The organism is Sedimentibacter hydroxybenzoicus DSM 7310 (assembly GCF_013403245.1).
Taxonomy (GTDB): Bacteria; Bacillota; Clostridia; order Tissierellales; family Sedimentibacteraceae; genus Sedimentibacter; species Sedimentibacter hydroxybenzoicus.
Genome location: NZ_JACBNQ010000018.1, coordinates 1 through 57,671, shown reverse-complemented (window position 1 = coordinate 57,671; position 57,671 = coordinate 1). Strand labels below are relative to the sequence as shown.

Here is a 57,671-nt window from a genome sequence, read left to right as displayed (position 1 = left end):
AATATCGGGAGCTCTTTTTACCTTGCCGGCAAGTCCGTCTAATGTACCCCCGTTTCCTATGATTATCTTTGCATTAATCTTATCCCTGTTATACTCTATCCACTGCTCCTGCTTTTTAGCACCGAAGCCCACAAATAAAATATCCGGCTCTGCCTTGTTTATTTTATCCAATACTATTAATTCTTCGTCATCACCATTCTTACCTAAATGTGTACCCTTAAAATAACCGTGCTGACTTCCTGCAATATTGATATTTGGATATTCTCTATGGACATTTTCCATTGCTTCATCTGCAATTCCCGGCTTACCGCCTACAACGAAAAGCTTTAAATTATTTTCATTTGCTAACTTTAACATATTTACAGATAAATCATAACCGGCTACTTTTTCTTTTAAAGGGTGCTTTTTAATTTTAGATGCATATATTAATCCTATACCGTCAGGCACATTTATGTCAGATTTGTTTATTAATTCCATAAATTCTTCATCCTTATTACACATCATTACTATTTCGGTATTAGGCGTATAAATTATGTACTGTTCTTTGTTTTTTATTTTATCTTTAATTACGTCCATGGTTTCATTCATTGACATGTTGTCAATTCTAACACCCATTATACTTAATTTATCCATACTATATTTCCTTTAATATTTGATAGTTAACCTTAATTAACTCTCTTAATCTTGATACATTATCATAAAGCTTTTTTTTCTCAAAATCCTCATTATTTATTTTATCTATTATCTCGTTAAAAAGCAGTTCCTCATCAATATCGTCAATATTTGAAGAAACCTTCATGTTGACACTGTTAACAAAATGATCAACCTTGTGGTCGTAAGACACCGCCACAAAAGGTACATTTGCCGATGCCGCAAAAATCAATGAATGCAATCTCACTCCAACCAATACATCCATACCCTTAATTATATCAAATGCGTCATTGGTAGTAAGTCGTTCCTTATAATAAACAGCTCTTCCGCCGAGGTTCTTTTCGACTTGATCAATAAGCTCTAAATCTTCGTTATAGTAAAAAGGAATAAAGTAGCATTCGATATTATTTTCAATCAGCTTTTCTGCAACATTGCTTATTTTGCAGCTTACATCAGCATTTTTCCAGTTTCTTAAGGAAAAACAAACTTTTTTTCTACCGCTTGTTTTATTGACAAAATTTTCACCTGCCCTTAAATTTATGACAGGGTCTATGGATAAAAATATTTTATTTTTATCCAATCCCATTTCCTCCAACAGTTCCATCGAATGCTTATCTCTGACAGTTATGTAATCAACTAATTTTAATGTATTTTTTACTGCATTCTTGCTGTTTTCGTTAACCAGCGGTCCAATGCCCTGACTGAGCATAATTACTTTATTGTTCATCATCTTAGCTAATCTGATTAAAAACAGGTAATAATAAATGCTTCTTTTGCTTGTTATATCCTGCAGCAAGCTTCCGCCACCAAAAACAATAGCATCTGTACTCCTTAGCTTAAAAATAATCGAAAGCACGTTGTAGCGGTCTATTGTAGCTATGTTATATTTTTCGCTTGTTATTTCTTTGTTTCCTGATAAAACAATAATATTTTTTCTGTCGGTTATCTCCAGTATTTGTTTAAGTGCCATTTCTAATATTGCTTCATCACCTAAATTTCCAAACCCGTAATATCCCGCCAACAATATTTTTTTCACTTAAACCTCTCCTGTAATCTTAAGTATATTTTATGAAGTACGTCCATTATTATCACTGCAATTACACCCACAACTATTCCAAAGCCTAATGCAATCACTGTTCTTGCCAATGATAAATATATAGGAGTTCTCAAATGTGAAAATGTGTTAACTATTGAAGAAGTCCCCATAGCAGCTGCTAACATGAAAATTCCCGTAAAGAACTCCGATTTTTTTCCGGCTGCGTAAACTGCGGCAAAAATTGCAGGAAACGCAATAAGGAATTCCTTAGTCCTCGGTCTTGCCAATAATACATATTCCATAAAGTTTCTTGAAATCATTTCGATGCTTGAAGGCTGAACGTTCGTTTCGTGCCCTGTTCTTGAAATATAAATATAAGCTGCGGCACCTATAATTCCAACTATAATTCCGTAATAGATTTTTACCTCTTTATTCAAAAATCTTGCGGTAGTTTTAACAACACTTTTAACTGATTCATCTTCCTCTTTATTCATGAAATAAATTATGAACATCACCAAAAAGATACCAAAAGGAAGTATTTGTGCAAACTTAACTCCTCTGAAAATATCCATCTCAAGGAAATATTTCACATCCGCAAGCATTGCATCAAGAAAGATTGCGCCAGCCAGCGAAATAATTACCGCTCCCGTCAATATCAGTGTTGAATATGAAATAATATTTATAAATGAATATTTTTTTGTATCCACATATATTTTCTTAATCTGAATAATATAAAAATATATTCCCAGACCTGAAAAAATTACTGCGGCGGCAAATGCAAATCCTTTTTCGGCAATGCCTCTTGCAACAAGAGGTATGAATGCTGCCGGGACTGCAAACAAATATAAATAGCTTGCCCTTGAGTCTTTTATATTAAACATTTTGATAAACAACAGCACTGCTGCTAAAGTTATACCAAAGGCTAAAACAGATAATCTCTTTGAGCCCACATGAAATTCTTTCATCGACTCAGCCTTGCCAAGCTTGATATTGTGCTCGCTTAATCTGCTTTCCAAACTGCTGAAGGTTCTTTCATATTCTTCGGCATCAGTTAAATACTTAGCACTTTTCTGTTCTTCAAAGAACGGCTTAAAATAAATTGCTCTTATGTTACGCTCAGTTATTGCCCTGAACATTGTGTTTTCAATTTCTTCCGCACCTTCATAATTGTAGTATTTGTTTCTTTCTCTTATGTAATCCCACATGGTGAAGACTCTCATAGCGCTGTAGCCGGATTTTTCAACTAACTTATTTAACCCCTTTCCGTCTAAATGCTCTCTTTGAGTAGAGTTCTCTATCAGAGCTATCGCAATGTTGTTTTCCTTAACATAATCCAATAAACTTTGCTCATTTTCGGGATATCCCAAAACTTCCTTGCTGCCAAGCAGATATATCCGAGGCTTCAAATCGTATTTCTCGTTTGCCGATATGTATACATCTGTCAATTTTTCATTATATGTAGGAAAATTAATAGGTCTTAATATGACGTCCAGACCGGAATCCTTTATAAGATTTATTTTTTCTTCATCATAGCCTATTCCTATGTTCAGCAGTCTTGAATCGGCCACAATCTTTGATTCGTAAACTCCTTTTCCTTCCAGATCCCAAACTTTCTGAATATCAGAGTAATATATATCATCATTTGTACCCTTTAATACTATATAATAATCATCGTTCATATGATATGTATCAAAAAACTCATTATCGTATCTTTCTGTTAGCCCGCTGTTTAAATAATCAAATAATGATTCGTCCCGTGTCGTTATAAGCACATCGTTGTTTTTTATGACGCCTTCATCAACCATTACTGAAATCTGTTCGTTGTAATCATTCTGCCAGTTGTAATTCTTTATCATCTCCGATACAATTTCAGCTCTCAGGGGCTTGCCTGATTCAATTAAAAGCTTAACAGTTTCTTCCGGTACCGCAACCGACTCAGCACCATACTTTTTAAATTCTCTCAGCCACCAGTCTAAATCTTCTTCCGAGCTGTCGGCAAATTTTTTCATTTCACTGTAATCCAATATAATCTCTGCCGTTTTATATTGCTTTTCTATTTCTACCCTTTGATAAACTGTATAAATACCTACTAAAAGAGATAATGATATTAACACTAAAACAATTTTATCTATTTTTAATTTCATTTTAACTCCCCACTATAAATTTATTTTCTTAAAACACATACAACCATTTTAACAAGAAATTCTTTTAATCCCGGTAACTTTGCAGGATACCTAAATATATTCCTTAATGGCTCCTCAGAATAATACTCTACTTTGAAATCGCTATTCTCTATTATTTGTTTTGCCCTTTTTATTGTCATTTTATTAATATACGAAAAATATTCGGTTCTGTCTGCTCTCTTACCGATTCTGAACTCAATCCTCTCATTACCGTCGGGTAAGTCCTTAACCAATTCCTTATATGTATTTATCAAAGTTTTTTCTCCGAAGAACACATGAACCCAGGGCATCCCTATCGCATCACTTAAATGAGCACCGTAAGGATGATTATACGGAGGAAAATTCAGGTATAGTCTACCGTTCTTTTTAAGAATTCTGTAGCATTCCTTCAGAACCTTTTCCGGCTCATCCACATGCTCCATTGCATCATTCATTATGATGGTATCAAAATATTCGTCTTCAAATGGAGTGCTTGAAGCATCCGCACCGACAAATTCAAATTTACTCTCCATGCCGTACTTTTTTGCCAATTCCTCGGCTTCCGGCTTATATTTACCTAATATCTCAACACCAACGATTTTTTCAACTCCCTTGGAAGCATAAAAAATTGTTTTGCCCGCAGCACCGCAGCCAATATCCAAAACAACTTTGTCCTTAAACATTTCATCAACATCGGTATGCTTCAAATAAAATTTGATTGTTTCAATACCCTTTTCATATTGCCATTCTGCATAGGTTTTTTTTCCTTCATTGTTTAAATTAAAAGGATGTACGGGCAGCTTGAAAAATTTATTTACTGTCATACATAATTTCTGCATATTTTAACCTTCTTCATCAATTTTTTATTCCTTATGAATTATAACATTACAATCGGCTAAATTCAATGATTTGTTTATTCTTATTGGCAAATTGTGCTACCACTTTAAAGTCGATTTTTGTTGAATAATTTACTATTTTAATATAAAATATGTTTAACCTGTCTTCATCATATAATTAAGGGAGTGGTAATTTGAAAAAAATTCTGATTTTTACAGTTGTACTGTTACTGACTTTAACACCGGTTATTTTTGCCGTAGCCGGAGATTCAAACGACCCTATAGTGGTATTGAGCTATTTAAACGATCGTATTAACAGTTTGATAAAGGATTATGGCTTAGAAGACGTTCAGACAATTAAAGAGAAAGTAGATGATCTAAGCACTGGCGGTACATCAACAGGCTCAGGCGCCACTGCAAGCTTAGAGGTTGTTGAAATTAAAGATGGTGAAAGATTGATAGGCGGAGCCGGAACAGAGCTTATATTAAGAGGCGGAAAGGCCACTATTATCGGAAGCGAATTAGGCGGTCTTGCTAATATTACTGTGGGCAAAGATTTTGTTTCAGGCATGGAAGCAGTTCCTAACAATCTGATGATAGTTCCGAGAGATGACGGCAGAGGTGTTTACACCGATACATACGCTGTTTTCATGGTAAGAGGTACATACGAAGTTATAAAATAAACGATTCTATAAAAAATCAGCGGGAGGCTCATATAACTCCCTCTGTTTTTTATTGTAAAATCAATAATTTTATAATATAATATTGATAATATTTATGAGGATACAATTATGATTACAATAAATGAAGTACAGGAAATATTGGATGAAATAGCTGAGGAATTTCCCTCCGAACTATATAAGGATTTGAATGGAGGTATAATTTTGCTGCCCCAAATTAAGCTGCATAAAAAAAGTGTTGATGATGACCTTTATGTTATGGGCGAATACCGCAACGAAAAGATTTCCGGAAGATATATAGTTGTGTACTACGGCTCGGTGGAAAATCTTTATGGCAATTATTCAAGAAGCAGGCTGAAAAATAAGCTCAGGGCAATTGTAAAACATGAATTTGTACACCATTTTGAATCATTGGCAGGAGAAAAACACCTCGAAATAGAAGATGAGCATCAATTACAGGACTATCTCCGAGGTAAACAGAAAAAAAACGACGGAAAATAAAAAATTCTTTTCAAGGGGTCCTAATCAGTAGTAAGTATTTACGACCTCTTAGAGTAAGGCGAATTAGAAAGTTAACCGTCCAAACTTTAAACAAGTTGGACGGTCGTAATAATTCTTCTATTTAACTAATCTTTCAATTATTTCCACAAATTCATCGGTGGCCGAGTATCCCTGAAGCTCTGTTTTGTTATTTTTCTTGCTGAATTCATTGTAATACTTTTCCTTGATATATACTGTTTTTTCTTCAATATCATAATATAAGTCGAAATTATATTCATTTTCGTCCTTAATAAACAATTTACGGTCTTCAACGATGAATTTTGCATCAACCCAATAATATCCGCTTTCCTTTAAAGGCAACTCCTTAACTTTATCTGCTGCATCGGATTTAATGAGATTGTCAAATAAACGCTTTACATCATTAGCTTTTTCTTTATCTTCAGTATTGGTTCCATCAATTATATTAAGCTGAATGATATTTTCATGCTGATTGGAATATCTGATGCCATCGTTAGAATAAACACTGTAATCGACATCTGACACACTGTTAACCGATCCGGAAATTTGAATTATTTTTGAATTTAATGCTTCTTCTACAACACCTATATAATCATTTTTCTTAAATAATTTAAACACCAAAACAATCAAAACAACAAGTATTAAAAGCAATAAGAAAATACGTCCGTAATTAATCCTTTTCCTTTTTGAATACATATTTCGCCGTCTTGCCATAGCTCACCACCCTATCCCTTTTATTTTAAGAAGCCCTTTTATTTTAATTCTAAGGTCCTCAATTGTACCTTCATTATCAATCACTTCATTTACCATTGATACCTTTTCATCAATAGGTATTTGCTTTTTTATAATATTTAATACATCCTCAGGATTTTTATTTTCTTGTATGGCTCTTTTTTTCAATCTTTCAATCTGAATTTCGGGACTTACATATATTAACCATATTTCATCAAATTTCAATTCATAATACTTATTTTGCTTTATATTCTCAAGTATCAAAGGAATGTCTAAAAATATTACTTCATCCTCATTTTCATTTATTGCTTTGTTGATTTCAGCATGCACATAGCTGTGAACTATTTTGTTCAAAATATTCAGCTTCTCAGTGTCATTAAAAACTATTTTCCCAAGTTTTTGTCTGTTTATCGTACAATCTTCATTTAATATTTGCTTGCCAAAAACTTCCGTAACTTTCTTATAAAGATGGCTGTTAACTTCATATCCCTCATGGACTATTTTATCAGAATCTATCACTTCAAAACCAAGGCTCTTTATTATGCTGACCGCCGTTGATTTGCCGGTACCGATACCTCCTGTAATTACGATAATTCTTTTATTTTGCTTCATACCAACTTCCGCCCACATTAATGTCTGATTCCAGTCGAACACTGAAGTTGTCAACTACATTTTCCATTTCTTCTTTTATAATTACTTTAACTTCATTTAATTCTTCCGCAACAGCTTCTACTATAAGCTCATCATGAACCTGCAATATCAGCCTCGATTTCATATTATTGTCTTTTAATTTTTTATAAACTCCCACCATTGCTGCCTTTATAATATCTGCAGCAGTACCCTGAACAGGAGTGTTGAGGGCTATTCTTTCACCGAATGAGCGGATATTAAAATTTCTTGATGATAATTCGGGAATATATCTTCTTCTGCCAAAATACGTTGTAACATACCCGTCCTTTTTCCCAAATTCAACTATATCCTTCATATACTTATCTATATTTGAATAAAACGAAAGATAATTTTCTATATATTGCTTGGATTCTTTTCTCGGTATGTTCAAATCCCTGCTCAGTCCGAAGTCGCTGATTCCGTATACTATGCCGAAATTAACCGCCTTTGCTCTGCTTCGCATTATGGGGGTAACATCCTCAACCGCCACATGGAAAACCTGTGAAGCGGTCTTTGTGTGTATGTCTTCATTATTCAGAAATGCATCTATCAAATTTTGCTCATTTGCAAGATGGGCTAAAACTCTCAATTCGATCTGGGAATAGTCTGCGTCACAAAGCACATAACCCTCCTCTGCCACAAAGGCTTTTCTTAGCTCTCTTCCTTCATCCGTTCTGGTGGGTATGTTTTGAAGATTTGGTTCAGTGCTTGAAATTCTGCCTGTCGCAGCAATTGTTTGATTGAATACCGAATGAACTCTTCCAGTCTTTTTATCTATTACATTTTTCAACCCTTCAACGTATGTAGAGTTCAGCTTAACCATTTGCCTGTATTCAACTATTGACCCGACTATTTCATGCTCGGATTTAAGTCTGTCAAGAACCTCTGCATCTGTCGATACACCCGTCTTTGTTTTCTTTATAACCGGAAGTCCTAATTTTTCAAACAATATAACGGCAAGCTGCTTAGGAGAATTGATATTGAATTTTTCTCCTGCCATTTCGTATATTTCTTTTTCTAAATACTGTATCTTCTCATTGAAATGTGTCCCTAAGGATTCTAAAACTTTTAAATCGAGCTTGAAGCCCACATATTCCATATAGCCCAAAACTTCAATCAAAGGAAGCTCAATATTTTCATACAGCTCATTCATTTGAAGCTCTTTTATTTCTGTTTTCATTAAGCTTTCACACCTGATTACGGTGCTTAAATAATTATATATATATTCTTTCTTTTTATCCAAGTTCAATTCTTTAAACGATATTTTTGACCTTCCGGTTCCCAATATATCATTTTCGGATAACAATTCTTCCTTTAAATATTCATAGGCAATTTTGTCTATTGCATATGAACTGTCAGAAGGATTCAACAAATATTTTCCTATTTCGGAATCAAATGAAATACAATTTAATTCGATTTTCTGTTTCATCAAATAAATAACTTCATTTTTAAGTCCGTGACCAATTACAGATATTTCATCGCTTTCAAAAATATCTGTAAAACTGCTCAATATTTTTTCTTCACTTATTTTATCTGAGTCTATATAATAAATTTCTGTGCCGTCAGAAATTCCAAGAGCTATAAGCTTGCTGTACAAAGCCCTGTCACTATCCAACAGAAATTTTATTGCTGCTTTTTTACTTTTGTTTATATTATTTACTATATTTTTTATATCGTCTTCGGCTTCTATATAATTAATTCTTACGGAATTTTTATTGACAATTGCATCACTGTTTTTATTAGTAATTGCATCGCTTTTATCATCACCATTATCGAATAGGGACATCTGAGTTTCTGTTGCACTTTGAACTTTTTCTTCAGCTATTTTTTTCTTGAACGTTCTGAATTCAAGCTCGTCATATAAGTCAGATAACTTTTTGTAATCAGGCTCCATAACCTTGTATTCATCAAGGTTAAAATCAATGGGAATATCGGTTATAATGGTTGCAAGCGTCTGACTCATATATGCCTGCATTTTGTCATTTTCAAGCTTTTCTTTCAATTTTCCTTTTATATTATCAATATTTTCATACAGATTATCTAAATTATTATATTCTTGAATGAGTTTAAGAGCGGTTTTTTCACCTACTCCCGAAACTCCCGGAATGTTGTCTGACTGATCTCCCATCAATGCTTTTAAATCTATAAACTGTAAGGGCGTTATTCCATACTGGTTATTCATTTCTTCAACATTCATTTCTTCAGTATTTGTAACACCTTTTTTAGTTAAAATAACCTTAATGTTTTCGTCTATAAGCTGCAAATAATCCTTGTCGCTTGTAACTAAGTAAATTTCATCCACCAATTCCTTGGCTGCATTTGCAAACGTACCTGCGACGTCATCAGCTTCAAATCCGTCTATTTCCACACATTTTATGTTATGAATATCCAATACGTCTCTTATAAGCTGAAACTGTTCCACCAATTCATCCGGTGCCTTTGCCCTTTTTGCCTTGTACTCCTTGTACTGCTCATGTCTGAAGGTCGGCTTTTTAGGATCAAAGGCAACACATATATACTCAGGAGAATATGTATCTAAAAGTTTATACAACATGCTCAAAAATCCATATACTGCATTTGTATATTGTCCTTTTTTTGTTTTCAAAGGAGGCATAGCATAAAAAGCCCTAAACAATAAGCTGTTGCCGTCCAATATCATAATTTTATTATTCATGTTATCGCCTCGTATCAATATTAAAGTTCTTATTCTTTTAATTATAACAATTTATTACAATCGGGTAAAGTTATATTTTATAAATTAAAAAACAGATAACCAAAGCCAAGCTAAGGTTACCCGTTAATCTACTGAATAATATATTGATTATAAATATTGTTAAATGTATCAGAAACAATATTGCTTTGTTTAAGTATATTATTGTATAACTTCTCCAATTTATCATTAAATTCATTGTAGTCAAAATAATAGCTGCCGCTTCTAAACTTGTCAATTACATTTAAATATTCTTCAATATTAGATATTAATGGATTTATTTCTTCCATACATAACATATTTTCCTGATATTTAAATTCGAAATTATTCAATTTATCAATACTTAAAACAACATCACTTTTTTTCTTATCATAATCCTTCCAAGCCTTTGTATCGAATTCATATGTATTACCTTTCGTGTTCTTATCAATAAAACGTGCTATTTCTGTAAATTTTGCAGCCAATCTGTTGTAATCTTTTATTACATCATTATATTCACTTGCAAATTCGTTGTTATTTTTAGCTTTTTCTAAATTATTTATACTACAAGAGGGAAGAATTAATATAATAAGAAATAATATTAATATTTTTCTATGCTTTAAGCATACGCCCCAAATACTTCTATTTGGTGTCGGTCGCTTATACTGTAAGTGCAATAACAATTTCATCTAATTCGCCTTAAATGTTACCCTATCTTTAAATATAGAATTAAAAATCAATGCCGAAATAAATGCAACGATTACAGATGCATAAGTTTCTGTTAATGCCTCATGTATAGGGAATGATCCCGTAACTGATTTATATGCTACCCAGAACACACCTACTACGCCGGTTGTTACCATAGCGTAAACAGCTCCTTTTTCTGATGTCCTCTTTGCATAAATGGCCAATAACAATATAACAAAAATCGAACCTCTGATAGTATATGCAAAATATACCATATCCAGTATCATTGTACTTCCATACATAAATATTGAAAGAATAATACATACTAACCCTGCAATTCCGGTGGATATTCTGGATACTTGCAGTACTTTTTTGTCATCAGCATTTTTATTAATTTTTCCCTCATATAAGTCTTTTGTAAACATCGTTCCTGCTGCTAATATTATAGGTGAAACAGTTGATAATATTGCCGCCATAATTGAAGCCAATACAATGCCGCCTGCGACCGGATTAAGGTCCATCATAAGAGTTGGAAGTGCAAGTTTAGCATTAGCTAAGTCAGGATACTGTACCTTTGCAGCCATTCCAAGAAGTGCTGTTAAAATGCCAAACGGGGCTACCGCTAAAGCCGTTACAACTGCAGCTTTTTTTGCAACATTAACATCTTTTGCCGCAAGTATGGGTTGAATCCCTGCTTGAGCTGTACAAGCTCCCAATATTGAAGCAATAATCCATGATGAAACTTTCGGCACACCTATTCCAACCATTGAAAAGTATGGATTTGCAGGCAACGCTCTCTGTAATCCTGCCAATCCTCCGGTATTAGCTCCAACAAGTATCAAAGCCAACAATGTACCGCCGTACATAGCTACTAAGTGCATTATATTTGTCGATGCCACCGCGTTCATACCACCTGCCAAAGTATAAATAATAAATCCTATTCCCAATATGATTACTGAAATATTATAGTCCAGTCCAAGTACTGTAACGCCAAGTGTGCCTGCAGCAATTATCTGTGATGTTCCAACCATTACCATAACAAATGTCAACATTACACTTGCTACGGTTCTTGCATTGGTACCAAGAAATTTTTCTACAATTCCGGGAACCGTAACTGTTTCCAAGCTTCTATATAATTTAGCAAAGAATAGTGCTAATACCATTACACCGATTCCATTTGCTATTGAATACCATGAACCGGAAATTCCATAGGTAAATCCGTATTCTGCTATACCTGTTGTAGATGTTCCTCCAAGCCATTCTCCTGTACCGGCAGCTACACACATTAATACACCTAAACCTGCCCCATGAAATGAGTCGGAACTTTTAGATTGCTTCATAGAATACATTCCAATTCCAATAGTTAGTGCAAAATAAATAAGAATAATTAAAAACTGTACAGACATCTTGTATTTCTCCTTTATTGTTTTAATTTACTATGAGTTATGCAAGATATATGCCAAATCTCTTGCTGTTGAAAGTTTGTAAATTGAATATTGATATTTCAACAATATTTCATAATAAATCGTTTTAGTATATTACATGTTTAATTGTTATACATGATTTTTGTCTATATTTTAAACATCACCGTATTAAGAATTTAACCTGCACATATTACTGATTTGAGAATACTTTCTTACTAATCCATTAAATAATCTACAGTCTTACATATATTGTCACCCTTTATATATACCCTGGGTGTTCTTCTTGATATTCGGCTTAATATTTCCCCTCTGGTCACATCTAATAGTTGTGATGCTTGTTCAATAGTGATAGAACCGTCCTTTCCATCTCCAAAAATAATAACTTCATCGCCTATTTTTACATTAGGAATATCAGTCAAATCTATCATACATTGATCCATACAAACCCTTCCTACTACCGGAGCCTTTTTGCCGTTTACGATCATGTATCCTAATCCTCCGCTAAGTTTTCTGGAATATCCATCTGCAAATCCAAAAGGTAATGTTCCAATCACAATATCTCTGTCCGCTTTCCACACATAACTATATCCAACACCTTCACCTTTCCTTACATTTCTGATACTGCATATTCTTGTTTTTAATGTTAATGCCTGCTTAAAGAAAAAGTTTTCTTTATATGGCTTTATCCCATAGAGGACAGTGCCAGGCCTTACCATATTAAACCGATACTCAGGATATTCTATAATTGCTATACTTTCACATAAGTGTTTATATTTAAATTTATAGCCTTTTGATTCTATTTCTGAAATTGCCTGGATAAACCTTTCATATTGCTCTTTATCGTCCTCTTTACTTGCCTGAGCCAAATGAGAAAATATTCCTTCTACACATAGATTCTTTAACTCCAATATTCTCATTATTTCTTCAATGCTTTCTTTTTTATGTTCATATCCCAATCTATGGAGTCCCGTATCATATTTTATATGAACAACCGGCTTTTTATTGATATGTTTACCAAGTTCATCTAATATTTTGGCTTGTTCTATTGAGTAAATCGTTTGCACAATATTATTATCTACAACATAGTGTAAAACCTCATTGGGAGTATGTCCCAAAATAAATAGTTTATAATCTTTATAAAGCTTTCTTAATTCCAGTGCTTCCGTCAATGTGGCCACTGCAAGATAGTCCGCACCGTTTTCTATCATGATTGGTGCTACTGCAGCTGCTCCATGACCGTAGCCATCTCCCTTAATAACAGTCATCATAGCTACGTCATTTCCGATCATTTCCTTTATTGTTCTTACATTATGTGCAATATTATCAAGATTTATTTCTGCTACAGTATCTCTTAATATTTCATAATCCATTATTATATCCATCCTAGTTTTACTTTTATAATTGATATATCTATAATTCTACTATCACTTAATAAGCTATTATTCAGTTTATTAAAACTTCCTATGGGTAAATCTTCCTAATAACGAACTAACAATAATAATCCCTATGCTGACAAACCATGTTTGCAAACCTTTATTAAACAATACAAGATTGATTCCTGAAAACATCAGCATTACACTACCAATCAAGCATATAATATTTTTTAATTTTTTGCTAAATCTAAAAATATCTAAAAAATATATAATGGATAATTTCAGTCCAAGCATGGCTATCAATATACCTACTATGTCAGCTATTATTAAGTAAGAACTAATACCGGCATTATTCTTCTGTGAAAAAAAATAATTAAAGTCCACCTTTCCTCCTCTAATATACAATCTAACAGTATGATTAAACTCTACATAACATCTTATTATTTCCGGATAAACTCAATAACTACAGCTTGATGATGATAGGAGAAGAAATACACAGTCTTTTTCTTCTCCTATTATTATCCTCAAATTGTTTTTATAAAGGCTAAACTCCTGTTAAAGCTTCCTTTCTTTCTAAATCCGCAAGTTCTTCATCAGTATATTTCTTCATTGAGAATCCTGTGAATCCGTAAATTATAGAAACTATTGGGGTAAGGTAATTTACGAAGCAATAAGGAGCATATACAACTGTTGGAACTTGCAACATAGTGGCAGTGTATACACCGCTTCCACCCCATGGAATCAAAGGTGCTACCAATGTTCCTGCATCCTCCAAAACTCTTGAAAGGTTTTCAGGTTTTAATTTAAACTCCCTGAATAACGGTGACATTAAGGTTCCAGCCATAACGTGTGTAAATGCCATTGAACCGCCAACCGAAAGGCCCAATATACATATTACAATAGTATTAACAACAAGAACTCCTACAGATTTAATATATTCAGTAAGCTTAGTTACAATAGCAGGTAACACACCGGATACTCTTAGCATACCTCCCAATCCTAAGCCTGCTATCATAATAGTTGCTAACTCTTGCATACTTATAATACCGCCACGATTTAATAGATTATTTAAAAATTCATTTCCGAATTCTCCTGAAAAACCGGTATACAAAGTAGCTGCGGAGTAGTTTAGCGTTTGACCTTGATATAAAGCAGCAACAATTACTCCAAGTACGGCGCCAATCAAAATAGATGTAACAGGGGATTGTCTCATTATCAGAAGTGTTATAACAACTATTGCAGGTATATATACAACAAAGCCTACCTTGAATATTCCTGATATTGCATCCATTAAACCTTGTACACTACCCATATCTGCGCTGCCAGAACCGTATTTAAAACCGAACACAAGAAAAATAATTGCCGAAAGTACATAGGTAGGCCCGGTAGTATAAACCATATGTTTTATATGAGTTATAACGTCTGTACCGGCAACAGCAGGACACATATTTGTAGTGTCCGATAATGGCGACATTTTATCACCGAAAAAAGCTCCGCAAACTACAGCCCCGGCTGTCATTCCGGCAGGAATTCCCAAGCCTTCACCGATTCCCATACATGCTAAGCCGGCTGTAGCAAGTGTTCCCCAAGAAGTACCAGTAGCAAGTGAAACGATAGAGCAAAGAAACAAGGCTGTAATCAAGAAAAATGTAGGTGACATTATTTTTAAGCCCAAATAGATCAATCCGGGAACTGTCCCCGATGCTATCCAAGCTCCTGTTAATGCACCTACTGCTAATATAATCACAACCGCTTCGAAACCTTTTCTTATCATCTCAAAGCCACCATCTTGCAGTTCAGAATATGGTATTCCAATTTTTTTAGCAAATGGCACAACAAGTAACCAGCATAAAAATAATAAGGTTGGTAATTTAATCTTGTAAACAAGTATTCCGATCATCATTACAGCAACTATTAGTCCCAGACATAAGGAAGCCATACCAAACGTCATCTTTGATCTTTCTTTTTCCATTGAAATCCTCCTATTTTTAATGGTAATATCTCTATGATATTCCTATTAGTTTATGTATAAGGGTTGTTCTTCTCCCCCTTATTTACATCATGACAATAAGCTATACTATTTATTTCTTAACTTATTCAAAGCTGTCATCATTCTTTCCATCCCCTGTTCAATTTCTTCATAAGATGCAGAGAATGCAATTCTTATATGACCTTCACCGGCTGCTCCGAAAGCAGATCCCGGAACAATAGCCACTCTCGCTTCGTGTAAAAGGTGCATACATAGTTCTTTTGAATCAAGACCAAATTCTTTAACGGATGGGAAAATATAAAAAGCACCCTTCGGTCTGACATATGATATCATATTCTCATCAAAAAATTTCATAATCAAACGTCTTCTTCGGTCAAACTCCTTCACCATATCCTCTACGCAATTCTGCGAATCTGTTAATGCTTTTGCTGCTCCAATCTGTACAAATGTATTGGGACAACTTACCATGTGCTGATGAAGCTTAAATATGCCTTTATAAAGTTCCTTAGGGATAATAAGATACCCTATTCTCCAGCCATCCATAGCATATGTTTTCGAAAAGCTGCCTATAATAATGGTTCTCTCCTTCATTCCCGGAGCTTTTGCAATAGGTAAATAATCAACATCATCATAAAGAATTTTATCATAAATATCATCTGCTATAACTATAAGATTATGTTTTATTGCCAACTGAGAAATTTTAACAACTGTCTCTTTATCAATAACTTGTCCTGTAGGATTATTAGGAGAAGTCAGAATTATGGCCTTAGTTTTAGGAGTAATATATTTACCCAGAACCTCCGCTTTGACAATAAACTCATCTTCATCGCTAATAGGAACGCTTACCAGCTTAGCACCTGCCAAGAAAGATAAACCTCCATAATATACATACATGGGCTCCGGTGCAATAATCTCATCCCCCGGATTTAATATCCCCTGTAAAGCAGAATATATTGCTTGAGAAGCACCTACTGTTGCAATAACCTGACTAGGTTCAAATTGCAATTGATAGTCTTCATAATACCTGCTGCAAACTGCTTCCTGAAAAATTAAAGATCCGGCACTTGGAGTATAATGTACAAAACCCTTGTCAAGAGCTTGTTTTGCAGCTTCCTTTATGTGCTCCGGGGTATCAAAATCCGGTCTCCCCACTGTAAAGTCAGCTACTTCAACACCTTGCTTTTTCAATGCACTGGCTTGTTCCAGAACCTCTCGTATTTTCGATGGATAAATACCATTGGTTCTGTCAGCGATTAGTAAAGTCATTTTTTTTACCTCCAATAATTTAATATTCCTTTACTTACAACGTTTTCCTTTGCTTTCAAAATACTCGAGTAATTATTTCAACTTAATTTATAGCAACTTCTATGCCAACACATATGTATGCTTATATATTAATTGCAAATGACTGATAGGCTCACAAAATGATTCTCCAAATCCTTTAGTCATTATGAAGCTGTTAAACTTAATGTTTATTAAAAAGACATTGTTTAAATTTTATACACGCAAGATTGACTTTAGTATATATAGATTATATAATGATGTAAACATTATAAGGAGCGTTGCCATTTATGAATGAAAAGATACTTTTTGTATCCACAAGCAAAAATATGTCTGATATTGCTACGGATGCAGCAAAAAAAATAGGAATTGATATGCATGTTCATGATGGCGGTATATTAAAAGGCGGACATATTTATGCCCAACAACATGAACAGGATTATGACGTAATTATAAGTCACGGTAATTCTGCCGAGTCTATTAGGAGATTGGTTAAAATCCCTGTTGTTTCAATAGAAACAACTATAGCAAACGTACTAAATACACTTTTAAAAGCTAAAAAACACGGTAATACTGTTGCACTGATTCTTTTTAAGCATGACAGCTTAAAAGAGCTATATATGCTGAATGATATTCTAAATATTAATTTTGAATTGTTTACCTATACTAACAATATAGAATTAAGAGATTCAATAAGCAGAGCCGTTGATTCGGGCCTCACTTCATTAGTCGGAATAGGCGATTGTATAATTGAAGAAGCTGCAAAATATAATGTAAATGCAATTTCTATTGAATCTGACAGGAAAGGAATTGAATCTGCTTTAAACTCGGCAAAAAATATAAGTGATTTATCTAAAAGAGAAAGAGAATTAAACAAAAGATATAAAAACATATTAGATTATTCAAATAACGGTGTTTTAACAATAGACAGCAACAATAAAATTATTACCCTGAATTCCTTAGCTGAAAAGATTTTCAATGTAAAAGCTTCAGAAACAATTAATAATTCTATTTTAACTATTGCAGCTTTAAAAATAATCGTAGATACAATGCAAAGTGAAAAAATAGCTTTTAATAAAATAGTAGAAATTAATAATAACAAATTTATTGTGAACATTATTCCTATAATAATGGAAAACGATGAATATAATACAATTATTTCTTTACAGGAAGTATCAAAATTGCAGCAATTAGAGCTTAAGGTAAGATCTCAACTTTACAAAAAAGGATTGTATGCAAAATATAATTTAGAGGATATTGTAGGCGAAAGTAAAGCACTCAAGGAATTAAAGACAAAAATCAAAAAAATTGCTAAAACAGATACTACTGTTTTAATATTGGCCGAAACAGGCTCAGGAAAAGAACTTTTTGCACAAAGCATACATAATATAAGTTTAAGAAAAAACGGACCTTTTGTTACAGTAAATTGTGCCGCTATGCCGGAGAATCTATTGGAAAGTGAATTATTCGGATATGAAGAAGGAGCCTTCACAGGTGCTAAAAAAGGAGGAAGACACGGATTATTCGAGCTTGCCCATAATGGCACCATATTTCTTGATGAGGTAAGTGAATTACCTTTAAGTTTACAAGGACGGCTGCTTAGAGTGCTTCAGGAAAAGGAAATTCTAAGGATAGGCGGGGATTATATTTTAAATGTTAATATAAGAGTAATAGCGGCAACGAATAAAAATTTATTAAATATGGTAAATGAAGGCAAGTTCAGGCAAGACTTATATTACAGATTAAACGTTATAGATGTGATAATACCTCCTCTCCGAGAAAGAAAGGAAGATATTCCCGACTTGGCAAACATGTTCCTTGATAGAATGAATGATAAGTATGGCACAAAAATCTCACCTGTTTCAGATGAAATAATAAAAATTTTAACTAAATACAATTGGCCCGGCAATGTGAGACAATTAGAAAACTTCATTGAAAAATCAGCCATATTGTCAGACGGTTTTTCTATAGATTCGATGTTTATCACTAATTCCCTATTGAGTGAAGAAAATTATTTCAAAAAAAATATGGTTTGTGAAAACGTAAGGAATGATAATCTCAATGAGGATGACAGTATTTCTGTCCGTCTTTCAAGCTTAAGTGATATTGAACTTCAGGTAATTGAACAAGCAAGTAAAATATATAAAGGTGACAAATCTGATTTAGCTAATGTTCTTGGAATCAGCAGGTCTACCTTATGGAAAAGACTTAAGCAAATTGAAGAATCGTACAAGTCTTAATACAGATTAAACAATTGAATTGTGATTTAAATAGAAACAGTATTCGAATTTCATAGTATATCGAATACTGTTTCCATATTGGTATGTATCAGTCATTTCCTTGAATTTTTTACAGTTGCTCTGCCATTTCCAACCCCTTATTAAATGCATTAAGGTTCATTTCATATATTTTAGGCTTCTTAGAAAACTGCTCTTTCAAAACATTAGTCACGGACTCTACAGAAACAACACCCGTCATTTTCACTATAAGTCCTAAGGAGATAATATTAGCAGTAGCTATATTTCCAATTTCTCTGGCTGCATCCGTTATTGGAAATCCATATTGTCTAGCTTTTAAATGATCAACCGGATCTATAGAATTGCAATCATAAACAAGAATACAATTCTCATTTATTAATTTCGCATATTTATCGTAAGAAACTTGCGCCAACGCCAATACAAAGTCTTCTTCTACAACTTCCGGAAAGAAAATCTCGTCTTTGCTGATAATAACATCTGACTTAGTGAATGTTCCTCTGGTTTCAACACCATATGAGGTTGTAAGTGTAGAATTTAGATTTTCAAACATTGTAGCTGCTTCACCAAGTATTGTGCCCCCAACTACTAAGCCTTGACCACCAACTCCGCTTAAGATAATTTCATATCTGCTTTTCATTATTTACCTCCTTCTTTGATTTTTTTTGCTTCCCTGATAACTCTTAGATATTTTGTACTATAGTCTTCTTTTTCTTTATCTGCAAATTTTCCTAATATAAACTTATTTTCTCTTTCACTGTCTGAAAGCTGATTTGCAGAAGAAACCGAAACGGAGTTTTCTTTAATCCAGTTCAACATGCCCGCAGGTTCTTTCATTCCATTAAGTCTGCCAAAATGTGTCGGACATTGAGAAATTGCCTCTACAAATGAGAACCCTTTTTTCTTGAGAGCTTCGAGTATAAACTTTTCCAGCTGAACTATTCCATATACGCTTCCTCTTGCTACATAAGGTGCTCCTGCGGCTGCCACTAAACCACTTAGATCAAAGCCATGCTCTATATGCCCATATCTTGAAGTTGATGTAGTTTTATTGCAAGGAGTTGTACCTGAGTACTGACCGCCTGTCATTCCATAATTTAAATTATTTACTACGATTGATGTAACATCAACGTTTCTTCTTGCCGCATGTATTAAATGATTACCACCAATTGTTGCTCCATCTCCATCCCCCATTAATACTACAACATTTAACTCCGGATTAGCCAGTTTTATACCTGTTCCGAAAGCTAATGCCCTACCATGAGTTCCGTGAAATGTATTAGTATTAATATAGTCGTCTCCTTTTCCCCAACATCCTATGCCGGTTACAACGACTGTATTTTCCCTGGTGTAATTCAGCTTTTCAAAACATCTTACGATTGCATGCATTACACTTCCATTTCCACATCCTGCACACCAAAATAACGGAAACTTTTCCTTAACCAAAAATTCTTGAGCTTTCATTTTCCACCTCCGCAATTTTATCCAGGATTTCTTTAGGTGTAATAGCCATGCTGTCTATCCTATTAACTCCTTGTACCACTGTATTAAAATCATTCAGCCTTTTAACTTCCCTTATCATTTGCCCTAAATTCATTTCCGGTACGATTACAGCTTTAGAATTTATCAATGCATCTATGACCTCATCTTCGGGGAATGGCCATAGCGTAACTAATTGTAATACACCAACCTTCTTGCCTTCTTTGCGTGCCATATTCATGGCTTCTAAAGCAGATCTGGTACTTCCTCCAAAAGCTACAAGTGTTATATCCACATCTTCTAAATTATATTTTCTAACCTTTACTATATCCTTATAATTCTTTTCAATTTTATCTGTATAATGTCTGATAAATTTATCTGCGTTATCAGGTCTGGAACACGGAAAACCCCTTTCATCATGGGTTGAACCGGATAATCTAACTACATATTTATCTCCAAAAGGAGCAAGTGGAGCTACTCCATTCTCAGTATGATTAAACGGCTTATATTCTTCAGGTTCACAGTCGGGCTGAGCTCTGTTTATTATTTCATTTTCATCCACTTCTCTTATAACAACCTTTTCTCTTATATGTCCGACAATTTCATCAGCTAAGAAAATTACCGGTGTTCTGTATTTTTCGGCGTAATTAAAGGCATCAATCATTAAATCAAAACAATCTTGTACAGTCGATGGTGATAAAACAATTATTCCATGATCACCGTGTGTTCCCCATCTGCTCTGCAGGAAATCTCCTTGAGCGGGTTTAGTTGCAAGTCCTGTACTTGGTCCGGAACGTTGAACGTTTATAATAACGCATGGTACTTCAGCCATAATAGCTACACCTAAATTTTCTTGCATTAAAGAAAACCCGGGACCGCTGGTAGCCGTATAAGATTTCTTTCCTGAAGCAGATGCTCCTATTATTGCTGCAATACTGGCAATTTCATCCTCCATTTGCACATATAATCCATCCTCTTGCGGCAATCTGATTGATGATGCTTCCGCTACTTCAGAAGAAGGAGTTATGGGGTATCCTGCATAAAATCTTGCTCCTGCTGCTATTGCTCCTTCAACCATCGCAACATTACCCTGAATAAATCTAATATCCTGTTTTTTGGTCATTGCTCTTTACCTCCAGTTAATGTTAGTGCTATATCCGGACATCGTAATACACATAAATTGCATCCGGTACATTTTTCCTGATATGTATGTACCGGCAATCCGTCAATTTCACATGTAAATACTTTTACAGGACAGAATGTTGAGCAAATACCACACCTCTTACATAATTTTTCGTTTACTTCAACTTTCCACATATTTGCCTCCTTTTGCTAAATATATACTTTTAATTTTTCTTCTCCGTTTAATATTCTTATAACACCCTGAACCATTGCATACATTTCGTTTTCTCCCGGATATACTTTTACGGGTGCTATAAATTCAACCCTTTCTTTTATCCATTGAACAAGATCTTCGTCATATGCTAATCCACCGGTCAATACTATATTTTCAACCTTTCCTTTTAAAACTGTTGCTGCTGCTCCAATATCTTTGGAAATCTGATATGCCATTGTTTCATATATTAATTTGGCATATTCATCTCCTTCAGATATTTTCTTTTTCACTTCCCGTGCATCATTTGTACCTAAATACGCTACTAATCCGCCCTTGCCTGTTATCTTTTTCTTTATTTCATGCATTGTATATTTTCCCGAAAAACACATTTCGACTAATGAACCTACAGGTAAACTGCCGGATCTCTCAGGAGAAAATGTTCCCTCTCCGTCTAAACAATTATTTACATCTATTATCCTGCCTTTTTTATGTATTCCGATAGATATTCCTCCACCCATATGCGCAACTACAAAATTATAATCCGAATACACTCCTCCTAACTCACTTGCGGCAATTCTGGCTACTGCTTTTTGATTTAAAGGATGATCCTTAGACTTTCTTTTTATCTCAGGTATTCCCGAAATTCTTGCATAATCTTCAAATTCATCTACAACAACAGGATCAACCACATATGCTGATAACCCCAAATCCTTAGCAATAGCCTCAGCTATTATTCCCCCAAGATTAGAAGCATGTTGCCCCATTACACCAACCGTTAAATCTCCGACCATTTCCTCATTAACTTTATATGTACCACCTTCAACAGGCTTCATATTTCCGCCTCTGCCTACAACGGCATTAAGCTCGCTCAGGTTAAATTTTTGTTCTTTTACTGTATCTAGTATTATTTTTTTACGATATTCAAACTGATCGCTTATTTTATCAAACTTTTCTAAATCAGAATTGCTGTGAGATATTGTTTCTTTAAAAACTAAGTTCTCATTTTCATATATTGCTATTTTTGTAGATGTAGATCCTGGATTAATAGCTAAAATTTTATATGAATTTTTCATAAATCCTCCCAATGTTTATTTATTAAATTTCTTGTGCTATTAAGGCAGCTAATGCAATAGAATTTAGCTTGGATTTACTTGAACTTGCCCTGGAAGTAAGAATTATCGGAGCTCCTACACCCATTATTACTCCTGCCTTTTCTGTATACCCAAAATACTCAATTGCTTTATTTAAAACATTTCCCACTTCTAAATTATGTGCTATAAGTATATCTGCCTTACCTGCAACAGGATTGATAATACCCTTATGATTGGCTGCCTCTTCAGAAACGGCATTATCCAATGCAAAAGGTCCTCCGACTACACATCCGGTAATTTTTTTTTGTTCATATAAACTTACTAATTCAGCCGCATGTACAGTTGATTCAATCTTTTCATTTACCTTTTCAACCGGACAGATTATTGCAACTTTTGGTTCTTCAATCCCTAAAGCTTTTGCAACGATTACAGCATTATTAATTATACTGACTTTGTCCTGAACCGTTGGTGACAAAACAACAGCTGAATCACTGATTAAGAAAAGTTTGTCAAATTTATCAACCTTTAAAACACCTACATGACTTATTAAGCCGTTAACCTCCAGACCTGTTTCTTTATTAATTACTGCTTTTAAAACAATCGATGTATCTACAATGCCCTTCATTATTGTGGAAGCCTTTCCTTCTTTAACAAGCTGTACCGCTTTAAAGCACGATTCCTCTTTGCTTACGGTATCAATAATTTCATAGCTTTTGGAATCAATAGAATTATTGTTCAAAATATCTTCAATTTTGTCTTTGCAACCTATTAAAATAGCATTAATTATTCCTAAAGATCTGGCTTCTTCAATTGCTGTTAAAACTTCTGAATCCTCTGCAGCTGCAACGGCTATGTTTATTGGTGAATACTTTTTCGCACTATTAATCACTTCCTGAAAATTATTAACCAACTTTTTACTCCTTTCCATTCTTAAAAATAGTAACAGTTAAACAAATCACAGCAAGATGTATGCCAACTTCAACAAACAAGCTGTCAAGCAACCCTATAGATACTACAACTCCTTGTATATTACCCGATAATTTATTATAAAAAAAAACCCAATAATTAAATATTATATATTTAATTATTGGGTTTTTTTTTATAATTGGTATATTTTAAACAAACTCGTTTAAATTTTTAACATTTTATTTAACTGAGGTTTATTTCCGGAATTTTTTCAAAAAACAATTTCAATTTAAGTTTCCTGATTTTTATAAATTAAAGCAGTAACCGACTTAAGGTATGTTCATATAATAACATAAACAATACTTTAAGGAGGTTTAAATATGGGTTGCAACAGAGATAGAGTTGGCGGAGCAAGCGGATCTAATTTACTATTTTTCTTCTTATTGTTAGTAATTTTATTCCAATTTTGCGAAGACGGATACCGTTAGTTGAAATAAAAAAGGGTCTGGAAAATTCCAGACCTTATTTTTTTCATTCTGAGTACTCGACTGAAAAATCTCATCTTTTGTCATGTGAGATCCTTCGCCGTCGCTTATATTGGCTGTATTCCCATGCCTATTGCTTCATGCTCAAAGCCTCTTCTTGGAGAACCGATTTGTCCGTAAAGAACAACCGCTATCCAATTTCCGCTGCTTGGTTCATCTTCTACTAATGTACCTCTTACGATGGTAAATGTTAGACCGGCACTTCTTAAAACCTCTCCAAGCAATACCTGACCTCTGCAATATCCGCTTAAAGCCTCTATAATAGCATGATAAAGAGCGTGTTCTTCATGATAGTTTTCTCTTATTATATCCTCTCTCGAAGCAGCCGTCTCAATAGCTGCTATAATCTTTTTCGAATCCATTGAGCCCGCCTGCCCGCGATAAATTATATAATTTTTATTTTCGTAATATTTTTGTAAGCTTTCAATGTCGCCGTCGCCTAAAGAAAGCAATAATGCAATTTTTCCTATACCTCTCTTTTCCATAAACAGCTCCGCTATTTTACTTAAAACGGCGAATAATTTAATATCTTTTTCTCATATTCGCACGCTTTTTCTTTAAGTTCACCTGTTAAGGTTCTGTATTTGGTTACAAAATCAACATCAGTTATATAATCCAAGTTAATTTGTACATTCAATATACCTGCAAGCACCGCGGTTCTTGCAAGCATTGCCGAAATCAAACCGTCAGTTATCGCATTCGAGTTTCCGTTTTTAACAACAATTTCTGTCAAAGGGAATATTTCATATGCTGTTTCAGCAATTTCAAAAGGTACAATTGCCGCGCCCTTTGAATATTCTTCAATAGCTTTTGATCTGAGCTGCTTTTCTTCTTCTGTTTCTTTAGGCATTTTATATGCTTCCATAACCTTATTATAAGCATTGCTGTCTTTCTCAATATAATCCAACAGCTTATGTCTCAATGTGGCTGTTTTTTTGATTATTGAGTTCATTTCTTCTTCAAATTGAACGTATTTCTTTTTACCTAAGGTTAAATTTGCTACCATTTCCGCTAATGCGGCACTTAATGTTCCGCACACTGCAGCCACACTTCCGCCGCCGGGTACAGGTGAATTAGAGGCAAGTTTTTCGGTAAAATCATTTAATGTAAGATTTCTCATTTTATTCTCCTATTATTTTTCCGTTTTTTATTACTGTTTCTACTATGTTGACAGCCGCATGATAAGGCAGGAAATGTATTGAAGGATATTCTAATATTATAATATCCGCTTTTTTCCCTGCTTCTATACTACCTATAGTATTGCTGCGATTAACAGCTGCTGCTGCATTTACCGTTAAAGCTGTTATTATCTCTTCCACAGACATTTTCATATGTAAGGCTGCAAGTGCTATTACCAATGGAACAGAATTTGTAAAGCAGCTCCCTGGATTAAAATCGGTTGCCAAAGCTACAGCGCATCCTGAATCAATCATTTCTCTTGCTCTCGCATACTCTTCCTTCAGGCAAAATGCCGTAGCCGGAAGCAAGGTTGCAACCGTATCTGATTCTGAAAGCATTTTTATACCTTTGTCCGATGCCTGGAGCAGATGGTCAGCAGACGCACAACCTAATTCAACAGCTAACTCGGTTCCGCCTAATTGCACAATTTCATCAGCGTGTATTTTTAAATTCAATCCCATCTTTTTTGCTTCAGATAAAAATTTTCTTGACTGCTCTACGGTAAAAACATTTTTCTCACAAAATATATCGGCAAATTCAGCTAAATTTTCACTTACAACGTCTTTCATTACATCAATCATGTAATCAATAAATTCATCTTCCTTACCTTTGTATTCCGGCAAAACACTGTGAGGCCCTAAAAAGGTAGGAACTACGTCAACCTCATGTATCTCATTCAGCTTCCTCATGGCCTGAAGTTGTCTTATTTCCGTTTCCCTGTCCAAGCCATATCCGCTCTTACCTTCAACTGTTGTGACACCCATGGCAATTAACTTGTCTAATCTCTTTTTACCTATTTCAATAAATTCATCTAAAGAAGTGTTTCTTGTAGCCCTGACCGAACTGGTAATACCGCCACCGCGCTCCATGATGGACATATAGCTGTCACCCTTTAATCTCCACGAAAATTCATCAGCCCTGTAGCCTCCGAACACAAGATGTGTGTGTGAATCAACAAATCCGGGCAGCACTGCCTTACCGTCTGCGTCTATAACTCTATATTCGTTCTCATCATATTTTTTTAGTATATCGTCTGTCGTTCCAACATCAGTAATTATGCCATCTTCTATTACAACACATCCGTTTTTAATCATACCGATATCATACATTTCCTTGCCGTGCTTCGGCGCTTTACCTTTGCAGGTAATAAGCTCAGATGCATTCTTTATAATAATCTTACTCATGTATTCCTCCTTCTATCAATTTGGGGACATTTCTCCCGACCCAGAGACTTTCCCTAATAGGAGATGTGTCCCCTTTTAAGTTGGGGACATTCCTCCCACCCCAAAGACTTTCCTTAAGCAGGAGGTGTGTCCCCTTTCCTATCACAGGCGTGTCTCCAATACCTGATTAAAGTTAAAGTTTTCTAATCTCAAATAGTAATCAGCCGTATCTACAAGTGCCTGTAAAGGAACGAGTCCCACTATTTCACTTCCGACAACATTAACTCCATATCTTTCAGCTTCCATTTTTACTGTTTCAAACACTCTGTAAATTGACGTCTTTGTATAATCGGTTAAGTTCATTGAAACCTGGACTATACCTCTGTCTTCAAGCTCAATACCCAAAGCTTTAACGTACCTGAAGCCGCCATTCATAAACCTTACATTCTTTGCTATCTTGCTTGCAATCTCAAGGTTATTGGTTCCAAGGTTCACATTGTAAGCAACAAGAGGCATTCTTGCTCCTATTGCCGTTACTCCCGCCGTAGGGTGTATTGTACCCGGACCGAAATCGGGAATCCATTGTTCATCCTTCATTTTTTCAGCCATTCCTTCAAATTGACCCTTTCTTATAGCCGCAAGATTTTCTCTGTGAGGAGCGGAAGCAGATTTTTCATACAAGAAAAACGGAAGTCCATAAGCTTCAGAAGCTGCCTTTGCTACTTCCTTAGCAAGCGCGTCGGCTTCTTCAACAGTTACATTTTTTATAGGAATAAAAGGTACGACGTCTACTGCTCCCATACGCGGATGCTGTCCTTCGTGCTTGGTTAAATCTATCAGTTCCACTGCCTTGCCTATTGCTTCAACCATGGCAACCTTCAGTGCTTCAGTCTCCCCAACTACTGTTACGACAGTTCTGTTATGATCCTCGTCGCTTGAATAATCCAGCAGTTTCACATTATGTCTTCCTCTGAACACATCAAGTATTTTCTCTAATTTTTGCAAATCTCTGCCTTCACTGAAATTAGGCACACATTCAATAATTCTTTCCATTTCTTCCTCCGTTATTTCATGTAATTTTTAAATGTTTTTTCTATTAATTCATCGCTTGCAACGAAAGGTATCGTTATATGGTCATCACCTTTGTTCGTTTTATTATATTCAATTGTAGTTTCGATAGAATGCTCGTTTCTTGCCCACGACCTTCTTGAAACTCCTACCATTGTATCCCATGTCATTGCCTTTTTAAGTATTTCATCAACTCTCTCGCTTCCGTCCAATACCATACCAAATCCACCGTTTATTGACTTGCTTATTCCTACTCCGCCTCCGTTATGAAGCGCTATCAAGGACATTCCTCTTGCAGCATTACCTGCATAACAGTGTACTGCCATATCGGCAGTTACATTACTGCCGTCATATATATTAGATGTTTCTCTATATGGTGAATCTGTTCCGCCCGTATCGTGATGGTCTCTGCCAAGCATCACAGGTCCTATTTCTTTATTTCTTACCATTTCGTTGAATTTTAAAGCGATATCTCTTCTGCCAAGAGCATCCTGATATAGTATTCTCGCCTTAGTTCCAACTACTAATTTATTTTTTTCCGCATCTCTTATCCATATATAATTGTCTCTGTCCTGACCTCTTCTGTCCGGATTTATAACTGACATCGCTGCATGGTCCGTCTTTCTCAAGTCTTCTTCCTTACCGCTTAGGCATACCCATCTGAACGGTCCGTATCCATAATCAAACAACATCGGTCCCATTATATCCTCTACATAGGACGGGAATATAAAGCCTTCTGAAGTATCAACACCATTTTTGGCGATTTCCTTAATCCCTGCATCAAATACTGCCCTCATAAATGCATTGCCGTAATCAAAGAAATATGTTCCCTTATCAACCAAAGCTTTAACTGCTCTGTAATGTTCTGCTAATGATTTATCAACCAGCTTTACAAACTCTTCTTTATTTGTATTCAGCATTTGCGTTCTTTGTTCAAATGTTAATCCCTTCGGACAATAGCCTCCGTCATATGGTACATGACATGAGGTTTGGTCCGACAGCAGGTCTATATGTATATTATTATTTACCGCATATTCCAGCAAATCAACTATATTACCGTGGTAAGCAATTGATATAGTCTGTTTTTTGTCCTTATATTCCTGAGCCGCTGTAAAGCATTCTTCAAGGTTATCGGTAACCTTGGACACCCATCCCTGATTTAACCTTGTTTCAATTCTTGAATAATCAACCTCGGCAATTATTCCGACTCCGTTAGCTATTTCGATGGCTTTTGGCTGGGCTCCGCTCATACCCCCAAGACCTGAGGTTACAAACAAATGTCCTGCCAAGTCCTTGTCAGACGGAATTCCCAATTCCTTTCTGCCGGCATTTATCAATGTATTAAACGTACCGTGAACAATTCCCTGCGGTCCGATATACATCCATCCTCCTGCAGTCATCTGTCCGTAGCTTGAACATCCCATTGCGGTTGCCTTTGCCCAGTCGTGAGGATTATCAAACATTCCTATCATCAACCCGTTTGATACTATTACGCGCGGACTCATTTTATGTGATTTAAAAAGACCTAAGGGATGACCTGACATAACCGCAAGGGTTTGTTCGTCCGTCAGCTGCTCCAGATATTTTTTCAGCAATTGATACTGCATCCAGTTCTGACACACTTGGCCGGTTTCCCCGTAAGTAACTAACTCATAAGGATAAAGAGCCACTTCATGATCTAAGTTATTGTCAATCATTACCTGAAACGCTTTCCCTTCAACACAATTTCCCTTGTATTCATCTATAGGTTTACCGTAAATTCTTTCTTTAGGCATAAATCTGTAGCCGTAAATTCTGCCCCTTGTCATCAATTCCTCTAAAAATTCCGGAGCCAATTTTTCATGCAAGCTTTCAGGAACATACCTTAATGCATTTTTTAATGCAAGCTTAACTTCTCTTTCATTCAATGTAAGCTCTCTTTTGGGAGCTCTTCTTACATTTTCCTTAAAGACCGGATATTCCGGTAAAACATCATCCAATTTTATGGTCATAGAATTTGAAATGTCTAAATTGTTCATAAATACACCTCCATTTATCTTTAATATATTATACAACAAAATCCGTCTAAAAAACGTCTAAATTTTTAAGATTAGTTAAAGCTTTTAACTTTATAATTAATTTATAGTTAATAAGTACAACTTATTAATACCCTCTCCCCCTTGTTTTTTTATAAATATTGATTAAGTCTTACGCCAGCGTAAGACTTAATTTTTTTGCATGTAAACAAATTGCATGACAACTCTTTTATGTTTCATTTGAAAAAAAGCCAAAAATAATGTATCATTAAAATAGCATAATTCGAGGTATAAATATGGATATTATTTCTGTAAAGCTGTTTGGGACTCCGTCGGTAAAACTTAATAATAAATTGATAAGCTTTCCGTACAAAAAATCGGAGGCCTTATTTTACTACGTCCTCATAAACAAAAAAGTATCCAGAGAAGAAGCAATAAACATGTTTTGGTCAGAATCAGCAGAGAAAACAGGCAGAAAAAGCTTAAGAGATGCTCTGTATAAAATAAAGACGAGCACAATAGAAAATATTTTTTCCAATTCAAAATCCGTAATAGAATTTTCAAACGATTTAAAAGTTGACTCAGATACAGACAATATCACCGAAACAAACGCGGTTAATTTGTATACCGGCAACTTTTTAATGAACTTTTCTGTGAAAAACTGCTATGATTTTGAAAGCTGGATACAGGAAAAAAGAGATTACTATAAAGAAATTTATATTAAATCGGTACATAAAAAAATTAATGAACTCATCAGTGTCAGCGACTACAGAAGCATAGAAAAATACGGAAATATTTTAATAAAAAATGACCCTTACAATGAAAAAAACTACCGCTATCTGATGAGGGTACATGCATTGTCAGAGGATTACAATAAAGCAATCAAGCTTTATTATGAACTTTCGAACGTATTGAAAAACGATTTGGATGTTGAACCTGAAATAAAAACGAGAAAGCTGTTCAAAGAAATTTTAGATCTGAAAAATACAATTAATTCCGACCATAACGGCAATTATACCAATTTAAAGAGTAAGGTTGAAAATTTAACCTATTACTATACCATGTACCATGAAACTTATCCGTCTTTATCATCAGAAACAATAGATGCTTTAAGCACTTCAAATATTTCGGATATTGAGTCAGAACTGAAAGATATCGAAAAGGATTTAACTGTCATAGATGATTTGGATACAGAGTACATTAAAATAAAAATGGAAGCTTCTTATTTGGCAGGAAGATATTATATTTCCATAGGCGAATATGAAAAAGGGATTAGAAATATACAAATAAGCATTAAGCTGGCACATAAGCTTGATAATTTAATATATTTATTAAACAATCACAAACAAATGATTTTCTATGCCATACAAACCGATAATAACGATATAATGAATGCTTATATAAACAGATGCTTAGACCTTCTTGAAAAAAGAGACATAATAGATGAACGGGGCATCATCCTGAGGCTGCAGGGACTTTATTTTATCAAGACAGAAAATTTCAATGAAGCAGACAGAGTATTAAATGAATCAATCAGCATTTTTTCAAGCTTGAATAAATTCAGCAGCAAGTACAGCGTCAACATTTCCGCAAGCTATAATTATTTAGGTCAAATGAACAAGGACTTGGGAAATTATGAAGAGGCATATGATTATTTCATGAAAGCAATAAATATATGTATGGAAAACTCAGTTGTCAAGGGATTAGAAATATTTTATTCAAATGCAGGACAAGCGCTGTACAGCATGGGCAGATTTAAAGAATCCGAAGACTTAATAAATATATCCATTGAATATTTTGATAAATTTAATGTTATTTGGGGAAGAGATTTTACAGAATATTATAAGGCATTGTTAGAAATAAAAAAAGGAAATCATGCTGAGGCAAAAATCCACTCCCAAAAAGCATACGACCTTGCAAAAAAGCTCAACAATCCAAAGTCTCTATGCCTGATAGCAAAACTGATGTGACAGGCGATTTGCTTTTTATTTCCTGCCGTGTAAATACAAAACCGCCCTTGTTGCGGAGATATCTTCTCCGATTATCTGGAAGCTTTTCAGATGCTTTTCAAGCTCATTTACATAGGTTCGCCTTATGAGCGCGCTGTTATGGAACACGCCTCCCTTAATTCCTATGGTAATATGGTCGTCAAATTCTTTTTCGTATGCCGCCAGCGTAAGTTCCGCAAGTGCTCTTGCCGCCTCTTCCAAATACCAGACAGCAAGCGCGTCTCCTGCTTCGGCAGCATGTACAATAACCGGAAATAAAGCGGCGATGGCGTCTTTTTCGTTATTATAGATAAATTCCATTATTTTCGAACGTGAAGACCCTCCGATTTCATGAAGGAGCTTTATGCTTAAGACATCCTGGTTCATATTCCTGTCTATTTTATAAACTATGCTTTTAAAAGCTTCCATAACTATGTGATATCCGCTTCCTTCATCTCCAAGGATATGTCCCCAGCCTCCTACCATCTCACCCTGCCCGTTTTTTTGAACGTAGCATGAAGAGCCCGTCCCCGCAATGGCAAGTATCCCGTCACCGCCTCCGAAATATGCCATGCATGCCATTTCAGCATCGTTCAGGACTGTGGTTTCAATTCCAAAATCACGTTCCACATATGTTTTTATTAATTCAATATAATTCCCTGTTTCTACTGAAGCCATTCCAATGGAAATAAAATGGCATCCTTCCTTTCCAAGCTCACCTGTGCATTCCTCTGTCAGAGAAATAATATTGTTCACGGTATTTTCCAAATTTACGGCAGGGTTTCCCGCTCCTCCGATTCTTTTTAATATAACTCTCCCGCTTAAATCATAAGCAACAAGCTCGGACTTTGTACCTCCCGCATCTATACCTATTAAATACTTCATTCATATCACCGCCTTATTTCACTTTTCTTGCTGTATCCGGATGATGCTCCTCAGGTTTATTATATACGGTATTTTTTATAAATTCAATTAATTTTTGGTGGTCATTAATATGTGATTTCAGCAGTTTATATTATTCCGGGGGCAAAAGAACAGCTGCCTCCGGAATATAATCGCTAAATAATATTTCTTCGTTTAAATCCAATAATACCCAAAGCAGTGAAGGCACCGGAAATAAGGACGAGCACAATCAATGAAATCATTGAAATCTCATTGATCGGAATACTGTAATGAGCATAGGAAAACGGCGTCCATTTCATTGCGGACCAACCGACAATCCCCGCTTCCCAAAGCATTTCAATAAGGACAAACACGCCCCATATCAGCCAGCCCAAAAATGACGCAATGCGCGGAAGCCAGCCGTACAGCAAAGCGGCTATTCCTATTATTATCCACACTGACGGAATTTTTGAAATACTCATTGCAGTCACGCGGAAAAGATGCTCCGAATTACCTGAGCCGATACTCCAGCCCAATCCGGACATGATCCCGAATGCAAGAAGAATAATCGCGCTTCCCACAAAAGCAACCGCCAAATAGCTTCCCATCCACTTAAGCCGGCTTACAGGCTTTGACAGAAGTATTTCCGTATAACCCTCGTTTTCTTCACCTCGCATACTTTGAACAAATGTGAGCACAAACACCGACAGCCCGCCCATCAGACCCAGTATATATACAGACAGTGCTATAAAACCTTCCTGATTGCCAAGCTTCATCATAGCCGGTCCCCAACCTGATAATTGCGCCAGCATTTCACCCATAGTGTCCATTGATATACTGGGTGTAATTGCTCCTATGAAGACGCCGATAAATGAAAGTCCCGCCGACCAGACTACAACAGCCCTTTTATGACTATGCCATGCCAAAGCTATAGGTGATTTTATGTCTGCATTCTTAGTTCTTTCCCTTTCGGCAATAATGCCCGCACCCATATCTCTCTTGTTTAGCAGAGCATAGGACAATTCCAGCATAATCAACGCAAGACCCGCAAAAATAAACAACGGCCAAATGTGATTTTCCGCAAATGGTGCGGTTACGCGAAACCATGCGCCGGGGTTAAGCCATGCCCAAGTGGAATAACCACCATTTACGTTGTTTAATACCATAAAAAGCATCATCAAGCCATACACTCCGAATATTGCACCACGAACCTGTCCGCTGTGTCCGAAAAATTGTGCAAGCACTGAACCCAGTCCCGCAAATACACAGCCTGCAGCCGCAATCGTCAGTCCTGCGATTAACGAGCCGCCTGCAGCAAATCCGCTGCTGAACAGAGAAGCAGAGCACAGCAGCCCCGCAAGCAAGCTGCCGGCACAGGAAAGTGTCACAGCTGCCGTTACATTTGCGTATCGCCCAACGGGTTTCCCTAATATCAACTCACTCCGTCCGGACATTTCTTCGGTGCGAATATGTCGGATTACGGTAAATGCAGCCCCAAATAAAACAACAATAGCAGCTTGCAGCATACCTCTCCAAAGTATCGCCCCCTCTAAGCTCAAAGGATAAATAGGTCCTAACCATGCCGACGTAATCGCACTTTCCGATAATTCTTCAATAAACAACCTCCAGTCGGGCATCGCTTTCACAAAGGTCATCTGCCCGGACACAAGCACCACCGGAAGAAAGAGCCAGATAGGAAGTAAGAGCCAATCCCTTCGGATATAAAGCCTCAAAAGTTTTCCTGTCCCAGTAAATTGTTTCATATTCACTTCACCGCCTTTTCCTGAATATCGTCCCCATAGTGACGTATAAACAGCTCTTCCAATGTAGACGGCTCTACCGTAAGTGATTTAATACCCATTGGTGCAATGGCATTTATAACTTCATCCATAGCATTGACATCAACTGAGAAACGCCACTTTTCTTCTTTTCGTGATATATCGTGAATTCCTTGAAGTTGATTTAAACTCATGGACTTTGCAAGCTCTACGGTAACTGTTGTACGTGTCAGATGACGCAGTTCTTCAAGAGTACCCTCTTCGACGATTTCACCCTGCCTGATAATCCCCACTCTGTCGCAAAGTGCTTCTACCTCCGCAAGAATATGGCTGGATAAAAAAATTGTTTTACCTTGTTTTTTTAATTCAAAGATACATTCCTGAAAAATCTGTTCCATCAGCGGGTCAAGACCGCTGGTAGGTTCATCCAAAATCAACAATTCCGCATCTGAAGAAAGTGCGGCAACAAGCGCCACCTTCTGCCGATTACCTTTGGAATAACTGCGGCATCTTTTCTTTGGATCAAGCTGAAATCTGTCAAGTAATTCTTTGATGCGAGAAGTATTAGCTTTGCCGCCCAAGCGATTTAATAAATTTATAACCTCCCCGCCTGTCAAATTCGGCCAAAGGGTTACATCACCGGGTACATATGCAATTCTTCTGTGAAGTTCCACGGCGTCAGCCCATGGGTCACCGCCCAAAAGCTTTGCTTCCCCACCGCTTTTTCGGAGCATGCCCAAAAGAATTCGTATTGTCGTAGACTTTCCTGAGCCGTTCGGTCCGATAAATCCATATACCTCACCTTGCTTTACGGTCAAATCAACCCCGCGTAAAGCTTCCTGTCTGCCATAGGACTTAGTAAGCTTTCTTGTTTCAATTACATTCATAATAATACCCTCCAATCATTTATAATAGGTTTTTCGCAGCTCGTTAAGATAGCTGTCAAACTCAGCACGAATTTTTTCAAAATCATATACAGGAGCATCTGTACTTCGAAACTGTTCCAATATTTCACCTGCATATCCTCCTACTGCCCAAAAGATCAGCTTCTTTGCTTTTTCTGTATCCAGCTCGTTTCGGAATTTGGAGGTATCAATATCTCTGTAAAATCGTTCAAAGCTCCTGTTTTCTACCATTCTGCGCTTTTTTCCAAGCTCATCCTTAACCTCCTCAGAATCTGTGAAAACAGCCACCTTAATAAAATCAAAAATCCACGGAGATTTTTGCATTACCTGAATTTTAAGCAGGCATGTCTGCCGGAGACGCTCAAAAATATCCTTCTCATTCACATCAATTTTATCAAAATACTCTCGGTTCAAAATATCCAGACAATAGTCGTAAAGAAAAAGAAAGAAATCCTTTTTATTATTAACATAGTGAAACATCAGCGGTTTTGATATGCCGGATTCTCTGGCAATCACATTGGTCGATGCATCGTCAAAGCCTTTGCCGGCAAACTCCTTGAGCGCTGCATTCAAAATTGCATTCCGTCTTTCTGGCTCTAAACTTAAAAATTTTGAAAACATAATAATCACCTTATTTTTATTTTTTTCAACTATTTATCTGTCAGATCAACAGGCATAACGAGTCATTGACCTAACAGGTTAATAATATTGTATCACTATTTACCTGTTAGGTCAATGACTTTATAAAAAAAAACTTCCCGCTTACATAATCAGGAAGTTTATGACGATTCTCGACACCGGAGGGCATCCGTTAAGCTCTTTTCTTTTTTTCTATCTTTCTAAAGCCAAAATATATCAAGGCTATGCAAATTACCAATCCAGCTATTGCGGGAATGAAAATCGACTTGCCTGCTTCTCCTCCGAACACAACGCTCCAGGTCATTTTGGCAACAGCTATAAAAACCATTACCGAAATACCAAAATATAAATTTCGTTTCCAGAATGCCGCCGCTAAAGCAATAAGCGATACGGGAACAAGCATCGTAATCAAAATCTTGATTACTCCCCAATCACCCAGTAAATAATCCATTTCCATCTTCAAAAATTCCTTAACCTGTTCATTTACAGTTTCAGGCCTCGGGAACCAGAACATACTTGTTAACAGCAGAAAAATCGTTGCAGAAATTCCTGCCCAGCTTCTTTTATATGCAAAGTAACAAAACGGTATCAGAAACAAGGGTCTTATATACCAGCTTATCTGGTTTTGATGGCGCTCATAAGCCCAATTAAAAAATTGATTGTTTGTAAATGCCAAAACGAGAAAAAACACAGTACCCAAAGCAAATATCAATGCTATGATTTTATCATGATTTTTTTTCATATATCCTCCCGCGTAATTTTATTGTATAAACCATTCTTCATAAAGTCAACGTAGTAATCAAGGTTTTTAATAATATTTCCAAGCTCCATATCATCTTCTGAATTAAAAACATCCTCAAAATGAGTAAACAAGTGACTGATTATTTTTATTATAAACTCTCCGGGCAAATCATTTCTGAAATCACCTTTCTTTACAGCATTTTCAATAATTTCGTTTAAAGGATTTATATCGTCTTCAATTAATACATTCTTTGCTGTATCATAAATTTCATTACCCTTTTCTTTTACAAACATTCTGCTCAGATTATGGTACTTTGGATGTATCGATGCGAATTCTGCTCCAATTCTGGCCTGCAGCCTGAACGTCGCAAATATATCCCCTTTTTCTTCTGTTGAAGATGATTTAATATTTTTATTTATAAATTCCCATTTAACTTTAGAAGATGATTCCAGCAAATAAATGTAAAGCTCCTGCTTATCCTTAAAATGATAATAAAATGTACCCTTGCTGATACCGGCACTTTTTATAATGCTGTTTAAAGAAGCATCTTCATATTTTTTTGAAGAAAATTCATTTAATGCCGCTTCCAATAATTCCTGCTTTTTTTCAAAACTCTTTTCTTTCATAAGGAACTCCTAATATGATAGACTTATCAGTCTAGACCATATGGTCTAGACTGATGTTATCTTATTTTTAATAATTTGTCAACACATAATATTAATAAGCGACCGACACCAAATTTTTTAATTTGGTGTCGGTCGCTTATACTGTAAGTGAAAAAACAGGACCGTCGCACTAATTTAGTGCGCAGCCCTTTCCTATTAAACAAATCCTAAGCTTAGAAAGGTAATAGATTTTTTTGAAAATTAATTATAAAGGCAGCCGAATATATGATAATCAGCATGGATGCCGCAAAAACAGTCATTTGAATGCTAACATTATTCAATATAATACCATATACCAGAGAACCTAACGGCATGCCGCCTCTTGTAATCATTCCAACTATCGAGAACACTCTTGATATATATTCGTCCGGTGTCTCTCTCTGTATATATGATTGTATCGGAACATTTATAAATGTAGTAGCACTGCTGAATAAGCAAACCACTGCTGATAATAACAAAAAATAAATAGTCGAACCATTACCTAGTAAAAATACCACGTCCGGAAATACAAGAAACGAAAATATTATCATACAACACACAAGTAATTTAATACCAATCTTAAACGGTTTTATTATTCCTTTTTCCTTTTTATATGCAAGTCCAACAGCTATACTGCTCAAAAGCATTCCAAATATACTGATTGATTGCAAATAGCCGTATTGAACATCTGTAAATTTTAATTGAGTCTTATAAAACAAAGGCAGGACTACTGAAAATATTGGTTGAATTGAAGTATATATTAAGATATAAAACCAACATAGCTTACTTATCAATTTATTGTTAATAATGAACTTTATTCCTTCGTACAAATCTTTCAGCATTCCTTGCTTGCATTCGGTTAAACGGCTGTTGACATGATTGTACTTAATTAAAATCTCACTTATTCCGGATATCAGAAAAGAAAAGCCATTTATAAGGAATAATACCGCAACACCATAATTGGAATATAATACAGCACCTATTACAGGACCAAGTAATACTGATAAGCCTCTTAGTGATGCAACCGTCGAATTAGCCTTCGTTAACTCATCTTTTTCTACGAGCTTAGGCAGCATGCCCCTTGTGGCAGGGTCAAACAGGCCATTCAACATAGATATTATTGCCATGCCTATCATTAATAAGATAATACTCATTTTATCTAAATAAGAAATACAAGCAAATGCCAGTATTATTACACCGCTTAAAAAATCTGTCATAATCATAATTTTCTTCCGGTTAAATTTGTCTCCCAGCACTCCCGCAAAGGGATAAATAAAAAGAGCGGGAGTGAGAGATATAAAAGAAAATATTCCTATATCAGACGCATTTCCTCCTATATCTATAATATAAAGAGGCAATATCATCATTTGTATGCTGGTACCGGTATCAGATACCATTCTTCCGGCCAAAAATAATATAAAGCTGCTATTATATTTTCTCATGTAATGCTCCTGTCAATAAACTGTCAAAATTAAACTTTATAATATTACCACATATCCTTCCGTTCCATTTACACGTATCATCTGTCCATCCTTTATAAGTTTTGTAGCATTTTCTACACCAACAACCCCCGGCAGACCATACTCTCGGGTTACAACAGCACCATGAGTCATTAAGCCGCCTACTTCAGTTACCATACCCTTAACAGATACAAAAAGTGCAGTCCAGCTTGGGTCTGTATATGAAGTTACCAAAATGTCACCTTCTTCAATATTTGCATCCTCCATTTTTAAAATAACGCGTGCCCTTCCTTCAACGGTTCCCGCTGAAACCGGTATTCCGACTAAAGCGCCCTTCGGAATATTACCTGAATTATATTTTCCTTTAATAACCTCACCCTCTGATGTCATAACTCTTGGAGGCGTTAATTTTTCAAAGACCTTATATTCTTCTTTTCTTTTTTCTATTAAGCTGTAATCTATATGATTAGTTCTTACTGCCTCCTTGAATTCTTCAAAATACAGATAATATACATCCTCTCTGTCACTTATGATACCTTTTTTCACTAAGTTGTCTGCTTCTTTCATAAGCGCTGTCTTGTAAATCCAGAAGCGTTTAATAAATGAATACTTGGGATATTCTCTGAATCCGGCAACATTGCGTAACAATCTGATCATTTTCTTCGTCTTTTTTACTTTTTTCATGCCTCCCTGAAGCTTTTCAAGTCCAGATAATAATTCTTGTTCCATTTTCTTTGCTTCATGCATTCCCTGCTCAATTTTTGCTGAACTTGAATTAGTTTCAAAATTATTGATATTGCTTATAACAGTTGGTATAAGCGCTGTAGGTTTTTCATTCCATCTTTTCTTCGTAATGTCAATTTCACCGGCACATCGCATACCATATTTTTCTAAATATTCTTTAAAAGCCTTAGCTGCTACATTTCCTCCTTCTAGTTTTTCTATATCCGTAAAAAATGTTTCATCCTTAGCATCATGTAAATACTCAATTACTTTCGGATATTGTCTTATTGCATCAGCCAAATCCATAAGTTCTAATCCCATTTCTGTAGTTACGTTATTTAGAACGGATTTAACAAGTGTATCGGCTGTATTCTTTACGCCGAGCCACTTTTCCATATTTTTGTTTATCCAGTAAGGTGCCATTCCGGCCAATACCATTACGCCCATATTTTTTGGCCCAGTCAATATACCTTTTAATTCCTTTATATCGTTTAAAATAAATTCAAATAATTCATTCCCTGAAACCTTTTTAATTTTTTGCTCCATATCATTTATTAATTCATCATTGAAAGATATACGTTCTTCAACAATTGAGATATCATTTTTCAAATACAGTTTAAAGGCATGAACTATCCATTTTAAGGCTCCGGTACCCACATTAATTGATGTCTTACCTCGCGGCATGGATTTTACAAATTCCTTCTGATTAATAATATTTAATAAAGCTTCCTTCATCAATATGTCAGCATTTCCTACACTTTTTATTAATATTTTTCTTGCTGCAGGTGATTTCAAGTCATATGTGCCGTCAATAAAAAGTCTTCCGCCTGCTTCGGTTAAATTTTCACCAAACCAAAATGATAACATTTTACAAAAGGATATTCCTAATGGTTTAATGTCTTCTGTCATCATCTGTAAATGTCCCATAGATGAGTAAACCCGATTTTTACCGTCATTTTCAGGGGTCGGATAAAGCGTGGTAATGGGACGGCTCTGAACAATAAAAAATTCATCATCTCTCATGCACCATTCTATATCCTGAGGATGTCCAAAGTAACTTTCAATTTTTCTTCCGATTGACTCAAGCTGTAATATTTGTCCATCTGTAAGCGTCTGCATATTTTGTATATCCGTAACTACTTCTCTTTCCACCGTACCGCCTTCTTTTGCCGCATTAACGATTGTTTTTTTAGAAGATATTTTCTTGTGTACTATTTTCCCGTCTCTGACCTTATATATATCCGGATTTACTAAGCCGGAAACCAATGCCTCACCTAAACCGTAACCGGCATCGATGGATATGACTTTTCTGTTCGATGTAACCGGATCCGATGTGAACATAATTCCTGAGACCTTTGGGAATACCATTTGTTGTACGACTACAGACAAGTATACTTTACGGTGATCAAATCCATTTTGAATTCTATACACTACGGCACGTTCTGTAAACAATGACGCCCAGCATTTTTTAATATGATATAAAACAGAATCGATACCAATTATATTTAAAAAAGTATCCTGTTGTCCTGCAAAGGAAGCTGTCGGCAAATCTTCCGCGGTAGCGCTGGAACGTACTGCATATGCATAATCATAACCACTCATAAAAATAGCCCCTTTAATTTCTTCCTCCATATCATTCGGAATATCAGATGCTTCGATAATATTGCGTATTTCCTTGCTGATTTTTGAAACTCGCTCTATCTCATTTGCATTAAGGGTAACTAATTCTTCCATCAATATGTTTAGCATTTCATTATTTTTGATTATTTTTTTATATGCATTAGTAGTAACACAAAAACCGGAAGGTGCATTTAATCCTTCGATTCTAGATAATTCTCCTAAATTCAGCCCTTTACCTCCAACAATCAGCAGCTTATCTTTGTCAATTTCATTAAAAATCATAGTATATTTGCCTATATAAAGCCTCCAAATATTTAATAAAATTATGAAATATTTTTACTATCCATTTCATAATATAACAGTTTAAAGAATACGTCAACAAATTTATGAAATAATCCCTTGAAATATTTCATAAATTTTGTTATCCTGGTTTTGAGGTGATTATAATGAATGGCTTTGAGATTAGAAGAGAAAAGAAAATGGAAGATATTATTAAGGCTGCCGGTGAACTTTTTTCAATTAAAGGATTTAAATCTGTCAGTATAGCTGAAATTGCCAAAAAATCAAATGTATCTCAGGTAAGTATATATAATTTTTTTGGAAATAAAGAAAATTTAGCAAAACAAGTATTATTCAATCTAATGGATTCTACGATGAAGGAACTGGAAGTAATAGTTAGTCACGATATTTCATATCGTAATAAAATTGAAAAGCTTTTTGCTATTTCTTTGAAATCTGCAGATAGTATAGATGAAAATCTTTATCGATCAGAATTTATCAAGGATCAGGCAGTTCAAAACTTTCTTGAAGAGTATAAAAAAACTAAGACTGAACCATTATTAATGAATTTAATTGAACAGGGCAGTAACGAGGGCTATCTGGATAGCAGCATTTCCACTGAATCAATACTATTATATATAGATTCGATCAATAGCGTTCTTCAAACAAATATAAGCAAGAAAACAAGAGTAGATTTAGGAAAATTGTTTTATTATGGTTTATTAGGTGAAAAAAATAGTCTTCAAATAAAATAAGAAGACTATTTTCTGTTGACTTTTTCTGTTTTCCTATAATATATCCTAAATAAACATAACCGAAAATCCTATAAAGATTACCATTATAAAAAGATGTATTATTAAACCCAGAAAATTTTTCAAGTATATTAATAAATTTTTTTCAGAAATTTTTTAATAAAAAATAAAATCCATACGGACGATAAGGCAATACATAAAACAAAATAAATTAATGAATATTCAATAGAAAACTTGGCAACCCATAAGGAAGGCAAGAAGAAAAAAAGATATTGAACGTTTTGTGCAGTCAAAAATGCCGCCGGTATTCCGATCATTGTAATCCCTGATAACTTTATAACTGCCATACCCTCCACCTTATTGGCAGAAATTGATATTACCATCATTGACATTATAAGCCCAAGCAATGATGTTAATATTGATATTCCTATTATCTGCATAAGATCAATTTTTGTTAAGGAAAATATCATCATGACAATAATTGTTATAAAAAATGATGCAAACAGCGGAAATACTAATTTTGAAATTAAATATCCACTTTTTCCCAGAGGCGTGACTGCCATGTACTTCGTTATACCTTCATCAATATCTCCAAGTATTACCATAGAGGATACGTATGAAATCATCATAGGAGTCAGCACTGCCAAAAGCAAATCAAACAAAAGATAGTAAGGTTCAAGTATTATCAGTTTTTCTGCCGCCGGTATACCGAATTTAAACAATACTCCGCACATCAAAGGAGCCAGACAAATAATAAAAAGCATGGCATCCTTAGTAATTTGTATTAAATATTGTTTAAATGAAATAAATAGTTTTCCATAGCTGTTAGCGAAATTCATAGCTTTATTCCTCCAAGATTTTGAAACATTTTGATTACATTAATACGTGCCATTTTATACAGAAACAAAAACCATATAATAAATATCGGCAGAAACAAAATGTAATCACTGCTGCCGCTGATCATACTTATTATCACGCATCCCGGATGCAGCAGCATAAATTTATTATCATATCCAAACAAGTACAGAATCGGCGGAGTAAAAATTATTATTTCAATAGGAACAGCTGCCGTTACAAACTGATTCAGGCTGTTGATATTAACCGCAACAATTAATCCAATCAAGGTAAACAATGCAGAACCTGCAATTACTCCCGTTATTACAATCAACATATTTTGAGCATCTGCAGATAAAGCTATGGAAGCTCCTGAAATTGCAGATATTATACCCAAAGACACAACCTTTGAAATGATATATTCATCTGCCCTTACAGGCGAAACTGCTATAGTGCTGAGCACTCTTTCGCTTTTTTCAAACAATACTATTGCACCCATGAAAAACAGTCCCATTGCGGAAGGATCGGAAAATATTAAAACAGCTGCTGCTTTTTCCCTCCATTCCAAAGGAAGAAATAGTACTATGGTAACATACATTATGGTAAAAATAGAATAAATAAAATAAAATCCATATTTGAACTGAAACCTGCAATCGCCGTATATAAGATTTATCAGCCTCATTGCAGCACACTCCCTGTAACTTCCGCAAATATATCATTCAATGTTGGCTCACTGCTGTGTATTGATAAAATTCTATTCGACATTATAAGCTCCTGAAGCTTTGCATCTTCAGATGTTTTTCCAAGCATACATTCTCTGATTTCTTCTTTGCCATCCATAAAGGTATATTTTATTTTTGCCGCGCCCTTGGACATAATTAAATTATGCGGGGAATCCAATGCTTTTATATTTCCGTCAACTATGAAAGCCACCTTGTCACATAATTCTGTTGCATCAACCATGTTATGTGTGGTAAGAATTATAGTCTTGCCCTTCTCTTTTTCGTTGATAATTATATTTTTCATAATTCTGCTGTTGTTGGGGTCCAAGCCGCTGGTGGGTTCATCCAAAAACAAAATGTCGGGATTGTGAAGTAATGCTTTTATGAAGTTCAGCCTTGACTTCATGCCCTTTGAATATTCCGAAACTTTTTTGCCTCCATCGTTTTGCAGTCCAACCATTTTTAATAATTCGTCAACATCTCTAAGTTTTTTGGAATATAAGGAGCCGAAAAACTTTAAGTTTTCCCTTCCGGTCAGTTTTTCATACAGTGAAGGGAATTCAAAATCAACACCGATATTTTCGTAAAAATCATCTTTATAGCTTTTGCATTCTGTTTTATTTACAATTGCATTGCCTTTATAACTTCTGATTAACCCTGTAAGTATTTTTTGCAGAGTACTTTTACCGGCTCCGGAAGGCCCCAAAAATCCAAATATTTCTCCTTTTTTCACACTGAAATTCATATCAATAAATGGTCTGTCATTATAGCTGAATGACAGGTCAATAACTTCAATCATTTTTATTCCTCCGCCAATTGAATTGCAATTCCCTTTATCATAAGCTTTAATGATCCATCGAACACATCTTCGCCTATTTCCCTTTTATGAAGCATGGACAAGAATATGCCGCGCAATGCTCCGCTGAAATGCTTAATATCCAAATCCGTCTTATGCGGAATTACTCCTAGAATCTTTTCAATTATCATATCATCCTGAACAAAATGTTTCTCCACGACATCAAGGGGCAGCTTTCTCATCAGTAGTTCTAATTCGCCGTTTGTTAAAATATTTAATAAAAATGTATTTTCAACCTTTTTATAAAGCCTGAATAAAAGTTCAGTTAATTCTTCACTGTCAATGTTGCCATTTAAAACCTGTAATTCGCTAATTATATGGCTTTGTATTTCATCTTGAACGTCATTAATCACATCGAACAGCAGCAATTCTTTTGAATCATAAAATAAATAAAACGTTCCTTTGGGTATATTGACTCTTTTCACAAGCTCATCTACCGTTGTTTTTTTGATGCCATATAGATTTAAGCACTCTTTTGCTTCTTCCTTTAATCTTCTTTTTATATATTCTCTTTCATTTTCAGTAAAAGACTTTGGCATGTGAACTTCCTCCTTTTTATTTAACTATTTGACTACATTTGTCGTTTTAGTCATTGTAGCACATGATATGCTTTATGTCAACATACAAGTCTCAACTTGTGTGTTGGTACTATAGGTGTATAAAAGTAAAAAAGGCATCAACAAGCGGATTATATTTCCGCGTATTGATACCTTGGTATAAGTTCAGACTCATTGAATGTTTTTCTTGACCAGTTTGTATTTTTCAGGTTTCCGCTGAATACAACCCTTCCCTTTATATTTAGCAGTTCCTGCGGTCTTACAAGATTTCCGGATTTATTAAAATTAGCTATGCTGCTTTTATTTAAAATATAATAAACAAATTCAGAGCATAAAAATCTGTGATTATTGCATGATACCCTGTTAAGTAAACAATTAACAAGTCCAATATAGTTATATTTGTATAAATCCTTTTTCAAAATAAATTCGTTTATTAAATTCTCCGCTTTCCTGTACTGCTCTCGGGTCACTTCAATTTCCATTACTAAACCGTGCAGGTTATCCTGCCTTCCATATACTCCTTCATTCAAATTCTCTTTAACGAACCGTCCTACAAAAGGATTATACGTATATTTTCTGCCGAAGCTGTACATTTTCCTAAAATGCCTGTCCAATGAAATTGAAGCGTGTGTATATTCATCATCTTTAATAAATCCAATCATTCTTGATAATATTGTGTTTGTTCTCGTGAGAACAATATAAATTTTCTTGCTTTCCATAATCTCTCCTTATGTTGCTATGTTAATGTCTCATGTTCTAATTATGGATAAACATACTTAAAAGACTATAAAAGAAATATTAATGAATCATTAGAATTTGATTTAATAAATTTAATATTGATTTGTTAAAAAATCTTGCGGTTATTTAAGCAACCGCAAGATTTTAAAGCTTTATTTTATCTGATTTTTTCGGTATATATTTTAACCGCATCTCTTAGAAAATCGGCACATCCGGGCTGTTCCTTATCATAGTGAGCCCTGAATCTTTCATCATCCACATACATTTGTGTTAAATTGGCATGTGCTTCGGCGTTGTAATTTCCCCAACAGAATGTAATCCACTTCCTGTGAAGCTCTGCTGCCTTCTGGCCAAGCTCTCCTGCAGGATTTCCCTCTTTATAGGCTTCCTTCAATGTTTTGAGAACCTCGTTTCCAAGCCCCTGCAATTCGTTGTACTGTTCCTCTGTCATGTTCATAAACTGTGCATTGGATTTCTTGACAGCTTCCTCACCGTATTTTTCTCTTATTTCTTTTCCGAATTCTTTTTCATTATCTTCTACAAGCTTTTTCTTAAAGCCTTCAAATTTTTCCTTATCACTCATTTTTATTTTCCCTCCTTTATTAAATATTGTCTTTTCAACATTATGGATTAAAGCATCCAATTGCTGTCTTCTTGCAAGGAGTTCATTATAGTGCTGCTTCAGTGCTTTTGTTTCGTCAAAATCCGGAGATGTAATAATTTCCTTTATGCTGTCTAAATTAACACCAAGCTCTTTGTAAAACAAAATTTGCTGCAGTATATCAATTTCTTTTTCACCATAAATTCGATAACCTGATGAATTGATTCTTGCCGGCTTCAGAATCCCTATTTCATCATAGTACCTTAATGTTCTCGTACTGACTCCTGCCAATGCGCTGAGTTTTTTTATTGTATATTCCATTTCTTCACTCCTTACATTAACAGTGTACACATTCACGCTGCGTTAATGTCAACAGTTTTTTTCATAAATATTTCATAGGTTGTGAAAGATTCACCCTATTCTAATATTTCCACATATCCTTCCGTCCCGTTCAACCGTATTTTCTGTCCGTCTTTTATTATCTTTGTGGCATTTTCAATACCGACAACTCCGGGAAGACCGTATTCCCTCGTTATAACCGCTCCATGCGTTGTAAAGCCTCCTACTTCGGTTATCAGACCTCTTATAGTAACAAATAGCGGAGTCCAGCTTGGGTCGGTAAATTGTGTCACTAAAATATCACCGTCTTCTACCTTGGCATCATTCATTGATAAAATCACTCTTGCTCTTCCCTCCACGATACCTGATGAAACCGGAATTCCTGATAATGCACCTTCCGGAATATTTGCAGAATGCGACATTTTTACAGGCGGTACGTATCCGTCTGAAGTAATTATTCTTGGAGGTGTTAATTTTTCAAAATGCATATATTCATTTTTTCTTTTCTCAATAACATTATAATCAAATTTATTTGCAGATACAGCTTCTTTGAGTTCATCAAAATACATGTAATATATATCCTCTGCTTCTTTGATTACACACTTTGCAACAAGTGTATCAGCTATATTTTTTAATACTCTTTTGTAAATCTTATATCTTCTCACAATATAGTATTTTGGATATTCCCTGCATCCTATAAAATTTCTTAAGATGCTGATATTCTTCTTCAGTTTCTCAGCTTTTTTATTACCGCCCGGCATACTCTCCAAATACTTTATTATTTCATCTTCTTTTGCTTTTGCCGTTAATTTTCCTGCTTCAAATTTCTCCTGCTGCTCCCTGCTTTTTAGAACATTGATATTGTTTAATATTAACGGTACGAGCTGAGCAGGTTTCTCTTCCCAGCGATCCTTTGTTATATCTATCTCACCGGGGCACCTCATGCCATATTTATCAAGAAATAACCTGAATGCTTCAACAACCTCGTCACCACCGTGCAATCCCTTTATATCTTCCAGAAGTGTATCGCCGTCTGGACTATCTGATATATAATTTATTATATCAGGATACTTTCGCACAACATCTGATAAATCGCACAGTGCAAGCCCCATCTCTGTTGTAACGTTGCGTTCAGCCGATTTAGACAGAATGTCCACAATATTTTTTTCACCGGTCCACTTTTCTACACTTTTATTTATGGTATCACTTACCATTATCCCTGCTATGATTGCTCCAAGCATTGTCGGATCGTAAGCCATAGACAGCAGTTTTTCTTTCTCTCTCTGAATGAACTCAAGAGCATCCGACCCTGACAATTCAGAAAGCAGATTATCTGTTTCCTTAATTTCCTTTTCGAATCGTTCTAATAAACTTTCTATAATGTAAGGATTATTTTTCCTGCTTACGTTAAATGTTTCTAACAAAGATTTAAAGGTAAATATTCCGCCCTTAATATTTCTTTCACCACGCGGAAGTGATTTCATAAAATCTTTATTTTTTATTAAATTATTAAGTGCATATTGTATCAGCGGGTCCTGTTTGCCGGTTGCCATTATAAGTCTTTTTTTACCTGCATATGATGATAAGTCATGAGTTATATCTGCATATATTCTTCCGCCTATCCTATCCATAGTCGATTCTGAAATCATTTCAAAAAATGACATTCCTAACGGTCTGATTATATCAGTCATCATCTGGGTGTGACCAATTGACATATACACTCTGGGAATTTCTTTGCCTTCACAATCCGGAATTGGAAACAGAGTAGTTATTCCTCTGCTTTGGACTATATAAAATTCATCGTTATACAAGCACCATTCTATATCCTGAGGGCTGTTAAAATAAGCTTCTATATTCCTGCCGATTCCTGCAAGAGCCAGTATCTGACTATCCGAAAGAACCTGCATGCCTTTTCTTTCATCATCTATATTTAATTCCTCTGTCTCACCATCAGCCGCAGGCTTAATTTCTATTTTCTTTTTTCCTATCTTTTTTTCTGTAATGCTTTCAAATTTCACCTTGTATATATCCGGGTTTACAATTCCTGAAACTAATGCCTCTCCAAGACCAAAGCCCGCATCAATTGAAAGTGTTTTTCTGTCAGAAGTCATAGGATCTGCCGTAAACATTGTTCCGGACGCTTCCGCCATAACCATTTTCTGTACAATTACAGAAAGCAGAACCTTTTTATGGTCAAATTTATTTTTTATTCTGTATGTTACTGCACGGTCGGTAAAAAGCGATGCCCAGCATTTTGTTATGGATCTGATAATTTCATGATTTCCTTTAATGTTCAGATAAGTGTCCTGCTGTCCTGCAAATGAAGCAGTGGGCAAATCTTCGGCAGTTGCGCTTGATCTGACTGCAAAGGAATGTTCCTTGTCATAATATGATAATTCATCCAATATTTCATTCTCAATATCACTGTTTATTTTAATATTTTCAATAATCTCTCTTATCCTTTTACTCACAGAAGATATTTCATCTCTGTCTTCGGGCATTAATTCTGATAATTCAGCAAATAATTTTTTCAGCTCAACATTGCCTGCAATAGCTTCTTGATATGCTTTTGTTGTAACACAGAAACCATCAGGTATATTTATGTTATTTATTTTTGTCAATTCTCCAAGATTAACACCTTTACCGCCTACATCCATTATCATTGATTTATCAATTTCGTTAAATTTTAAGACATATGTCTTCATTTTTTTGCCTCCGGAAGTTTTGAAATTTAAACCACTTTATTTCATAATATATTATATAAATAGTAATGTCAATATAGTTTTGAAATAATCGTTGAATTATTTCAAAACCATGATATAATGCATATATCATACCATCGCCTCGACAATGCAAGCGAGCTTGCGCTGCACTCGGCTCAGATATGATATAATCTATATACATAAATATGAAGGTGATTATAATGAACGGTTATGAAAAACGAACTCAAATAAAAAAGGAAGCAATTATCAATAGTGCTCGTAAATTGTTTATAAAACACGGGGTAACAGACGTATCAATAAGTGAAATAGCTGCCAAAGCAAATGTGTCTCAAGTTTCAATATACAATTATTTTGGTGATAAAATTTCTCTTGCAAAGGAAGTTCTTATTTCTTATATTGATATTTTGGTAAATGAGTATGATGAAATTTTAGAAGACAACATCTCTTTTGAAGAAAAATTAAAAATAATAATAACAAAAAAACACGATGCAATTACAAATTCGGGCAAGACATTTTTTAGTTCTGATGCCTGGCAGGATAAAGCTTTAAAAGATATATACACCGAGGCAGCAAATTTAAAAATAAAGGCTATTTTCACAAAATTTATTCAAAACGGTAAAAGCGAAGGCTATATCAACGAGAATATACCGGATGATGCAATTTTGTCTTTTATGACAGCTTCATCATATATTACACAACAGCCAAATTATATTGGTACCGGTGATGATTATAAGCTTGGAATAATAAAACTATTTTTATATGGTTTAGTCGGTAAGGAAAAATAATAATTTTTTACTTAACAAATTCACAAGCAAGATTAATAAAATATAAAGTATTGATTTTAATGGATTTTCAAAAAATGAGCTCACATTTTCTCCTATGAATGCCAAAGACAGCATCATAACAAATTTAGCCGGCAAAAGCGTTATTAAGAAACGCCTTGTATTCATGTTAGCCAAAGCGGCCGTTCCACTTATTAAAAATGACGGAGAAAAAGGAAAGCAATATAAAAAAAACATGAGTGTAGTGTTTTTTTGTTTGATTTTTTCTAAAGTACTTTTATATTTACTTTGTTTGATTTTTTCTTCGAACTTTTTTTCGCCAACCTTGCGGATTAATAAAAACAAAAGAAATGAGCCGATACAATTTCCTGCCCACGAATAGAGATACCCGAAGAAAAACCCGAATGTTGCAACATTTATTATAACAAAAGCGACCAGTGGGAGTATGGGAAAAAATGCCTCAACGACAGTAAATAAGATACCTGCCAATGGTCCTCCCGCTTCTACATATTTTAACACTATTTCTAAAATTTCATCCATAACTAATAATCCCGAGAAACAATTTAGTTTAATTATGCCCTGATTTATTGTATAATAGGCATGATAATTTGAAAATAATAAAAACCTGAGATTCCCCACCGACTGATGCTCGGAATTATCATGTGCCATTCACACCACAATAAATGAATAATCCCCGTATTCGTCATCCTGAGCGATAGCGAAGGATCTCAGCAGTTCAAAAGATGAGATTCTTCACTTGCGTTCAGAATGACATAGCGGCAGATTTACGTATATTCATAGCAATAACAGAAAGGATAATTTATGAAATATTTTATAGGTGCACCTATTCCGAATTTATATAAAAATAAAATTGAAATGCTGCGTGCTGAATTCAGATTTCTTACAACTGAACCTCACATTACGATAGCACCGCCACCGGCTCTTCCTGATGAAGATTCATTTGTTGCGGATTTAATTGAAGTGTGCAAAAATACTGAACCGTTTAAAATAAAGCTTGATAAATTAGGACAGTTTGGTAACAGAGTGCTTTATATTAATGTATATTCCAAGGAATTAATCAATTTATATGAAAATATATTTAAAAAGTTAAAGCTTGTAAAAGAAAAAAGAGGTTATACGCCTCATCTGACCATAGTGAAACAACGTCCCAAAAGACCCATTGATATTGAAACAGTTAAAAAGAGGGCAGAAATTAAATTAACTTCTTACCCTGAATATACCTTGAAATCTATAGTTGTCTATCATCAGCCAAAAGAGAAATTCATATACATACCATATATGGAAATACCGTTTAACAATGAACAGTGAATAGTGAACAGTGAACAATTAATGAAAGAATTTGTGCTATTGCACAAATTCTACAATCATTTTTCATTGTTCACTTTTATTTTAGTCTTTCTTCTATCAGCTTTGCCAATTCATTAGCATACATATCTAATTCTGCTTGGTTTTCTCCTTCAATCATAACCCTTACCATCGGCTCTGTTCCTGAAGGTCTGATAAGCACCCTTCCTTTTCCGCTAAAATGATTCTCTATTTCCTGAATTTTGTTTTTAATTATTTCATCATCTAAATAAGCATTTTTTTTCTCCGGTGATACGTGAGCATTTACCAAAGTTTGAGGCATTACCTGCATTATGCTCGCCAACTCTGAAAGCTTAGTGTTCTTTTCTTTTACGACACTTAGCAGCTGCAGTGCTGTAAGAAGTCCGTCACCTGTCGTATTGTAATCAAGAAATATAATGTGTCCTGATTGCTCTCCTCCTATTGAATGATTGCCTTTAAGCATTTCTTCAAGGACGTATCTGTCTCCCACCTTAGTTTTTACAATATCTATGTTATGTTCCTTCAGACATACGTCCAGACCCATATTAGTCATAACTGTTCCGATTACGGCATTACTTCTTAATTTTCCATTTTCTTTCATATGAGTTCCGCAAATTGCAAGAACATGATCCCCGTCAACTATATTACCCTTTTCATCTGCAGCTATCAATCTGTCTGCATCGCCGTCAAAAGAAAGTCCTACATCTGCTCCTGTTTCCAACACAAGCTTCTGTATCTCTTCGGTCTTGGTTGAACCACATTCTACGTTTATATTGATACCGTTTGGCTCATTATGTATTACATATACGCTTGCTCCAAGTTCACTGAGCAATTCCGGTGCAGCTTTATAAACGGCTCCGTTACCGCAATCAACCGCAATTTTCATTCCTTCTAAATTTACGTTAATTGTCTTTTTCAGAAAATCCTTATACATATCAGTTGGACTTTCTATCAAAATCTTTCGTCCTATTTCCCCGGAAACAGGACGATAATCTATATCAATATTATTGAGCAGGTACTCTTCTATTGAATCTTCTGTTTCATCTGTTAATTTTAAGCCTTGCTCGTTAAAGAATTTTATGCCGTTGTACTCTACAGGATTATGTGATGCAGTAATCATAACTCCGCCATTTGCCTTTAATGTTTTTATCATGCATGCTACGGCAGGAGTAGGAAGTATACCTAAATATAAAACATCTACACCTGCAGAATTTAATCCTGCAGACAAAGCTCCTTCCAGCATATCCCCTGATATACGCGTATCCATTCCTACGACCATCTTTGGTCTTTTCTTGCCCTTTGTAAGAAAATATCCTCCGATTCGTCCTAACTTATATGCTAATTCAGGTGTTAAATCTTTATTTGCAATTCCTCTGACTCCATCTGTACCAAATAATTTTCCCATCTTTCCTCCGATATAAATAAATTGATAATGCTAATTCGTATTAATAAAAAAAATATAAATCATCATATATTTTAGCATATTTTCATATAAAAAAAAAGATACCAATTAAATTTTTGGTATCTAAGGTTACTGAAAAGATCTCCCTGCTTTGTTGCGCTGCGATTGCCCGTCTTCCGGCGCCTTGCAGGATTTTCAACAACCTATCATCTTATTAATTACTTAAATTCTTCTATTATATTATATAAAAAAGATTCATATATTGAAATAGTTTCATAGTCTTTATTTTTAATGGCATATTTTAATTCATCATAAATTAAAGAAATTAACTGATTAAAATTGTTTTTTAACTCGTTTTTGTGATAATTATCATATGTAAATTCCTTAAATTCTCTTCCGTGCCACAAATTAAAATACTTAACGATATAATTATATAAGTCACTGTTACTTTTAATTAAATTATACAAGGATAAAAAAATATAATCAGAATTTTTACAGTTAACATTATAAATATCAAGTAACGTTATTCGATTATCTTCCTTAGATACTTGTATATTTCCTTCTATTATTCCAACTGCAGCCACTACAAAAAACATGTTGTTAAAACGGTTTAATTCAATAATTTCAATATATTTTTCTACATCAAAAACGATTTCAGCAATCCTGCTTTTTATCATTCCTAACCCCCTTTAATTTTACTTACTTATATGATAAATCAAGCTTTACATTTTGTCAATAATTATATAAAAAAATTACATATTGTAAATTATTGTTGTTTTTTATCAATTTATGAATTATAATTAAATGATTGTATTAACCTTATTGAATTAAACAAATATAATTAAAGGATTTCATAAATGAGCAGTAAAATAAGTGAAAGGATCCGCTATCTGAGATTGAAAAACAATCTGACAGCAAAGGATTTAAGTTTAATATTAGGCACTTCTGAATCTGCAATATCCCTATATGAAAACGGAAAGCGCAAACCAAGTATAGAACTGATTTTGAAGATGGCTGATTATTTTAATGTGTCAACTGATTTCATTTTAGGTGCAGATAAGAATACTATAACAGACAGTGAAAAAATTATTGATATTGATTTTTCCGAAGTTTTAGAAAGTCTGATAGTTTATATGAACAACCAAAATACAATAAGATTTGATGGACAACCACTTGATAATAATATGAAAAAGATGTTTATGAAGAACGTTACTAATATATTGGATAATATGAGATTTTTTATTAACATTTAATTGAACAGTCAAATCTCGTATAACCATGAAGTATTTAAATCGAAAGGATTAATTATGATAGTTTTATCTTGCAGCTATGTTTCTAAAAGCTACGTAGTAGATAATATAATAGAAAATATATCATTTTCAGTTAATGATAATGAGAAAATTGGATTAATCGGTCTTAATGGAGCCGGCAAAACAACACTGTTTAATATTTTGACAGGAAGCTTAGAGCCTGATTCGGGAGAAATTTACAGGGTAAAAAGTAAAAAGCTCGGTTATTTAAAACAGAATACGAAAATTGACAGCAATATGAGCATTATGGATGAAATGCTGACGATTTTTAATGATGTTATTAAAATAGAAGAAGAACTCAGCCTTCTATCCAATAAAATAAGCAATTTTACCGAAAACGATAATAAGTCAGAGCTTGAAAGTTTAATGCACACTTATGCTAAATTGAGTGAACAATTTGAAGAATCCGACGGCTACGGATTTAAAAGCTTAATTCGGGGAGTTCTAAAGGGATTAGGTTTTTCTGAAAATGAATTCAATAAACCGGTTAATCTTTTAAGCGGAGGTCAGAAAAGCAGAGTTATGCTTGCAAAGCTTTTATTGGAAAAAGCAGATATCTTATTACTTGACGAGCCGACAAACCATTTAGATATTGATGCAATTTCGTGGCTGGAAAAATATATTAAAAGCTTTGGCGGTGCTGCCATAATCATATCTCATGACAGATATTTTCTGGATAATACGGTAGACAGAATACTATTGCTGGAAAATAAAAAGTTAAGCTCATACAACGGTAATTATACTGATTTCATGAAAAAAAGAAAACAAGAGCTCGAACTGAAAATGAAGCAGTATGATGAATATGAAAAAGAAATTGAAAAGCAAGAAGAAATGATACGACGGCTTCATGCTTACGGCAGTAAACGAAATATCCGACAAGCATTCAGCAGACAGAAAGCCCTTGACAAAATAAAGAAGATGGATAAACCGCAAACAGATAGTAAAAAGGTTAAATTACATTTTATACCTAAGGTTAAAAGCGGCAGAGATGTGTTAAAGGTCGAAAATTTATCTGTAAGCTATAATGAATATAACGTTTTTAAAAATGTTAATATGAACATTTATAAAGGAGACAGAGCCGGTATAATCGGTCCTAACGGAATAGGAAAATCCACGCTTTTAAAGGTTATCTCAAATAAATTGAACAAATTCAACGGTTCCATAAGTACGGGGCATTATGTTAATATAGGTTATTACGATCAGGAGCAAACGAGCTTAGACGATGAAAATACAGTTATCGATGAAATTTGGGACTGTAATCCGGATTTAAATTATTATGACGTACGAACTATGTTAGCTCAATTCTTATTCACCGGAGATGATTTGTATAAAATAATAGGAGAACTGAGCGGTGGTGAAAAAAGCAGGTTATCATTACTGAAGCTGATGACATCGAATGCTAATTTTTTATTGATGGACGAGCCCACAAATCATTTAGATATAGATTCAAAGGAAATGCTGGAGGATGCACTTTTAAACTATGAAGGCACTGTTTTAGTTGTATCACACGACAGATATTTTTTAAATAAAATTGCAAATAATATTTATGATATGTCTTCAGAAGGAGTTTTTCAATACCTTGGTAATTACGATTATTATTTACAGAAGAAAGCAGAGCTTGAAGAAGATGACGATGAAATAATCGAAGCAAAGACTAAGACACAAATAAACGCAGAAAAGAAAAAGGAGCGCGAACAGATAAGGGACAGGCAAAGGCGGGAAAAATCAATAAAGAAGCTGGAAGAAATGATAGAAATGCATGAAAATAAAATTCTTGAATTGGAACTTGCATTATGTCAACCTTCGACATATGATGACAAAGTATTAGTTATGAACTTAAATGAAAAAATAAACATACTCAAAAATGAATTAGAACAATATTATGATGAATGGACTGAAATATTAGATAAAAAATAAGCAGACGACCCAAATTTTATATTTGGTGTCGGTCGCTTATACTGTAAATACAAAAAGTTATCCACCCTTTGTTGAAAAGGTGTTGATAACTTTTTGCTGAAATATCAGTATCAACAGCTTTATCCACAACTGTTGATACTTTTTTTAACGTTTGCTGTTAATTAATCTGCAAGTTTTAAATTTGGAATTGCATTTAATGATGCGTCGGAAAATTCTTTTTTTAAATATTTATAATATGCCGCACATCCTATCATCGCCGCATTGTCAGTGCATAATATTGATGATGGTTTTAAAAATACATAGTTATTCTTTTTGCATTCTTTTTCAAGAGCTTCTCTTAAACTGCTGTTTGATGCTACTCCTCCTGCAAGTGCAACGGTTTTACAGTTTTTTAGCTTAGCTGCCTTCATAGTTTTCATTACAAGCACATCTACTACTGCTTGCTGAAAGCTTGCAGCCACGTCCTCAGCTATAATTTCTTCATTTTTCTGTTGTTTGTTATGAATATAGTTTAAAACCGCCGACTTTAGACCACTGAAGCTAAAATCAAGAGTGTCTTCATCTATCACAGCTCTTGGAAAATTAATTGCTGTTTCATTTCCTTCCTTTGCCTTCTTCTCTATTAAAGGTCCTCCGGGATATCCGAGCCCGATAGCTCTTGCAACCTTGTCAAAGGCTTCTCCTGCAGCATCATCCCTTGTTTTTCCCATGATTTCATATTTGCCGTAATCATTGATATAAATCAGGTGCGTATGCCCTCCTGATGCAACTAAGCAAACAAATGGAGGCTCAAGGTCTTTATTTTCTATAAAATTGGCACATATATGTCCTTCTATATGATTTACACCTATCAACGGTTTATTCCATGCATAAGACAGTCCTTTAGCATAGTTAACACCTACCAATAGTGCTCCGACCAACCCCGGGCCGTAGGTAACGGCAACAGCATCTATCTGGTCGCAGCTTACATTTGCTTTTATAATAGCTTCATTCACAACATCGCTTATATTTTCAATATGCTTCCTGGACGCAACTTCAGGAACGACTCCGCCGTACTCTTTATGTATTTCTATTTGAGATGATATAATATTTGATAAAATATTTCTTCCGTTTTCAATGACTGAGCATGCTGTTTCATCACACGAAGATTCTATGGCAAGTATTAATACATTATCTTTCATGATTTCCTCCTGTTTACAATTGTTCTGATTATACCACTGTTACAATTGATTGGCAATAGGTTGTCGATGGATAGACGATAGCTCTGCAGTCTCTTATACTGTAAGAGATCGGGTAGGAGGCTCCCATTAATTGGGTAGCCGACCTCCCGCACCACCGTACGTACCGTTCGGTATACGGCGGTTC

General features: G+C 34.8%; 52 protein-coding genes (1 of these 52 running past the window's edge). 9 read left to right on the top strand and 43 right to left on the bottom strand.

Going from position 1 to position 57,671, the window contains the following annotated elements; translation table 11 throughout:
* The 4 genes in view from HZF24_RS13740 to HZF24_RS13725 are tightly spaced (at most 20 nt apart) and all read right to left on the bottom strand, a layout consistent with a single transcriptional unit that may run on beyond the window.
* On the bottom strand, positions 1-633 hold the 5' portion of the coding sequence (locus HZF24_RS13740) for a WecB/TagA/CpsF family glycosyltransferase (protein WP_179238914.1). 141 nt of this gene lie to the left of the window's left edge; only the first 633 of its 774 coding nucleotides appear in the window; its start codon is at positions 631-633; its stop codon lies off the left edge, out of view.
* Between the two features lies 1 nt (position 634).
* On the bottom strand, positions 635-1,687 hold the full coding sequence (csaB, locus tag HZF24_RS13735) for a polysaccharide pyruvyl transferase CsaB (protein ID WP_179238913.1): 1,053 nt from the start codon (positions 1,685-1,687) through the stop codon (positions 635-637).
* A complete protein-coding gene (locus tag HZF24_RS13730) occupies positions 1,684-3,831 on the bottom strand; it encodes a DUF5693 family protein (protein WP_179238912.1) in 2,148 nt (715 codons plus the stop codon). Before HZF24_RS13730 ends, csaB begins: the two co-directional genes overlap by 4 nt.
* Positions 3,832-3,851: 20 nt before the next feature.
* A complete protein-coding gene (locus tag HZF24_RS13725) occupies positions 3,852-4,688 on the bottom strand; it encodes a class I SAM-dependent methyltransferase (protein ID WP_179238911.1) in 837 nt (278 codons plus the stop codon).
* 191 nt (positions 4,689-4,879) lie between these two features.
* Here HZF24_RS13725 and HZF24_RS13720 point away from each other — a divergent pair, with 191 nt between their 5' ends.
* Complete coding sequence (locus tag HZF24_RS13720; protein WP_179238910.1) at positions 4,880-5,368, top strand: hypothetical protein; 489 nt, start codon at positions 4,880-4,882, stop codon at positions 5,366-5,368.
* Positions 5,369-5,476: 108 nt separating this feature from the next.
* On the top strand, positions 5,477-5,866 hold the full coding sequence (locus HZF24_RS13715) for a metallopeptidase family protein (protein WP_179238909.1): 390 nt from the start codon (positions 5,477-5,479) through the stop codon (positions 5,864-5,866).
* A 117-nt stretch (positions 5,867-5,983) separates the two neighbouring features.
* Here HZF24_RS13715 and HZF24_RS13710 read toward each other — a convergent pair whose 3' ends face one another.
* The 9 genes from HZF24_RS13710 to HZF24_RS13670 all read right to left on the bottom strand — a co-directional run bounded on the left by HZF24_RS13710 (position 5,984) and on the right by HZF24_RS13670 (position 16,714).
* The gene (locus HZF24_RS13710; protein WP_179238908.1) at positions 5,984-6,598 is read right to left on the bottom strand and encodes a hypothetical protein; all 615 of its coding nucleotides are present in this window, start codon (positions 6,596-6,598) and stop codon (positions 5,984-5,986) included.
* Positions 6,599-6,601: 3 nt separating this feature from the next.
* Positions 6,602-7,228, bottom strand: coding sequence for a dephospho-CoA kinase (gene coaE, locus HZF24_RS13705; RefSeq protein WP_179238907.1), 627 nt, complete (start codon positions 7,226-7,228; stop codon positions 6,602-6,604).
* Complete coding sequence (polA, locus tag HZF24_RS13700) at positions 7,215-9,959, bottom strand: DNA polymerase I (protein WP_179238906.1); 2,745 nt, start codon at positions 9,957-9,959, stop codon at positions 7,215-7,217. The genes coaE and polA overlap by 14 nt, the downstream gene beginning before the upstream one ends.
* Before the next feature lie 128 nt (positions 9,960-10,087).
* Positions 10,088-10,663 (bottom strand): hypothetical protein, encoded by a 576-nt coding sequence (locus HZF24_RS13695; protein ID WP_179238905.1) that lies wholly within the window; start codon positions 10,661-10,663, stop codon positions 10,088-10,090.
* Complete coding sequence (locus HZF24_RS13690; RefSeq protein ID WP_179238904.1) at positions 10,664-12,067, bottom strand: sodium:solute symporter family protein; 1,404 nt, start codon at positions 12,065-12,067, stop codon at positions 10,664-10,666.
* A 233-nt stretch (positions 12,068-12,300) separates the two neighbouring features.
* Complete coding sequence (alr, locus tag HZF24_RS13685; RefSeq protein ID WP_179238903.1) at positions 12,301-13,455, bottom strand: alanine racemase; 1,155 nt, start codon at positions 13,453-13,455, stop codon at positions 12,301-12,303.
* Positions 13,456-13,536: 81 nt separating this feature from the next.
* A complete protein-coding gene (locus HZF24_RS13680; RefSeq protein WP_179238902.1) occupies positions 13,537-13,842 on the bottom strand; it encodes a hypothetical protein in 306 nt (101 codons plus the stop codon).
* Between the two features lie 160 nt (positions 13,843-14,002).
* The gene (gene nhaC / locus HZF24_RS13675) at positions 14,003-15,430 is read right to left on the bottom strand and encodes a Na+/H+ antiporter NhaC (RefSeq protein WP_179238901.1); all 1,428 of its coding nucleotides are present in this window, start codon (positions 15,428-15,430) and stop codon (positions 14,003-14,005) included.
* Between the two features lie 105 nt (positions 15,431-15,535).
* Entirely contained in the window at positions 15,536-16,714 is a 1,179-nt protein-coding gene (locus HZF24_RS13670) for a pyridoxal phosphate-dependent aminotransferase (RefSeq protein WP_179238900.1), read from the bottom strand.
* 305 nt (positions 16,715-17,019) lie between these two features.
* On the opposite strand from HZF24_RS13670, the gene HZF24_RS13665 reads away from it, so the two are divergent.
* A complete protein-coding gene (locus HZF24_RS13665; protein ID WP_179238899.1) occupies positions 17,020-18,969 on the top strand; it encodes a sigma 54-interacting transcriptional regulator in 1,950 nt (649 codons plus the stop codon).
* A 109-nt stretch (positions 18,970-19,078) separates the two neighbouring features.
* On the opposite strand, the gene HZF24_RS13660 is transcribed toward HZF24_RS13665, so the two are convergent.
* The 11 genes from HZF24_RS13660 to HZF24_RS13610 all read right to left on the bottom strand — a co-directional run bounded on the left by HZF24_RS13660 (position 19,079) and on the right by HZF24_RS13610 (position 29,769).
* Complete coding sequence (locus HZF24_RS13660) at positions 19,079-19,624, bottom strand: 2-oxoacid:acceptor oxidoreductase family protein (RefSeq protein ID WP_179238898.1); 546 nt, start codon at positions 19,622-19,624, stop codon at positions 19,079-19,081.
* A complete protein-coding gene (locus tag HZF24_RS13655; protein ID WP_179238897.1) occupies positions 19,624-20,448 on the bottom strand; it encodes a thiamine pyrophosphate-dependent enzyme in 825 nt (274 codons plus the stop codon). Before HZF24_RS13655 ends, HZF24_RS13660 begins: the two co-directional genes overlap by 1 nt.
* A complete protein-coding gene (locus HZF24_RS13650) occupies positions 20,423-21,586 on the bottom strand; it encodes a 2-oxoacid:acceptor oxidoreductase subunit alpha (RefSeq protein WP_179238896.1) in 1,164 nt (387 codons plus the stop codon). Before HZF24_RS13650 ends, HZF24_RS13655 begins: the two co-directional genes overlap by 26 nt.
* Positions 21,583-21,780 (bottom strand): 4Fe-4S dicluster domain-containing protein, encoded by a 198-nt coding sequence (locus HZF24_RS13645; RefSeq protein WP_179238895.1) that lies wholly within the window; start codon positions 21,778-21,780, stop codon positions 21,583-21,585. The genes HZF24_RS13650 and HZF24_RS13645 overlap by 4 nt, the downstream gene beginning before the upstream one ends.
* Before the next feature lie 15 nt (positions 21,781-21,795).
* Positions 21,796-22,872, bottom strand: coding sequence for a butyrate kinase (buk, locus tag HZF24_RS13640; protein ID WP_179238894.1), 1,077 nt, complete (start codon positions 22,870-22,872; stop codon positions 21,796-21,798).
* Between the two features lie 22 nt (positions 22,873-22,894).
* Positions 22,895-23,800 (bottom strand): bifunctional enoyl-CoA hydratase/phosphate acetyltransferase, encoded by a 906-nt coding sequence (locus tag HZF24_RS13635; RefSeq protein WP_246346150.1) that lies wholly within the window; start codon positions 23,798-23,800, stop codon positions 22,895-22,897.
* Positions 23,801-24,388: 588 nt separating this feature from the next.
* Positions 24,389-24,826, bottom strand: a complete 438-nt coding sequence (locus tag HZF24_RS13630; RefSeq protein ID WP_179238892.1) for a HutP family protein — start codon at positions 24,824-24,826, stop codon at positions 24,389-24,391.
* 20 nt (positions 24,827-24,846) lie between these two features.
* Entirely contained in the window at positions 24,847-25,461 is a 615-nt protein-coding gene (locus tag HZF24_RS13625) for a cyclodeaminase/cyclohydrolase family protein (protein WP_179238891.1), read from the bottom strand.
* 1 nt (position 25,462) lies between these two features.
* Positions 25,463-26,704 carry an imidazolonepropionase gene (gene hutI, locus HZF24_RS13620; protein WP_179238890.1) on the bottom strand — a complete coding sequence of 414 codons (1,242 nt, stop codon included), beginning with the start codon at positions 26,702-26,704 and terminating at the stop codon, positions 25,463-25,465.
* A gap of 141 nt (positions 26,705-26,845) precedes the next feature.
* Positions 26,846-27,736, bottom strand: a complete 891-nt coding sequence (gene ftcD / locus HZF24_RS13615; RefSeq protein WP_179238889.1) for a glutamate formimidoyltransferase — start codon at positions 27,734-27,736, stop codon at positions 26,846-26,848.
* A gap of 11 nt (positions 27,737-27,747) precedes the next feature.
* Entirely contained in the window at positions 27,748-29,769 is a 2,022-nt protein-coding gene (locus HZF24_RS13610; protein WP_179238888.1) for a urocanate hydratase, read from the bottom strand.
* A 293-nt stretch (positions 29,770-30,062) separates the two neighbouring features.
* Here HZF24_RS13610 and HZF24_RS13605 point away from each other — a divergent pair, with 293 nt between their 5' ends.
* Positions 30,063-31,736, top strand: coding sequence for a BTAD domain-containing putative transcriptional regulator (locus tag HZF24_RS13605; RefSeq protein ID WP_179238887.1), 1,674 nt, complete (start codon positions 30,063-30,065; stop codon positions 31,734-31,736).
* Positions 31,737-31,751: 15 nt separating this feature from the next.
* On the opposite strand, the gene HZF24_RS13600 is transcribed toward HZF24_RS13605, so the two are convergent.
* The 8 genes from HZF24_RS13600 to ppsA (HZF24_RS13565) form a co-directional block, all read right to left on the bottom strand.
* Entirely contained in the window at positions 31,752-32,639 is an 888-nt protein-coding gene (locus tag HZF24_RS13600) for an N-acetylglucosamine kinase (RefSeq protein WP_179238886.1), read from the bottom strand.
* A gap of 173 nt (positions 32,640-32,812) precedes the next feature.
* On the bottom strand, positions 32,813-34,399 hold the full coding sequence (locus HZF24_RS13595) for an ABC transporter permease (RefSeq protein WP_179238885.1): 1,587 nt from the start codon (positions 34,397-34,399) through the stop codon (positions 32,813-32,815).
* Between the two features lie 2 nt (positions 34,400-34,401).
* Positions 34,402-35,301 (bottom strand): ABC transporter ATP-binding protein, encoded by a 900-nt coding sequence (locus tag HZF24_RS13590; RefSeq protein WP_179238884.1) that lies wholly within the window; start codon positions 35,299-35,301, stop codon positions 34,402-34,404.
* 15 nt (positions 35,302-35,316) lie between these two features.
* On the bottom strand, positions 35,317-35,940 hold the full coding sequence (locus HZF24_RS13585) for a TetR/AcrR family transcriptional regulator (RefSeq protein WP_179238883.1): 624 nt from the start codon (positions 35,938-35,940) through the stop codon (positions 35,317-35,319).
* A gap of 190 nt (positions 35,941-36,130) precedes the next feature.
* Positions 36,131-36,700 (bottom strand): hypothetical protein, encoded by a 570-nt coding sequence (locus HZF24_RS13580; protein ID WP_179238882.1) that lies wholly within the window; start codon positions 36,698-36,700, stop codon positions 36,131-36,133.
* On the bottom strand, positions 36,697-37,326 hold the full coding sequence (locus HZF24_RS13575) for a TetR/AcrR family transcriptional regulator (protein ID WP_179238881.1): 630 nt from the start codon (positions 37,324-37,326) through the stop codon (positions 36,697-36,699). The genes HZF24_RS13580 and HZF24_RS13575 overlap by 4 nt, the downstream gene beginning before the upstream one ends.
* 212 nt (positions 37,327-37,538) lie before the next feature.
* Positions 37,539-38,786 carry an MFS transporter gene (locus HZF24_RS13570; protein WP_179238880.1) on the bottom strand — a complete coding sequence of 416 codons (1,248 nt, stop codon included), beginning with the start codon at positions 38,784-38,786 and terminating at the stop codon, positions 37,539-37,541.
* A gap of 36 nt (positions 38,787-38,822) precedes the next feature.
* Positions 38,823-41,444 carry a phosphoenolpyruvate synthase gene (gene ppsA / locus HZF24_RS13565; RefSeq protein ID WP_179238932.1) on the bottom strand — a complete coding sequence of 874 codons (2,622 nt, stop codon included), beginning with the start codon at positions 41,442-41,444 and terminating at the stop codon, positions 38,823-38,825.
* A gap of 149 nt (positions 41,445-41,593) precedes the next feature.
* On the opposite strand from ppsA (HZF24_RS13565), the gene HZF24_RS13560 reads away from it, so the two are divergent.
* A complete protein-coding gene (locus HZF24_RS13560; protein ID WP_179238879.1) occupies positions 41,594-42,181 on the top strand; it encodes a TetR/AcrR family transcriptional regulator in 588 nt (195 codons plus the stop codon).
* Between the two features lie 128 nt (positions 42,182-42,309).
* On the opposite strand, the gene HZF24_RS13555 is transcribed toward HZF24_RS13560, so the two are convergent.
* The 7 genes from HZF24_RS13555 to ppsA (HZF24_RS13525) all read right to left on the bottom strand — a co-directional run bounded on the left by HZF24_RS13555 (position 42,310) and on the right by ppsA (HZF24_RS13525) (position 49,530).
* Positions 42,310-43,017: an ABC transporter permease gene (locus HZF24_RS13555; protein ID WP_179238878.1), complete on the bottom strand. Its 708-nt coding sequence runs from the start codon at positions 43,015-43,017 to the stop codon at positions 42,310-42,312.
* On the bottom strand, positions 43,014-43,694 hold the full coding sequence (locus tag HZF24_RS13550) for a fluoroquinolone export ABC transporter permease subunit (protein ID WP_179238877.1): 681 nt from the start codon (positions 43,692-43,694) through the stop codon (positions 43,014-43,016). The genes HZF24_RS13555 and HZF24_RS13550 overlap by 4 nt, the downstream gene beginning before the upstream one ends.
* Positions 43,691-44,533 (bottom strand): ABC transporter ATP-binding protein, encoded by an 843-nt coding sequence (locus HZF24_RS13545; protein ID WP_179238876.1) that lies wholly within the window; start codon positions 44,531-44,533, stop codon positions 43,691-43,693. Before HZF24_RS13545 ends, HZF24_RS13550 begins: the two co-directional genes overlap by 4 nt.
* Positions 44,534-44,535: 2 nt before the next feature.
* Complete coding sequence (locus tag HZF24_RS13540) at positions 44,536-45,129, bottom strand: TetR/AcrR family transcriptional regulator (protein ID WP_179238875.1); 594 nt, start codon at positions 45,127-45,129, stop codon at positions 44,536-44,538.
* A gap of 149 nt (positions 45,130-45,278) precedes the next feature.
* Complete coding sequence (locus HZF24_RS13535; RefSeq protein WP_179238874.1) at positions 45,279-45,866, bottom strand: hypothetical protein; 588 nt, start codon at positions 45,864-45,866, stop codon at positions 45,279-45,281.
* A gap of 176 nt (positions 45,867-46,042) precedes the next feature.
* The gene (locus HZF24_RS13530) at positions 46,043-46,807 is read right to left on the bottom strand and encodes a MerR family transcriptional regulator (RefSeq protein WP_179238873.1); all 765 of its coding nucleotides are present in this window, start codon (positions 46,805-46,807) and stop codon (positions 46,043-46,045) included.
* Positions 46,808-46,902: 95 nt separating this feature from the next.
* Positions 46,903-49,530 carry a phosphoenolpyruvate synthase gene (gene ppsA / locus HZF24_RS13525; RefSeq protein ID WP_179238872.1) on the bottom strand — a complete coding sequence of 876 codons (2,628 nt, stop codon included), beginning with the start codon at positions 49,528-49,530 and terminating at the stop codon, positions 46,903-46,905.
* Between the two features lie 203 nt (positions 49,531-49,733).
* On the opposite strand from ppsA (HZF24_RS13525), the gene HZF24_RS13520 reads away from it, so the two are divergent.
* Positions 49,734-50,333: a TetR/AcrR family transcriptional regulator gene (locus HZF24_RS13520; RefSeq protein WP_179238871.1), complete on the top strand. Its 600-nt coding sequence runs from the start codon at positions 49,734-49,736 to the stop codon at positions 50,331-50,333.
* Here HZF24_RS13520 and HZF24_RS13515 read toward each other — a convergent pair.
* Positions 50,313-50,870, bottom strand: coding sequence for a TVP38/TMEM64 family protein (locus HZF24_RS13515; RefSeq protein ID WP_179238870.1), 558 nt, complete (start codon positions 50,868-50,870; stop codon positions 50,313-50,315). The genes HZF24_RS13520 and HZF24_RS13515 overlap by 21 nt on opposite strands.
* Positions 50,871-51,152: 282 nt before the next feature.
* Between HZF24_RS13515 and HZF24_RS13510 the strand changes: the two genes are divergently transcribed.
* On the top strand, positions 51,153-51,659 hold the full coding sequence (locus HZF24_RS13510; RefSeq protein WP_179238869.1) for a 2'-5' RNA ligase family protein: 507 nt from the start codon (positions 51,153-51,155) through the stop codon (positions 51,657-51,659).
* Between the two features lie 76 nt (positions 51,660-51,735).
* On the opposite strand, the gene glmM is transcribed toward HZF24_RS13510, so the two are convergent.
* Together glmM and HZF24_RS13500 are read right to left on the bottom strand one after the other, a co-directional pair.
* On the bottom strand, positions 51,736-53,082 hold the full coding sequence (gene glmM, locus HZF24_RS13505) for a phosphoglucosamine mutase (RefSeq protein ID WP_179238868.1): 1,347 nt from the start codon (positions 53,080-53,082) through the stop codon (positions 51,736-51,738).
* Positions 53,083-53,297: 215 nt separating this feature from the next.
* Positions 53,298-53,756: a hypothetical protein gene (locus tag HZF24_RS13500; RefSeq protein ID WP_179238867.1), complete on the bottom strand. Its 459-nt coding sequence runs from the start codon at positions 53,754-53,756 to the stop codon at positions 53,298-53,300.
* A gap of 180 nt (positions 53,757-53,936) precedes the next feature.
* Between HZF24_RS13500 and HZF24_RS13495 the strand changes: the two genes are divergently transcribed.
* Positions 53,937-54,332 carry a helix-turn-helix domain-containing protein gene (locus HZF24_RS13495; protein WP_179238866.1) on the top strand — a complete coding sequence of 132 codons (396 nt, stop codon included), beginning with the start codon at positions 53,937-53,939 and terminating at the stop codon, positions 54,330-54,332.
* Positions 54,333-54,386: 54 nt separating this feature from the next.
* Positions 54,387-56,306, top strand: a complete 1,920-nt coding sequence (locus tag HZF24_RS13490) for an ABC-F family ATP-binding cassette domain-containing protein (protein ID WP_179238865.1) — start codon at positions 54,387-54,389, stop codon at positions 56,304-56,306.
* 161 nt (positions 56,307-56,467) lie between these two features.
* Here HZF24_RS13490 and tsaD read toward each other — a convergent pair whose 3' ends face one another.
* Positions 56,468-57,487 carry a tRNA (adenosine(37)-N6)-threonylcarbamoyltransferase complex transferase subunit TsaD gene (tsaD, locus tag HZF24_RS13485; RefSeq protein ID WP_179238864.1) on the bottom strand — a complete coding sequence of 340 codons (1,020 nt, stop codon included), beginning with the start codon at positions 57,485-57,487 and terminating at the stop codon, positions 56,468-56,470.
* Positions 57,488-57,671: the final 184 nt, after the last annotated feature.

Bases quoted from the DNA above. Each gene is read 5' to 3' on its own strand.
- HZF24_RS13580 (WP_179238882.1), bottom strand. From the start codon at position 36,700: ATGAAAAAAAATCATGATAAAATCATAGCATTGATATTTGCTTTGGGT.
- HZF24_RS13625 (WP_179238891.1), bottom strand. From the start codon at position 25,461: ATGAGAAATCTTACATTAAATGATTTTACCGAAAAACTTGCCTCTAAT.
- tsaD (WP_179238864.1), bottom strand. From the start codon at position 57,487: ATGAAAGATAATGTATTAATACTTGCCATAGAATCTTCGTGTGATGAA.
- HZF24_RS13610 (WP_179238888.1), bottom strand. From the start codon at position 29,769: ATGAACAATTTAGACATTTCAAATTCTATGACCATAAAATTGGATGAT.
- HZF24_RS13515 (WP_179238870.1), bottom strand. From the start codon at position 50,870: ATGGATGAAATTTTAGAAATAGTGTTAAAATATGTAGAAGCGGGAGGA.
- glmM (WP_179238868.1), bottom strand. From the start codon at position 53,082: ATGGGAAAATTATTTGGTACAGATGGAGTCAGAGGAATTGCAAATAAA.
- hutI (WP_179238890.1), bottom strand. From the start codon at position 26,704: ATGAGTAAGATTATTATAAAGAATGCATCTGAGCTTATTACCTGCAAA.
- nhaC (WP_179238901.1), bottom strand. From the start codon at position 15,430: ATGGAAAAAGAAAGATCAAAGATGACGTTTGGTATGGCTTCCTTATGT.
- HZF24_RS13510 (WP_179238869.1), top strand. From the start codon at position 51,153: ATGAAATATTTTATAGGTGCACCTATTCCGAATTTATATAAAAATAAA.
- HZF24_RS13545 (WP_179238876.1), bottom strand. From the start codon at position 44,533: ATGATTGAAGTTATTGACCTGTCATTCAGCTATAATGACAGACCATTT.
- HZF24_RS13670 (WP_179238900.1), bottom strand. From the start codon at position 16,714: ATGACTTTACTAATCGCTGACAGAACCAATGGTATTTATCCATCGAAA.
- ppsA (WP_179238872.1), bottom strand. From the start codon at position 49,530: ATGAAGACATATGTCTTAAAATTTAACGAAATTGATAAATCAATGATA.
- HZF24_RS13555 (WP_179238878.1), bottom strand. From the start codon at position 43,017: ATGAATTTCGCTAACAGCTATGGAAAACTATTTATTTCATTTAAACAA.
- HZF24_RS13645 (WP_179238895.1), bottom strand. From the start codon at position 21,780: ATGTGGAAAGTTGAAGTAAACGAAAAATTATGTAAGAGGTGTGGTATT.
- HZF24_RS13550 (WP_179238877.1), bottom strand. From the start codon at position 43,694: ATGAGGCTGATAAATCTTATATACGGCGATTGCAGGTTTCAGTTCAAA.
- ftcD (WP_179238889.1), bottom strand. From the start codon at position 27,736: ATGGAAAGAATTATTGAATGTGTGCCTAATTTCAGTGAAGGCAGAGAT.
- HZF24_RS13730 (WP_179238912.1), bottom strand. From the start codon at position 3,831: ATGAAATTAAAAATAGATAAAATTGTTTTAGTGTTAATATCATTATCT.
- HZF24_RS13500 (WP_179238867.1), bottom strand. From the start codon at position 53,756: ATGATAAAAAGCAGGATTGCTGAAATCGTTTTTGATGTAGAAAAATAT.
- HZF24_RS13520 (WP_179238871.1), top strand. From the start codon at position 49,734: ATGAAGGTGATTATAATGAACGGTTATGAAAAACGAACTCAAATAAAA.
- HZF24_RS13715 (WP_179238909.1), top strand. From the start codon at position 5,477: ATGATTACAATAAATGAAGTACAGGAAATATTGGATGAAATAGCTGAG.
- polA (WP_179238906.1), bottom strand. From the start codon at position 9,959: ATGAATAATAAAATTATGATATTGGACGGCAACAGCTTATTGTTTAGG.
- HZF24_RS13575 (WP_179238881.1), bottom strand. From the start codon at position 37,326: ATGAAAGAAAAGAGTTTTGAAAAAAAGCAGGAATTATTGGAAGCGGCA.
- HZF24_RS13630 (WP_179238892.1), bottom strand. From the start codon at position 24,826: ATGGAAAAGAGAGGTATAGGAAAAATTGCATTATTGCTTTCTTTAGGC.
- HZF24_RS13530 (WP_179238873.1), bottom strand. From the start codon at position 46,807: ATGGAATATACAATAAAAAAACTCAGCGCATTGGCAGGAGTCAGTACG.
- alr (WP_179238903.1), bottom strand. From the start codon at position 13,455: ATGGATTATGAAATATTAAGAGATACTGTAGCAGAAATAAATCTTGAT.
- HZF24_RS13560 (WP_179238879.1), top strand. From the start codon at position 41,594: ATGAATGGCTTTGAGATTAGAAGAGAAAAGAAAATGGAAGATATTATT.
- HZF24_RS13660 (WP_179238898.1), bottom strand. From the start codon at position 19,624: ATGAAAAGCAGATATGAAATTATCTTAAGCGGAGTTGGTGGTCAAGGC.
- HZF24_RS13540 (WP_179238875.1), bottom strand. From the start codon at position 45,129: ATGCCAAAGTCTTTTACTGAAAATGAAAGAGAATATATAAAAAGAAGA.
- buk (WP_179238894.1), bottom strand. From the start codon at position 22,872: ATGAAAAATTCATATAAAATTTTAGCTATTAATCCAGGATCTACATCT.
- HZF24_RS13690 (WP_179238904.1), bottom strand. From the start codon at position 12,067: ATGTCTGTACAGTTTTTAATTATTCTTATTTATTTTGCACTAACTATT.
- HZF24_RS13665 (WP_179238899.1), top strand. From the start codon at position 17,020: ATGAATGAAAAGATACTTTTTGTATCCACAAGCAAAAATATGTCTGAT.
- HZF24_RS13590 (WP_179238884.1), bottom strand. From the start codon at position 35,301: ATGAATGTAATTGAAACAAGAAAGCTTACTAAGTCCTATGGCAGACAG.
- HZF24_RS13595 (WP_179238885.1), bottom strand. From the start codon at position 34,399: ATGAAACAATTTACTGGGACAGGAAAACTTTTGAGGCTTTATATCCGA.
- HZF24_RS13605 (WP_179238887.1), top strand. From the start codon at position 30,063: ATGGATATTATTTCTGTAAAGCTGTTTGGGACTCCGTCGGTAAAACTT.
- coaE (WP_179238907.1), bottom strand. From the start codon at position 7,228: ATGAAGCAAAATAAAAGAATTATCGTAATTACAGGAGGTATCGGTACC.
- HZF24_RS13495 (WP_179238866.1), top strand. From the start codon at position 53,937: ATGAGCAGTAAAATAAGTGAAAGGATCCGCTATCTGAGATTGAAAAAC.
- HZF24_RS13600 (WP_179238886.1), bottom strand. From the start codon at position 32,639: ATGAAGTATTTAATAGGTATAGATGCGGGAGGTACAAAGTCCGAGCTT.
- HZF24_RS13695 (WP_179238905.1), bottom strand. From the start codon at position 10,663: ATGAAATTGTTATTGCACTTACAGTATAAGCGACCGACACCAAATAGA.
- HZF24_RS13570 (WP_179238880.1), bottom strand. From the start codon at position 38,786: ATGAGAAAATATAATAGCAGCTTTATATTATTTTTGGCCGGAAGAATG.
- HZF24_RS13655 (WP_179238897.1), bottom strand. From the start codon at position 20,448: ATGAAAGCTCAAGAATTTTTGGTTAAGGAAAAGTTTCCGTTATTTTGG.
- HZF24_RS13490 (WP_179238865.1), top strand. From the start codon at position 54,387: ATGATAGTTTTATCTTGCAGCTATGTTTCTAAAAGCTACGTAGTAGAT.
- HZF24_RS13535 (WP_179238874.1), bottom strand. From the start codon at position 45,866: ATGGAAAGCAAGAAAATTTATATTGTTCTCACGAGAACAAACACAATA.
- HZF24_RS13585 (WP_179238883.1), bottom strand. From the start codon at position 35,940: ATGTTTTCAAAATTTTTAAGTTTAGAGCCAGAAAGACGGAATGCAATT.
- HZF24_RS13650 (WP_179238896.1), bottom strand. From the start codon at position 21,586: ATGACCAAAAAACAGGATATTAGATTTATTCAGGGTAATGTTGCGATG.
- HZF24_RS13725 (WP_179238911.1), bottom strand. From the start codon at position 4,688: ATGCAGAAATTATGTATGACAGTAAATAAATTTTTCAAGCTGCCCGTA.
- HZF24_RS13710 (WP_179238908.1), bottom strand. From the start codon at position 6,598: ATGGCAAGACGGCGAAATATGTATTCAAAAAGGAAAAGGATTAATTAC.